Source organism: Clostridioides sp. ES-W-0016-02, from assembly GCF_020641035.1.
Lineage (GTDB): Bacteria > Bacillota > Clostridia > Peptostreptococcales > Peptostreptococcaceae > Clostridioides.
In genome coordinates this window covers 1,113,255-1,170,925 of record NZ_CP061361.1, presented here as the reverse complement: position 1 = coordinate 1,170,925, position 57,671 = coordinate 1,113,255, and the positions used below count along the sequence as shown (strand labels likewise).

58 protein-coding genes and 1 tRNA gene (2 of these 59 cut by a window edge) are annotated in these 57,671 nt (G+C 28.9%); 5 read left to right on the top strand and 54 right to left on the bottom strand.

The features are described from left to right. From obgE to IC758_RS05690, 7 genes are all read right to left on the bottom strand, one after another. Positions 1 to 307, bottom strand: partial view of a GTPase ObgE gene (gene obgE / locus IC758_RS05720; protein ID WP_227434087.1) — the 5' end (the start) only. It extends 971 nt beyond the left edge of the window; 307 of the gene's 1,278 nt are visible here — the first part of the coding sequence; it begins with the start codon at positions 305 to 307; the stop codon falls past the left edge of the window. 110 nt (positions 308 to 417) lie between these two features. Continuing rightward, on the bottom strand, positions 418 to 708 hold the full coding sequence (gene rpmA / locus IC758_RS05715; protein ID WP_003419086.1) for a 50S ribosomal protein L27: 291 nt from the start codon (positions 706 to 708) through the stop codon (positions 418 to 420). A 13-nt stretch (positions 709 to 721) separates the two neighbouring features. Further along, complete coding sequence (locus tag IC758_RS05710) at positions 722 to 1,039, bottom strand: ribosomal-processing cysteine protease Prp (RefSeq protein WP_227434086.1); 318 nt, start codon at positions 1,037 to 1,039, stop codon at positions 722 to 724. 14 nt (positions 1,040 to 1,053) lie between these two features. Continuing rightward, positions 1,054 to 1,365 carry a 50S ribosomal protein L21 gene (gene rplU / locus IC758_RS05705; protein WP_003419082.1) on the bottom strand — a complete coding sequence of 104 codons (312 nt, stop codon included), beginning with the start codon at positions 1,363 to 1,365 and terminating at the stop codon, positions 1,054 to 1,056. A 100-nt stretch (positions 1,366 to 1,465) separates the two neighbouring features. Beyond that, a complete protein-coding gene (locus tag IC758_RS05700) occupies positions 1,466 to 2,887 on the bottom strand; it encodes an Rne/Rng family ribonuclease (protein ID WP_227434085.1) in 1,422 nt (473 codons plus the stop codon). Between the two features lie 19 nt (positions 2,888 to 2,906). Beyond that, positions 2,907 to 3,605 carry a TIGR03936 family radical SAM-associated protein gene (locus tag IC758_RS05695; protein ID WP_227434084.1) on the bottom strand — a complete coding sequence of 233 codons (699 nt, stop codon included), beginning with the start codon at positions 3,603 to 3,605 and terminating at the stop codon, positions 2,907 to 2,909. A 1-nt stretch (position 3,606) separates the two neighbouring features. Next, entirely contained in the window at positions 3,607 to 5,451 is a 1,845-nt protein-coding gene (locus IC758_RS05690; RefSeq protein WP_227434083.1) for a TIGR03960 family B12-binding radical SAM protein, read from the bottom strand. Positions 5,452 to 5,758: 307 nt separating this feature from the next. On the opposite strand from IC758_RS05690, the gene IC758_RS05685 reads away from it, so the two are divergent. Beyond that, complete coding sequence (locus IC758_RS05685) at positions 5,759 to 6,952, top strand: FprA family A-type flavoprotein (RefSeq protein WP_227434082.1); 1,194 nt, start codon at positions 5,759 to 5,761, stop codon at positions 6,950 to 6,952. A gap of 145 nt (positions 6,953 to 7,097) precedes the next feature. Here the strand turns inward: IC758_RS05685 and IC758_RS05680 are convergent, their stop codons facing one another. The 26 genes from IC758_RS05680 to polA form a co-directional block, all read right to left on the bottom strand. Continuing rightward, positions 7,098 to 7,511, bottom strand: coding sequence for a methylglyoxal synthase (locus tag IC758_RS05680; RefSeq protein ID WP_227434081.1), 414 nt, complete (start codon positions 7,509 to 7,511; stop codon positions 7,098 to 7,100). 40 nt (positions 7,512 to 7,551) lie between these two features. Next, a complete protein-coding gene (gene rodA, locus IC758_RS05675; RefSeq protein WP_227434080.1) occupies positions 7,552 to 8,682 on the bottom strand; it encodes a rod shape-determining protein RodA in 1,131 nt (376 codons plus the stop codon). 84 nt (positions 8,683 to 8,766) lie between these two features. Then, on the bottom strand, positions 8,767 to 9,051 hold the full coding sequence (minE, locus tag IC758_RS05670) for a cell division topological specificity factor MinE (protein WP_054273171.1): 285 nt from the start codon (positions 9,049 to 9,051) through the stop codon (positions 8,767 to 8,769). Between the two features lie 17 nt (positions 9,052 to 9,068). Next, positions 9,069 to 9,866 (bottom strand): septum site-determining protein MinD, encoded by a 798-nt coding sequence (minD, locus tag IC758_RS05665; RefSeq protein ID WP_227434079.1) that lies wholly within the window; start codon positions 9,864 to 9,866, stop codon positions 9,069 to 9,071. A gap of 23 nt (positions 9,867 to 9,889) precedes the next feature. Continuing rightward, the gene (gene minC / locus IC758_RS05660; protein ID WP_227434078.1) at positions 9,890 to 10,573 is read right to left on the bottom strand and encodes a septum site-determining protein MinC; all 684 of its coding nucleotides are present in this window, start codon (positions 10,571 to 10,573) and stop codon (positions 9,890 to 9,892) included. A gap of 98 nt (positions 10,574 to 10,671) precedes the next feature. Further along, positions 10,672 to 13,650, bottom strand: a complete 2,979-nt coding sequence (locus tag IC758_RS05655; RefSeq protein ID WP_227434077.1) for a penicillin-binding transpeptidase domain-containing protein — start codon at positions 13,648 to 13,650, stop codon at positions 10,672 to 10,674. Between the two features lie 11 nt (positions 13,651 to 13,661). After that, positions 13,662 to 14,150, bottom strand: coding sequence for a rod shape-determining protein MreD (gene mreD / locus IC758_RS05650; RefSeq protein ID WP_227434076.1), 489 nt, complete (start codon positions 14,148 to 14,150; stop codon positions 13,662 to 13,664). Positions 14,151 to 14,165: 15 nt separating this feature from the next. Continuing rightward, entirely contained in the window at positions 14,166 to 15,059 is an 894-nt protein-coding gene (gene mreC, locus IC758_RS05645; protein ID WP_227434075.1) for a rod shape-determining protein MreC, read from the bottom strand. A gap of 9 nt (positions 15,060 to 15,068) precedes the next feature. Continuing rightward, entirely contained in the window at positions 15,069 to 16,130 is a 1,062-nt protein-coding gene (locus tag IC758_RS05640; RefSeq protein ID WP_269469188.1) for a rod shape-determining protein, read from the bottom strand. A gap of 70 nt (positions 16,131 to 16,200) precedes the next feature. Then, positions 16,201 to 16,860 carry a RadC family protein gene (gene radC, locus IC758_RS05635; protein ID WP_227434327.1) on the bottom strand — a complete coding sequence of 220 codons (660 nt, stop codon included), beginning with the start codon at positions 16,858 to 16,860 and terminating at the stop codon, positions 16,201 to 16,203. 44 nt (positions 16,861 to 16,904) lie between these two features. Then, positions 16,905 to 17,489 (bottom strand): Maf family protein, encoded by a 585-nt coding sequence (locus tag IC758_RS05630; RefSeq protein WP_227434074.1) that lies wholly within the window; start codon positions 17,487 to 17,489, stop codon positions 16,905 to 16,907. Between the two features lie 219 nt (positions 17,490 to 17,708). Next, positions 17,709 to 18,680, bottom strand: a complete 972-nt coding sequence (locus IC758_RS05625; RefSeq protein ID WP_227434326.1) for an RnfABCDGE type electron transport complex subunit B — start codon at positions 18,678 to 18,680, stop codon at positions 17,709 to 17,711. A 15-nt stretch (positions 18,681 to 18,695) separates the two neighbouring features. Continuing rightward, positions 18,696 to 19,271: an electron transport complex subunit RsxA gene (gene rsxA, locus IC758_RS05620; protein WP_054269663.1), complete on the bottom strand. Its 576-nt coding sequence runs from the start codon at positions 19,269 to 19,271 to the stop codon at positions 18,696 to 18,698. Between the two features lie 14 nt (positions 19,272 to 19,285). After that, the gene (rsxE, locus tag IC758_RS05615; protein WP_227434073.1) at positions 19,286 to 19,879 is read right to left on the bottom strand and encodes an electron transport complex subunit RsxE; all 594 of its coding nucleotides are present in this window, start codon (positions 19,877 to 19,879) and stop codon (positions 19,286 to 19,288) included. Positions 19,880 to 19,891: 12 nt separating this feature from the next. After that, on the bottom strand, positions 19,892 to 20,461 hold the full coding sequence (locus tag IC758_RS05610) for an RnfABCDGE type electron transport complex subunit G (protein WP_227434072.1): 570 nt from the start codon (positions 20,459 to 20,461) through the stop codon (positions 19,892 to 19,894). Then, positions 20,461 to 21,438 carry an RnfABCDGE type electron transport complex subunit D gene (locus tag IC758_RS05605; protein WP_227434071.1) on the bottom strand — a complete coding sequence of 326 codons (978 nt, stop codon included), beginning with the start codon at positions 21,436 to 21,438 and terminating at the stop codon, positions 20,461 to 20,463. Before IC758_RS05605 ends, IC758_RS05610 begins: the two co-directional genes overlap by 1 nt. 22 nt (positions 21,439 to 21,460) lie before the next feature. Beyond that, on the bottom strand, positions 21,461 to 22,798 hold the full coding sequence (rsxC, locus tag IC758_RS05600) for an electron transport complex subunit RsxC (protein ID WP_227434070.1): 1,338 nt from the start codon (positions 22,796 to 22,798) through the stop codon (positions 21,461 to 21,463). A 215-nt stretch (positions 22,799 to 23,013) separates the two neighbouring features. Beyond that, entirely contained in the window at positions 23,014 to 23,958 is a 945-nt protein-coding gene (locus IC758_RS05595) for a hypothetical protein (protein ID WP_227434069.1), read from the bottom strand. Between the two features lie 109 nt (positions 23,959 to 24,067). Next, positions 24,068 to 25,348, bottom strand: coding sequence for a C40 family peptidase (locus IC758_RS05590; RefSeq protein ID WP_227860818.1), 1,281 nt, complete (start codon positions 25,346 to 25,348; stop codon positions 24,068 to 24,070). Between the two features lie 131 nt (positions 25,349 to 25,479). Further along, complete coding sequence (locus IC758_RS05585; RefSeq protein WP_227434067.1) at positions 25,480 to 25,851, bottom strand: VOC family protein; 372 nt, start codon at positions 25,849 to 25,851, stop codon at positions 25,480 to 25,482. A 232-nt stretch (positions 25,852 to 26,083) separates the two neighbouring features. Beyond that, the gene (locus IC758_RS05580) at positions 26,084 to 26,683 is read right to left on the bottom strand and encodes a hypothetical protein (protein ID WP_227434066.1); all 600 of its coding nucleotides are present in this window, start codon (positions 26,681 to 26,683) and stop codon (positions 26,084 to 26,086) included. A 200-nt stretch (positions 26,684 to 26,883) separates the two neighbouring features. After that, positions 26,884 to 27,096 (bottom strand): heavy-metal-associated domain-containing protein, encoded by a 213-nt coding sequence (locus IC758_RS05575; RefSeq protein WP_227434065.1) that lies wholly within the window; start codon positions 27,094 to 27,096, stop codon positions 26,884 to 26,886. Positions 27,097 to 27,174: 78 nt separating this feature from the next. Next, entirely contained in the window at positions 27,175 to 28,893 is a 1,719-nt protein-coding gene (locus IC758_RS05570; protein ID WP_227434064.1) for an ABC transporter substrate-binding protein, read from the bottom strand. Continuing rightward, on the bottom strand, positions 28,893 to 29,447 hold the full coding sequence (locus IC758_RS05565; protein ID WP_227434063.1) for a lytic transglycosylase domain-containing protein: 555 nt from the start codon (positions 29,445 to 29,447) through the stop codon (positions 28,893 to 28,895). The genes IC758_RS05570 and IC758_RS05565 overlap by 1 nt, the downstream gene beginning before the upstream one ends. Next, the gene (gene coaE / locus IC758_RS05560) at positions 29,440 to 30,042 is read right to left on the bottom strand and encodes a dephospho-CoA kinase (protein ID WP_227434062.1); all 603 of its coding nucleotides are present in this window, start codon (positions 30,040 to 30,042) and stop codon (positions 29,440 to 29,442) included. The genes IC758_RS05565 and coaE overlap by 8 nt, the downstream gene beginning before the upstream one ends. An 8-nt stretch (positions 30,043 to 30,050) precedes the next feature. Next, positions 30,051 to 32,699, bottom strand: coding sequence for a DNA polymerase I (gene polA / locus IC758_RS05555; RefSeq protein ID WP_227482181.1), 2,649 nt, complete (start codon positions 32,697 to 32,699; stop codon positions 30,051 to 30,053). A gap of 339 nt (positions 32,700 to 33,038) precedes the next feature. On the opposite strand from polA, the gene IC758_RS05550 reads away from it, so the two are divergent. The 3 genes from IC758_RS05550 to IC758_RS05540 all read left to right on the top strand — a co-directional run bounded on the left by IC758_RS05550 (position 33,039) and on the right by IC758_RS05540 (position 36,679). Beyond that, positions 33,039 to 33,121: transfer RNA gene (locus IC758_RS05550), tRNA-Leu, on the top strand. Positions 33,122 to 34,059: 938 nt separating this feature from the next. After that, positions 34,060 to 35,469, top strand: a complete 1,410-nt coding sequence (locus tag IC758_RS05545) for an MBOAT family O-acyltransferase (RefSeq protein WP_227860817.1) — start codon at positions 34,060 to 34,062, stop codon at positions 35,467 to 35,469. 16 nt (positions 35,470 to 35,485) lie between these two features. After that, positions 35,486 to 36,679, top strand: coding sequence for an alginate O-acetyltransferase AlgX-related protein (locus IC758_RS05540; protein WP_227836224.1), 1,194 nt, complete (start codon positions 35,486 to 35,488; stop codon positions 36,677 to 36,679). 205 nt (positions 36,680 to 36,884) lie between these two features. Here the strand turns inward: IC758_RS05540 and IC758_RS05535 are convergent, their stop codons facing one another. After that, positions 36,885 to 37,772 carry a LysR family transcriptional regulator gene (locus tag IC758_RS05535; RefSeq protein WP_227831250.1) on the bottom strand — a complete coding sequence of 296 codons (888 nt, stop codon included), beginning with the start codon at positions 37,770 to 37,772 and terminating at the stop codon, positions 36,885 to 36,887. 315 nt (positions 37,773 to 38,087) lie between these two features. Here IC758_RS05535 and IC758_RS05530 point away from each other — a divergent pair, with 315 nt between their 5' ends. Continuing rightward, positions 38,088 to 38,252 carry a cupin gene (locus tag IC758_RS05530; protein ID WP_255630962.1) on the top strand — a complete coding sequence of 55 codons (165 nt, stop codon included), beginning with the start codon at positions 38,088 to 38,090 and terminating at the stop codon, positions 38,250 to 38,252. Positions 38,253 to 38,456: 204 nt separating this feature from the next. Here IC758_RS05530 and IC758_RS05525 read toward each other — a convergent pair whose 3' ends face one another. From IC758_RS05525 to IC758_RS05435, 20 genes are all read right to left on the bottom strand, one after another. Then, positions 38,457 to 38,900, bottom strand: a complete 444-nt coding sequence (locus IC758_RS05525) for a hypothetical protein (RefSeq protein ID WP_227831252.1) — start codon at positions 38,898 to 38,900, stop codon at positions 38,457 to 38,459. Positions 38,901 to 38,902: 2 nt separating this feature from the next. After that, positions 38,903 to 39,100: a helix-turn-helix transcriptional regulator gene (locus tag IC758_RS05520; protein ID WP_021383879.1), complete on the bottom strand. Its 198-nt coding sequence runs from the start codon at positions 39,098 to 39,100 to the stop codon at positions 38,903 to 38,905. A gap of 148 nt (positions 39,101 to 39,248) precedes the next feature. Next, complete coding sequence (locus IC758_RS05515; protein WP_227836226.1) at positions 39,249 to 40,121, bottom strand: AraC family transcriptional regulator; 873 nt, start codon at positions 40,119 to 40,121, stop codon at positions 39,249 to 39,251. Positions 40,122 to 40,461: 340 nt separating this feature from the next. Continuing rightward, positions 40,462 to 41,331 carry a nitroreductase family protein gene (locus IC758_RS05510; RefSeq protein WP_227434057.1) on the bottom strand — a complete coding sequence of 290 codons (870 nt, stop codon included), beginning with the start codon at positions 41,329 to 41,331 and terminating at the stop codon, positions 40,462 to 40,464. 504 nt (positions 41,332 to 41,835) lie between these two features. Next, on the bottom strand, positions 41,836 to 42,057 hold the full coding sequence (locus tag IC758_RS05505) for a hypothetical protein (RefSeq protein WP_227434056.1): 222 nt from the start codon (positions 42,055 to 42,057) through the stop codon (positions 41,836 to 41,838). 505 nt (positions 42,058 to 42,562) lie between these two features. Beyond that, entirely contained in the window at positions 42,563 to 43,543 is a 981-nt protein-coding gene (locus IC758_RS05500; protein ID WP_227482177.1) for an SPASM domain-containing protein, read from the bottom strand. Between the two features lie 163 nt (positions 43,544 to 43,706). Further along, positions 43,707 to 44,579: a metallophosphoesterase gene (locus tag IC758_RS05495; protein WP_227434054.1), complete on the bottom strand. Its 873-nt coding sequence runs from the start codon at positions 44,577 to 44,579 to the stop codon at positions 43,707 to 43,709. A gap of 163 nt (positions 44,580 to 44,742) precedes the next feature. Beyond that, on the bottom strand, positions 44,743 to 45,294 hold the full coding sequence (locus tag IC758_RS05490; RefSeq protein ID WP_227434053.1) for a helix-turn-helix domain-containing protein: 552 nt from the start codon (positions 45,292 to 45,294) through the stop codon (positions 44,743 to 44,745). Between the two features lie 20 nt (positions 45,295 to 45,314). Continuing rightward, positions 45,315 to 46,217 carry a glycyl-radical enzyme activating protein gene (locus tag IC758_RS05485; RefSeq protein ID WP_227434052.1) on the bottom strand — a complete coding sequence of 301 codons (903 nt, stop codon included), beginning with the start codon at positions 46,215 to 46,217 and terminating at the stop codon, positions 45,315 to 45,317. Between the two features lie 14 nt (positions 46,218 to 46,231). After that, positions 46,232 to 48,604, bottom strand: a complete 2,373-nt coding sequence (locus tag IC758_RS05480) for a glycyl radical protein (RefSeq protein WP_227860816.1) — start codon at positions 48,602 to 48,604, stop codon at positions 46,232 to 46,234. 189 nt (positions 48,605 to 48,793) lie between these two features. Further along, positions 48,794 to 49,477 (bottom strand): hypothetical protein, encoded by a 684-nt coding sequence (locus IC758_RS05475; protein WP_227860815.1) that lies wholly within the window; start codon positions 49,475 to 49,477, stop codon positions 48,794 to 48,796. A gap of 254 nt (positions 49,478 to 49,731) precedes the next feature. Next, the gene (locus IC758_RS05470) at positions 49,732 to 51,114 is read right to left on the bottom strand and encodes a sensor histidine kinase (protein ID WP_227482174.1); all 1,383 of its coding nucleotides are present in this window, start codon (positions 51,112 to 51,114) and stop codon (positions 49,732 to 49,734) included. Further along, a complete protein-coding gene (locus IC758_RS05465) occupies positions 51,108 to 51,821 on the bottom strand; it encodes a LytR/AlgR family response regulator transcription factor (protein ID WP_227434048.1) in 714 nt (237 codons plus the stop codon). Before IC758_RS05465 ends, IC758_RS05470 begins: the two co-directional genes overlap by 7 nt. A gap of 183 nt (positions 51,822 to 52,004) precedes the next feature. Beyond that, on the bottom strand, positions 52,005 to 52,124 hold the full coding sequence (locus IC758_RS21195) for a zinc ribbon domain-containing protein (protein ID WP_413927709.1): 120 nt from the start codon (positions 52,122 to 52,124) through the stop codon (positions 52,005 to 52,007). A 27-nt stretch (positions 52,125 to 52,151) separates the two neighbouring features. Then, positions 52,152 to 52,586, bottom strand: a complete 435-nt coding sequence (locus tag IC758_RS05460; RefSeq protein ID WP_413927703.1) for a transposase — start codon at positions 52,584 to 52,586, stop codon at positions 52,152 to 52,154. Positions 52,587 to 53,002: 416 nt separating this feature from the next. After that, positions 53,003 to 53,557 (bottom strand): DUF2812 domain-containing protein, encoded by a 555-nt coding sequence (locus tag IC758_RS05455; protein ID WP_227823623.1) that lies wholly within the window; start codon positions 53,555 to 53,557, stop codon positions 53,003 to 53,005. A 101-nt stretch (positions 53,558 to 53,658) separates the two neighbouring features. After that, a complete protein-coding gene (gene zupT / locus IC758_RS05450) occupies positions 53,659 to 54,450 on the bottom strand; it encodes a zinc transporter ZupT (RefSeq protein ID WP_413927534.1) in 792 nt (263 codons plus the stop codon). Between the two features lie 162 nt (positions 54,451 to 54,612). Continuing rightward, a complete protein-coding gene (locus tag IC758_RS05445) occupies positions 54,613 to 55,776 on the bottom strand; it encodes a M20 family metallopeptidase (RefSeq protein ID WP_227860814.1) in 1,164 nt (387 codons plus the stop codon). A gap of 63 nt (positions 55,777 to 55,839) precedes the next feature. Next, positions 55,840 to 57,027: a hypothetical protein gene (locus tag IC758_RS05440; protein ID WP_227834681.1), complete on the bottom strand. Its 1,188-nt coding sequence runs from the start codon at positions 57,025 to 57,027 to the stop codon at positions 55,840 to 55,842. A 336-nt stretch (positions 57,028 to 57,363) separates the two neighbouring features. After that, positions 57,364 to 57,671, bottom strand: the end of a protein-coding gene (locus tag IC758_RS05435) for an ABC transporter ATP-binding protein (RefSeq protein ID WP_227434043.1). Its footprint extends 1,393 nt past the window's final position; only the last 308 of its 1,701 coding nucleotides appear in the window; its start codon lies off the right edge, out of view — the gene reads right to left on this strand; the stop codon is at positions 57,364 to 57,366.

Genomic DNA, 57,671 nt, shown 5'->3' with positions numbered 1-57,671 from the left:
CAAGACCTGTAGCTTCATCTCTTATTACTGTACCTGCTGGTACTTTTAATATTAAGCTTTCTCCATTTTTACCAGCCCTTTTACCTTTGCTACCGTCGCCACCGTGTTGAGCTTGATATTTTTTCTGGTATTTAAAGTCCATTAATGTTCTAAGACCTAAATCAACTTCAAATATGATGCTCGCTCCACGACCACCATCTCCACCATCTGGCCCACCAGCTGGAACATATTTTTCTTTTCTAAATGCTACCGAACCATTTCCACCATTTCCAGCTTTTACAAATATTCTCGCTTTATCTATAAACAAATTCTTCACCTACTTAATTAAAAACTTTTAATTAGCTTTACCAAAAATACTATTATAAATTCATCAGTATTATAAGAAAAAGGAGTGCATCAACACTCCTTTTATGTATATTACTCAGCTATTGCTACTGGATATATACTAACTTTTTTTCTCTTCTTGTCTTTTCTTTCGAATTTAACAGTACCATCAACTAATGCAAATAAAGTATCATCGCTACCTTTTCCAACATTAGTTCCTGGATGTATTTTAGTTCCTCTTTGTCTAACTATTATACTTCCAGCAGTTACTAATTGCCCATCGAATCTCTTAACACCTAATCTTTTAGATATAGAATCTCTACCATTTTTAGAAGAACCTACCCCTTTTTTAGATGCTAATAATTGTAAATTCATGTTTAACATATGGAGTCACCCCCTACTTTTTTAAAATTTTTATATTTTTTGGGTATTCCCGTTTAATTTCTTCAACCGCTAATTGAAAGTGATTTAGTAATAACTGTGCATCTTTTAGATATGCATCTTTAACTATACATTCTATATGCCCTTCTTCTCCTACTACCTTTTCAAATTCAATCTTTTGTAACTTGTCTAAAGAGTTTATAACTGCAATAGCATTAGACGTAACTGCAGAACAGACTATATCATAGCCTATTTCAGCAAAATCAGCATGTCCCTTTAAACAAAAACCTTGCAACAAGAAATCATCATTATAATAATATTTAACCTTTATCATAACTAGTCCAATAATTAAGCGTTGATTTTCTCTACAACTATCTTAGTATATGATTGACGATGTCCTTGTTTTCTTCTGTAATCTTTTTTTGCTTTATACTTGAAAACTATAACTTTCTTAGCTTTACCTTGTTCAACAACTTTTGCTTGAACAGATGCTCCTTCTACTACTGGAGAACCTAATTTTAATTCTCCATCTTTAGAGCAAGCTAATACTTCGTTTAAAGTAACAACATCACCTGCGTTAGCTTCTAACTTTTCAACGAATAATACATCACCTTCAGAAACTTTATATTGCTTTCCACCAGTCTTTACTATAGCGTACATTAAATACACCTCCTCGGTCTCAAACTCGCCAGTACAAGGTACTTCATTAGAAGATTTAGACCTTTACTGTGCGGCATTACAATTATTAATTATAAAATATTTACATTTTATTGTCAACTATTTTATCAAAAATAACATTTGTTTTGTTGTGTTTTAATGCGCAGTTTGCGTTTAAAGAAATTTTCATATTATATTTTTCACCAATTTTATCAATTATATCCATATAATCTTCTTTTATTTGTTTAAAAACAAAATCATTGAATTCTATTATTACGTTTTTATAAACTGTATGCTCACTTATTCTCATAATTTCTTTTTCGACACTATCCACTATATGATGTATAGATTTTATAGTTTTCGTTCCATCACAGCATGGGCAAGCCATTAAATAATACTTATCAATAGACTCTTTTTCTCTTCGTCTTGCAACTTCTACTAAGCCAAGTTTTGTCATTCCTAACACTTCAGCTTTTCTCTTATCTTTACTAAACTCTTCCTCTAGTATGTGTAATACCTCATTTTGATATTTCTTTTTATACATATCAATAAAATCAATTATTATTATTCCAGCTATATCTCTAATTCTAAGCTGTCTCACAATTTCCTTTGCAGCTTCAATATTTGTTTTATAAACAGTCTCATCAAGTTTACCAGTTCCAACAAACTTACCTGTATTTACATCTATAACAGTAAGAGCTTCTGTTTTTTCTATTATTAAATAACCACCACTCTTTAACCATACTTTTTCATTTAATAATTTTTCTATTTGAGATTCTATTCTATATAAATCAAATACATCTTTATTTTCTTCAAGGTATAATTTATCAATATAATCATTATTTATAAGCTTCAAAATAGGTTTTAATTCATGATATTTATCATAATTATTGATAATTATAGACTCAATCTCATCATTTACATTATCTTTTACATATTTAGTTGCAAAATCTAAGGACTTATATAATAGCTTTGGTCCCATACCAAGTTTATATTCTTTTAAAATATTATCATACTTTAATTTTAACTCTTCTATATCTTTTTTTATTTCATCATGAGTACAGCCTTGAGCTTCAGTTCTTATTATTAATCCCAAGTTTTCTTTATTCACTGCTTTTGTGATTTTTTTTAATCTAAATCTTTCTCTTTCATCAGTAATCTTATTTGATATAGTAGTTCTGTCGTTGGAAGGTATATAGACAATATACCTTCCAGATATACTAATTTCAGTATTTAATTTTGCACCCTTAGTACCAATTTCTTCTTTATTTACTTGAACCAAAATCTCTTGCCCAGATTTTATGGTACTTTCTTTTTTTAACTGTAAATAAGCAAGTTTCTTAAATCCAATATCTACAAAACATGCTTCTATTCCTGGTATAACTTTTTTTACAATTCCACGATATATATTGGATACAGTTTTTTTATTTAAGTTATCTTCAACAAAAAGTTCTACTAACTTTCCCTCTTCAAGCACTGCTGTTTTCTGAGACCCTATTAAGGACTCAATAACTATCTTCTTCACAACTTCACCTCTCACGAACTTACATAGGAGTCACTAATTCCCCATCTTCTAATACATATAAATCTCTTCTCAATATATCAACTTCTAATGGGTCAATATCCAGTTCAAACATCTCTAACATTTTAGGAATAAGTATATTAGTATTTAAATTAGTTTTTGAACCTGTAGCTATAGTAGCAGTAAGAGTGATATGCTCATCTTCTAAATTTAAAACATCAAAAGTTCTTATCATGGGTCTTATATCAACTTCAACCAATTTTCCTTTTTTATTCTTTTTTGTTATGATTATCTCTTTATTATTCATAAAGTCAATTACTTTTCTTTTTACAAACTCTTTAGTCAAAGGCCTTTTTAAATCTATATTAAACAGATACTCTCCATAATCTATTACGGAAGAAAGAGAAGATGTCTGTCTATCAATTTCCTTTGCTTTAATAAATTCTATCCCCTCTGGAAGCTGAACTGACACTTTATCTAAAAACTCATCTACCAATAAATCATCTTCTATCTCAATATCCACATACTCGCCTTGGCTTTCTGTCCCTAATGCTAAAGCATTACCATAACTCATCTTAGGATGAGGGTTAAACCCTTGAGAATGTGATAAATTTATTTCAGCTCTCCTAAATGCTCTTTGTAATAATCTTTGAAGGTCAAGATGTGATATATATATCATATCACCTTCTTTTTTAAATTTGACTCTAATTATTTTACTCATATTAACAAAGCCCCCTTCCTATATCATGTATATTTATTCCACAACCATTACAATTATGTCTGCAATCAGAAGTGATTTTTTCTTTTTTAGCATTTTCATCTTCTCTAATCAAGAATTTTTTACTTACACCTACATCTATATGGTCCCAAGGGAATACCTCTTCATATCCTCTATTTCTATGTGCATAGAAGTCTATAGAAAGATTGTTTTTTTCCATAGCTTCCTTCCATATATCTAAACTGAAGTGTTCTGCCCAGCCATCAAATTTTGCACCTAATTTAAATGCATCATATATAACTTTTCCTATCTTTCTATCTCCTCTAGCTACTACAGCTTCCATCAAGCTAGTCTTTGAATCGTGATAGTTATATTTTATGTTGTTATTTCTCAATTTATTGACTAAATGTCTTTGCTTATCAACTACTTCCTCTGTTGTATCTTGACCATGCCATTGGAACGGTGTAAATGGTTTTGGTACAAATGTAGATGTACTTACTGTAACACTAAAACTTCTTTTTAGCTTACCTCCATTTACTTTTCTATAAATATCAATAACTTTATAAGCTAATTTGGCTATTCCATCCAAATCATCATAAGTTTCAGTTGGCAAACCAATCATAAAGTATAGTTTAACACTATTCCATCCCATTTCGAAAGCTCTTTTTGTTGCATTTTCTAAGTCTTCTTCTGTAACACCTTTATTTATAACGTCTCTAAGTCTCTGAGTTCCTGCCTCTGGAGCAAAAGTAAGTCCAGATTTTCTTACTTGTTGTATTTTATCAGCAATCTCCATTGAGAAATTGTCTAGTCTAAGCGATGGAAGTGAAATTCCTATATTATTAGATGCATATTCATCTACTAAATAATCAGTAAGCTCAGACAACTTACTATAGTCACTTGTACTAAGTGATGATAATGATATTTCATCATATCCAGTATTCTTAACTAATTTGTCAAGTATCTCTTTAAGTCTTTCAACACTCTTTTCTCTTATTGGTCTGTATATCATACCAGCTTGACAAAATCTGCATCCTCTTGTACAGCCTCTAAACAATTCTAACACTATTCTATCATGAACAGTATCTATATAAGGTACTATTAATTTTTCTGGATAATCTACAGTTTCAACATTTTTTATTATCCTCTTAGTAGGACTCTTAGTAACCCCTTCTCTATTAGGAGTTACACTTTGAACTGTACCATCTTCATTGTATTTAACATCATAAAAACTTGGTATGTATACTCCTTCTATACTTGATATTCTGTATAAAAAATCACCTCTAGTTGTTTTATTTTTCTTCCACTCTTTATACTCATTTACTACTTCTAAGTTAACTTCTTCACCTTCACCTAATATTACTATATCTACAAAATCTGCTAAAGGTTCCGAATTATAAGCACAAGGACCTCCAACCATTATAAATGGGTCTTCCAATTTTCTTTCTTCTTTTAATATTGGTATATTGGCTAAATCTAATATATTTAAGATATTAGTGTATGAAAGTTCATATTGAAGTGTAAAAGTAACAAAATCAAAGTTTGTTATAGGCTCTCTTGACTCTAATGCAAATAATGGTATATTTTTTTCTCTCATTATATTTTCCATGTCAACAGCAGGAGAGTATACTCTCTCACAAAATACATCTTCATCTTTGTTTATTACATCGTATAATATATGACTTCCTAAGTGACTCATCCCAACTTCATACAGGTCTGGAAAACAATGTGCATATCTTATCAATTCACTATTGCTAGTATCTTTATGAATTGAATTTATTTCATTCCCAAGATATCTAGCAGGCTTTTCTACTTTTTTTAAGATTTTTTTCAAGTCTACTTTATTCATTTATTAAAATTCCTCCAAACAAGTTCTTTATTTTTATTCTTATTTATAAGTAATATTATACACGATAAAATATTTTCTATCAAAAATATAACTAAAATATTGAATTTAAAATCTATATTATTCACAAAATAGTATATCTAAAAATATTTTCTATTAAATTTTTATTAAAATACAGATTTTTTACCAAATATGATATATTATAAACATAAAACTATGTTTTTGATGACTTATAATGACATCTTTTGTTTCACTGACCTCAAAATGGGGTATGTTATTTATATAATGATAATTTTTAGGAGGGTTAAAAATGAGTAAAGTTTTCGAAGTAAAAAAAGATATCTACTTTACTGGCGTAGTAGATGAAGGTTTAAAAGTATTCGACATAATAATGGAAACAGAGTTTGGGACAACTTATAATTCTTACTTAATAAAGGACGAAAAAACGGTTTTATTTGATACAGTAAAAGCAAATTTTAAGGATGAATTTTTAAGTAATTTATCAGAAGTTACTGATATAGCTAAAATTGACTATGTTGTAGTCCATCACACAGAGCCAGACCATGCTGGTAGTTTAAAATACTTATTAGATTTAAATCCTAATATAGAAGTTTATTGTACTAAAGCTGCTAAATTATACTTAGATGGTCAAATAAATAGACCTTTTAATTGTCATGTAATAAAAGATGGTGAAGTTTTAAATATCGGTAAGAGAAATCTTAAATTTATAACTGCTCCATTCTTACATTGGGTTGATACAATGTTTACTTACATTGAAGAGGACAAGACTCTTTTAACTTGTGACGCATTTGGTTGTCATTTTGCAAGTGTTGATTCAGAAGTAGTAAACAGTGAAGATTATCTAAAATCAGCTAAACATTACTATGATTGCATAGTTAAGCCATTTGCTAAGCACGTGTTGAGTGCTGTAGACAAGGTTGTAGGGCTAAACTTAGAATTTGATACTATATTAACTTCTCATGGTCCAATGCTTACTAAAGACCCAATGGCTGCTGTAAAGAGATATGTTGAGTGGTCTACAGAAGCTATTAATACAACTAATCAAAATCAAGTTTCTATATTCTACTTATCAGCTTATAGCAATACTTTAGAAATGGCTAAAAAGATAAAAGAGGGACTTGATAAAGAAGGTGCAAAAGCTGAATTATATGATTTAGAAAATATGACATTAACAGAAATGCATGATACATTAGTAGTATCAAAAGTAATACTATTAGGTTCTCCAACTATAAATAAAACAATGGTTAAACCTATGTGGGATTTATTCTCTGTTATAGACCCAATGGCTAACCAAGGTAAGATAGCAGGAGTATTTGGTTCATTTGGTTGGAGTGGTGAAGGTATAACTATGGCTGAAACTTTACTTAAAGCTATGACATTCAAAATGCCTGTAGAATCTCTTAAGAAAAAATTCTTCCCTAGTGAGGAAACATTAAAAGAATGTATGGAGTTTGGTGCAGAATTTGCAAAATTAGTTAAATAGTTATTTTTATTTAAATGACATATATCTATATTCCATCATTTAAATTATATAAAAAAACTCACATTAGAGTTTTTATCTTATAGAACAAATTAAAATGAGGTAGCTATTTTAGCTACCTCTTAATTTTATATATTATTTACTTTTATTAAACACGTTGACTTTTGCTCTTCCTAACTTCTCTCCATGATAGTTCTCCCCTATCAAGAGCTTTTATAAATATTTCTGCAGAAGCTAGATTTGTAGCTATTGGAACATGGTACACATCACAAAGTCTTATCAAAGCTTGTATATCTGTCTCATGAGGTTGAGATGTAAGTGGGTCTCTTAAAAAGATAACTAAATCTATTTCTTGTGTTACGATCAAAGAACCTATTTGCTGGTCTCCACCTAAAGGTCCAGATGCCAATCTAGTAATCTTTAATTCAGTTTCATCCATTATTCTTTTTCCTGTAGTTCCAGTTGCATATAGTCCATATTTTTTTAAAATTGATTCATAACCTATACAAAATCCTACTATGGTATTTTTCATTTGGTCATGTGCTACTAATGCTATATTCATTATACTCAATCTCCTCAATTTATGTTTAGAACTCTTACACTTAGAAATTTATTTTCTTTCTTCTCATACACACATTTAGTACTAATCCTAGATTGGCTAAAGATGTTAATAGTGAACTTCCTCCATAACTTACAAAAGGTAATGTTACTCCTGTTACTGGAATTAACGCAACAGTCATAGCAATATTTTGAATTATCTGGTAAGCAAACATACCCATAACACCAACTACAATGAGGGTCCCATAAAAATCCTTAGCATCTCTTGCAATTGCTAAAATCCGTAATAAAAATATTGCAAATAAGATTATAAGCACTGTCATTCCTATTACACCAAGTTCTTCACCCACAACAGCAAATATAAAGTCACTATCTTGTACTGGTAAGAAATCTTCTTGGTTTTGACTTCCATTATACAGACCTTTTCCAGTCATACCACCAGAGCCTATTGCTATCAAAGATTGCATAACCTGATAGTTTCCTTTTAAGGTTACATCTTCTGGATTTAGGAAGGCTTCTATTCTTACTTTTTGATGGTCTGCCATCATTAAATACATCAATGGCATTGATACCAAGAGTATTATTATTCCTCTTTTTATTAGCTTAGAACTAAGACCTGCTGTAAACAGCATTGCAAATACCATACAACAAAATACAATTCCTGTTCCTAAGTCTGGTTGAGCAAGTAGTAATCCAATGAATGGGAGAGAATAAACTACAACAGGTATAACCTCTTTTAATGTATTTAATTTATCCTTCTTTGTCTCAAGTATCTTTGCATAACTAAGTATAAATGTTAATTTTACTATTTCAGAAGTCTGCAAATCAAGTGGACCTAAGTTAATCCAAGACCTCGCACCGCCTTTTTCAGTACCAATTCCAGGTAATAAAACTACAGCTAATAAAACAAGGCTTATTATATAAAGAGCCTTATAGTACCTTCCTAGAAGATTATAATCAAAAAATAGTATTACTATAATCATTCCTATTCCAAGCACAAAAGCTAGTCCTTGCTTAACTAATTGATTATATGAACCTGTAGAATTAGCATGTGTTGCACTACTAAGTATAACAAGCCCAAAAATAAAGATAGCTAATACTGTAACTATAAGTTTCCAGTCTAACTGTTTTATCAACTTAATTGTCGACTTATAATTAATATTGATTTTTTTCAAAGAATCACCGTCTTTCTATCTTTAAACATATAATTAAATAAAAGGGGCATATACCAATAAGGATATCCCCCTTTTAAGCACTAATTACATACATCTATCTTTAATATTCTTTAATGGTATATTAGCAACTAATGCAGATACAGGTTTGTCATCATGTTCACCTCTGCATTTAGACATTTTGATTTCAAGGCCATCTTCTTCTATTTCTGCATAGTTGGCTATTACTTTTAAAATATCTGTTTTTATCATCTCTAAAAGTTGTGGTGAACAATCTACTCTATCATGAACTAAAACTAGTTTTAACCTCTCTTTAGCAACAGATTTACTAGTTTTAGCTTCGTTAGAAAAAACTCTAAATAAATCTAACACAGATGTATCCTCCTTTGCTACTTAGCCATGCTAAACATTTTTTTTAGTCTACCAAAGAATCCATCTTCAACTTCAAGTTCAAGTAGAGGAACTTCTTCATTTAGTATCCTTTTTGCGATATTTTTGTATGCTTGACCAGCAAGAGATTTTGAATCAAGTATTGCTGGTTCACCTTTATTTGTTGATATAATTATACTTTCATCATCAGGAACAAGACCTAATAAATCTATTGCTAGTATCTCTATTATATCTTGTTTGTCCATCATGTCTCCACGCTTAACCATATCATTTCTAATTCTATTTATAACTAATCTTATTTCTTTTATTTCATTTGCTTCTAATAGACCTATTATTCTATCTGCATCTCTTACTGCTGATATCTCTGGATTTGTAACCACAATAGCTCTATCTGCACCTGCTATTGCATTTTTAAATCCTTGTTCAATACCTGCTGGGCAGTCTATTATTACATACTCGAAAGATTCTTTCAATTTTTCACATAGGTCAACCATTTGCTCAACTGATACAGCGTTTTTATCCCTAGTTTGTGCTGCTGGTAATAAATATAGATTATCAAATCTTTTGTCTTTTATTAGAGCTTGCTTAAGCCTACAAGTTCCTTCAACAACGTCTACTATGTCATAAACTATTCGATTTTCAAGACCCATTACTACATCTAAATTTCTAAGTCCAATATCTGCATCTACAACTACAGTTTTTTTATTTTCTAGGCTTAGCGCAGTTCCTAAGTTTGCTGCGGTAGTAGTTTTTCCAACTCCACCTTTACCGGATGTTATAACTATAACTTCGCTCATAATACTACCCCCTATTTTTCTTTCTATTTGTCCAACTTTGACAAATAGCTTTCGATTACAATTCTTCCATTACTCACAAAGGCTATTTCTGGGCTAATTTCTGATTCAATTTCATAATTTTCTTCATCATCTGGAGCTTCTGCAATATTATCTGCTATTTGCAATATTTTTGGATTAAGATTTCCAGCAACAACATAGGCAAACTCATTGCCCTCTGAACCTGCATGCACAAAACCTTCTATTTTCCCCATTACAAAAACATTTCCTCCTGCTACAACCTTAGCGCCAGCATTTATATCTCCCATAACAACTGTATTTGATTTTGAAATGACCTTTGAACCAGGTCTCATATCATTTAATATGACTACATCACCTTCAAATTCAATATTTTCGCCAGATCTTAGGGTATTGACATATTTTGTTTGAAAATTATTATTTTCTTCAATTTTTTGATCTTCAACAAATTCCACATCAAATCTAGAAGTAATTCCTTCTTTTAATTCTAGAATCTCCATGTCAGTTAAATAATCACTGTTAATTTTACTAATTTTAGCACCATTAAAAAAACCAACATACGCTTCCAATTTGTTTATTATATTTTCTTGTATTTCTTCAAATGGAGCTTCTCTTTTTATATTTACTATTATCCCTCTTTTATTACCCTTGAACTCTACTAGTTCTTGACTACAAATTTCTCTTAAAGACATAACAACCTCCAGAGTGATATATCATTTATATTCTTCAAATGCGCTTTAAACCCTTTTATTTTTTCTACATAAAGCTAAAGTTTATAAATGGATTTAACTTATCTATTGATTTGTGACTCGAAATTTATATTTTCGTCAGAAGAATTATTAACATCATCCGTCTTGTTGTCTTTTTTGCCATTAGTTGGCTCTAATCCCATATATGTTCCAATAACTTCTCTAGTTGGTAAAAGTGAGAATACACTTGAATCACCTTGAGGAATTACACATACAACAGCTATTTCTGGGTCATCTGCTGGTGCAAATGCAACAGTCCATGTAAAAGAACCATAATCTGCTTTAAACTTATCTATTTGGTCATCTGTTATTTTTGGATTTAATTCTTTTATAGCTTTTCTTAAATATGAAGAATTCACTTTATCAGTATCCTCTAATTTAACTTTTACTCCATCTTCTAATTCTTCTTCTAATTTCTTTCTTTCTTCGTCTTTTAAATCTTTATTTTCTAGTTTTTTCTTTATTTCTTTTTCTTTAGCTAATGAAAGTTCTTTTTCTTTTTCTGCCTTCATCTTATCAGCCATTTTAATTGCATCATTTAGATTAACATTATAAGATGACATATGACTCTTTAAATATTCATATTCATTATCTGTAGGTATTTTACCACTTTTCTCAGCTGTACCAGTCTTTGCTGCTACATCTATTGGGAAATCAGCAAAAGCACTTTTTGCTGTACCTTGTCTAGCAACCAATTTCATACCTTTTGTTAGTTCCTTTAGATTGTCTGGATTTTTGAAAGGTATTTTTTCCACTTTCTTTTGGTCATTAATTTTTACTGATGAATAGTCACTTGAAACAGCTCTATCAACTACAGATAATTCTACTAAATTACCTCCATTTGCTATAGCAGCTACGTATCTTGATATTTGAGCTGGTGTATAGGCATTTTCACCTTGCCCTATAGCTAAGTTGAATGTATCAGCAGTACTCCATTTTGCAAAGTTAAAGTAACTAAATACCGCCATATCCGCTACATCTTCCACTCTATTTTCTTTAACATCCAATTTTTTCAATCTATTCATCGTTTCTACTCTACCAGGAGTTTTCTTTTCAGCTGCCCAACTTACAATTTCATCGATTCTTTTTTCGTATTCTTTAGGATTTTTATCTCTAGTTATATCAACAAAGTCATTGGCCATTTCTCTATCTAAAGCTGATTTTAACAATGCTTGTGTTGATTTTAATTTATCCTCTGTGCTAGGCACCTTACCTGCTCTTTCTTCTACTTCGTCTTCAAGCCCAGTATTTTCATCTAATCCAAATAGTTTTGCATACTCAAGTATCTTATTTGCATTCATATCTATACCAATACTTTTTCCATCTGGCCATGTCTTACCTGTACCAATAGTTGCCATATATATGTTACAAGACTCTTGTATAGCTTTATATAAATTTGTCATACCATGATTTCCTCTACCATGGTTCCACACATAGTCCCCAAATGATTTTTTCCCTAGCATAATAACTCCAGGGTCATTTATAGTGAAATTTGGATTTAGACCATTTTCTAAAGCTGCCATTGAGGTTACCATCTTAAATGAAGAACCTGGCTGGAATTCCCCTTGTGTAACTAAGTTTAATAGTGGACTTCCTGCTAGTAAGTCATTTGGATTCTTTGGTTGTAGTGCTTTATAGTCTTCTGTAGAAATACCCTTTGCAAATTTATTTGGGTCATAGTCAGGATAACTTGATGAAGCTAAAACCTCTCCATTTTTAACATCAATAGCTATAAGAGCTGCTGATTGTGCCTTTCCTGCATATGCACTAATTGGCTTATCCCCAAACTTACTTTTAAAAGTACCTCCTTTTGAAGCAACTTCTATTATCTGTTTTAATGCATTATCTGAAACTTCTTGTAAATCTTTATCTAATGTAAGGTATACAGTATCTCCTGATTTAGGTTTTTTTGATTCAATTTCTTTACTGATTCTACCCAATGCATCAACTTTAACCATTTTATAACCATCAGTTCCTCTTAGCTTGCTTTCATTACTTTTTTCTACTCCTGCAAGACCTACCATATCTCCTGTTTTATATCCTTTTTGTAGATATGATTCTATTTGAGTTGATGGCATTTTTCCTACATATCCTAACATATGTGAAGCTAAAGTTCCATTAGGATAATATCTCACTGGTTCAACTGCTACTGAAACACCAACAAGGTCCATAGCACTTTCCTCAATCTGTGCAATGGTAGTTTCTCCTACATCTTTTGCAATTGTTACTGGATTATATTGAGAATATCCTTTTGATTTTATTAAATCTCTTACAACCATTATTTTTCTTGCATCTTCATTACTTAAACTTTTATCAATCTTAAATGCATCGCTATTTCTTACTTTTTCAAACGCTTTTTCAGCACTTAAATTAGTCTCTTTTATTTTATAACTGGCCAACCAATCTCTCTTATCTCTCTCTGCTGTAAACATCCATTTACTAACTAAAATAGGAGGATAGTATCCATTTTCATTTAGTTTTGCTTGTAATTTTGTTGCATCTAACCTTTTATCTTCTTGAGACAAGATTCCTGCTGATATAAGTTTATCTACCAAGTAATAAAAACTCTCTTTAGCATTATAATCACTTGGTATTCCATTTTCTGATTTATATTCTCTAATCTCTCTGTCATATGTATAATAGTACTTTCCATTTTCTACATATATAGGAAATTCATCTACATATTCTTCACCATTTTTCTCAAGTAAATTTATAAGCTTCAATGATATTTCATTTGCTCTTGAACGCTTATTAGCATCTTTTTTATTAATATCGTTACCTGAAACTTGAACAGTAAATAAATTTTTATTTCCTGCTAGCAATCTTCCATATCTATCTTTTATTTCTCCTCTTGGAGCCTCTATTGCCAATTTTTTATATGTTTTATTTTCAGCTAACTCATTGTAGTATTCATATTTAAATGTAGTCATGTAGACTATTTTTACTAAAATAGCTAAAAATATCACGCTTATGACTATTTTCATTATTTTAAATCTATCAACTTGTTTATTTTCTTCCATGAAATCACCAACTAATCTTCTTTAAGTTTTAAAACTGCTCTTTTAGACAAGCGATATATTATTAAACCAATTAAACTATTCACTATTGGTGCTACTAGTAGACCCTTTACTAAAAGTGTTGATATGCTATAGCTTTGATAGATTATACTAGATGTACCTATATTGACAATTGAATCAATTAAACTTCCTATTAAAACCAAAACGAAAGTAATAATATAGCTACCTTTATATAGTTGATCCCTCATGTGTCCAATCGCATATGCAATAACAAACAAAACTAATGCATTTACACCAAGAATTCCACCAATGGTTATGTCCTTAATAAGCCCTATTATGGCTGCTATAATCCCACCTTCTAATTCATCCAAATAAAGAGAAATTATAGTTACATATATAAGAACTAAGTTAAAGCTTATTCCAAAAATATTTATATAATTTGTTATACTATTTTCTATAGTCATAACCACAATACCCAATAGACAAAGTAAAACTTTTTTCATTGTTTTTTATCCCCTTTATCCTATATTTCTTGGTTCTATGACTACAACGTCATCTATATTCTTAAAATCAACATAAGGTTTTACAACTACATATTTTAGTGATTTATCTTTATCATCAATTACCTTTTCAACCTCACCAATTGGTATGCCTTCTGGGAAAAATCCAAGACCAGATGTTGTTATTATATCTCCTTGAATTACATTATATGATGAGTCAAACATATAACCTTGTAAATAACCTTTACTATTATAACTATCCTTATTGTCTAAAGTAGTATTTTGAGTAATTGCTCCTTTAGCACTAGCATTTTTTGCTAATTTAAAACTTACAGATGATTTAGAATCTAATAGTGAAATTGCCTTACTATAATCGTTGGAAACTTCATAAACTATACCAACTAGACCACTGCCATTCATAACTATACTTTCTTTTTTTACACCTGAATTTTTTCCCGCACCTATTATAAAACTCTCATACCAGTTTCCATCATTTTTACCTACAACACTTGTAGAAATACTTGTTGCTTTATATTTTTCTTCTACAAAGCTAAGTGTCTTCTTTAATTCTTCTAATGATTCTGTCTTGTCTAATTTGGTATTTAAAGCTATAACATCTTTTTTAAGCTTTTCATTTTCTGATTCTAATTTTTTTACCTTTTCAGAGTTATCTCTATAATTTAAGATATCTTTAAAACCATTTTTTATAAATGAAAATCCATCATTTATTCCTTTTCCTACACTTGTAATAGCATCTGATGCTACACCTAAGTTTACTGGGCTTCCACTTGAAAACTTACCAATTGATATACCCACAATTCCAATTAAAGTGATAGCAACTACGCCCGTTGCTATCACTTTAACATTAATCCTTTTTTTCTCATTTTTATTCTTGTCAAATCTCAAGGCCATCACCAACTTCTAATTTTTAGCATTCATCATTAATACTTTTTCAAAAATTTCTTGGTCTTCAACAGACTTTCCTGTTCCAAGTGCAACACAATCAAGAGGAGCTTCTGCTATTTGAACAGACATTCCTGTTTCTTGTGTAATAAGTTTATCAAGACCTCTAAGTAAAGCTCCTCCTCCTGTTAGCATTATTCCGTTTTCCATTATGTCTGATGCTAATTCTGGTGGAGTCTTTTCTAATGTAGATTTTATAGCATCTACTATTGAACTCACAGGCTCTTTTAATGCTTCTCTAACTTCTGTAGAACATATTTCTATTGTTTTAGGTAACCCTGATATTAAATCTCTACCTCTTATTTGCATATTTATTTCTTCATCATCTTTAAATGTAGAACCTATGCTAATTTTAACATTTTCAGCAGTTCTTTCACCTATCATAAGATTATATTCTTTTTTTACATAGGCAACTATAGACTCGTCAAATTCGTCTCCACCAATTCTTATAGATTTAGCAGTAACAATTCCTCCTAGAGATATTACAGCTATTTCTGAAGTACCTCCACCGATATCAACTACCATATTACCTTCTGGCTCTTCAACCTTTAATCCAGCTCCTATAGCCGCTGCCATTGGTTCCTCTATAAGAAATGCATCTTTAGCACCAGCTTGTCTTGCAGCCTCTTCTATAGCTCTCTTTTCAACTTCTGTAACTCCAAAAGGAACACATATAGCTATTCTTGGACTTACAACACCTTTTTTATCAGCTGCTTTTTGTATAAAGTAACTAATCATTGATTGAGTTATATCAAAGTCAGCTATTACTCCATCTTTCATTGGTCTTATAGCTACTATATTTCCTGGTGTTCTACCTATCATTTTTTTAGCTTCTTCACCTACTGCTAAAACTTCTTTACTGTCATCTCTTATTGCAACAACTGAGGGTTCTCTAACAACAATACCTTGTCCTTTTATGTAAACTAATGTATTTGCAGTCCCTAAATCTATTCCCATATCCTTTGTCATCTTGTTAAAACTAAAAAAACCTCTTTTTTCTTTCTTTTTTTCCTTAGCCATGATTTTACTCCTTCCTACTAATTAAGAATCATGTTTAAAACATTCTCCTACTATTTTATCACATATAAAGTCAAATTATCATATTTTCTTTAAAGCTAAAGTATAATCCATCTCCAATTATTATATGGTCAATTATTTCAATCCCAATTATTTCTCCACATTTAATAAGTCTTGATGTAATATTTTTATCTTCCTTTGATGGTTCTACACTTCCTGAGGGGTGATTATGCATCACTATTATTTTACTTGCACTTCTCTTTATAGCTTCTTTAAAAACTTCTCTAGGATGGACTAATGATGAGTTTAAAGTCCCTACAGATATATCTACATCAGATATTATCTCATTTTTTGTATTTAAAAGAACTGCCTTAAAAACCTCTTTTTTCAAATACCTCAGACTATTCATATAATATTTATGTATATCCCAAGGATTTTTTATTTTATACTTCATAGGTTTAAAACTAGCTACTCTAAAGCCTAGTTCTAAAGCTGCTTTAATTTGGGCTGATTTTGACAATCCAATTCCATCTATATTACACAGCTCCTCTATTGTCATTTCCTCTAAATGTCTAATACCCTGAATATCTTTATTTATTATATAGTTGGCTAACTCGATTGCATTTTTATGTTTGTTACCAGTTCTTAAAAGTATAGCCAACAATTCAGCATTTGATAAGCTTTCTACTCCTTCAGCAAGCATCTTTTCTCTGGGTCTTTCCTCTAGTGCCATTTCTTTTACCTTAATGGTTGAATTAAATGACTTTTTCAGATAAATCACACTCCATAAAAAAGATTTATATTAAAATGTTCCTTTAACAAGTCACCTAACTTTGAAATTGGAAGTCCAACTATATTAAAATAATCGCCTCTAATCTCTTCAACTAGCAAAGCTCCATATCCTTGTATTCCATAAGCTCCTGCTTTGTCAAATGACTCTTTAGTTTTCAGATAATCCTCAATATCTTTTTCTGATAACGTTTTAAATTTTACATTGCTGATTACATAGTCAATTATTTTTTTATCTTTGCACAAGTTTATTAAGCTAATACCTGTTATGACTTGATGCTCTCTTCCAGATAGTCTACTTAGCATGTCTCTTGCACAAGACTCATCTTTAGGCTTTCCTAAAATAGCATTATCTAAAACAACAACAGTATCAGCTCCAATAACAACATCTTTCTTATGTTTAGATGCTACAAACATACTTTTTTCAAAAGCTAATCTCATAACTAAATGTTTTGGTGCTTCACCTTCCAATATAATCTCATCAATTTCACTTTTAATTATATCAAATCTTACATTTGTATTCTCTAGAATTTCTTTCCTTCTTGGAGAGGCTGATGCCAAGATTATATTCATTTATTCACCTCATTTGTACGTAATTTGTACCTATTTAGTCTATCACTATATTGTAAAAAATTCAACAGAAATGTCGAACCTTTTTTGTTACACTATTGTTATATTTATTACCAATAAAATAAATATACATAAAATAGAGGTATGGAAATTATTCCATACCTCTGTTTTATGTACTCATTAGAGATATGGAAATTATTCCATATCTTTATTTTGTCCATATTACAAAATTTTAATAGCTTTCTTTGGACATTTTTCCATACATAAATGGCATCCTACACATTTGTCTGCATCTACCTTATGTTTTTCTTTTAATTCACCTTCTATTGCATCAAACTTACATTGTTTTTTGCACACTGTACATCCCACACAAAGTTCTTGGTCAATAGTAACTTTCTTTCTTTTAGCTATATCACCTGATATTACTTTTGTAGGGCATTTTTCTACACATTGCATACAACCTACACACTTACTAGGGTCTATTTTAGCTATTTTGTTTTCAAATATTATTGCATCAAATTTACAAGCTTTTACACACATTCCACAACCAATACATCCAGCAGTACATTTTTCTTTAACAGCTTTACCAAATTCTTTGCTATTACATTCTACAACTATTGATTGGCTTTCTGGTTTTGTAATTATTATACCCTTAGGGCATGCTTCTTTACATTTTCCACAGTTAACACATTTTTCTTCATCTATTACTGCTACTCCATCAACTATAGAAATAGCATCAAATTTACAAACAGTCTTACATGTTCCAAGACCTAAACATCCAAACTTACACATTTTAGCTCCTGAATTTAAAACATTTGCTGCTCTACAATCAGATATTCCTTCATACTCATATTTATCTTTTGCACTTGAGCAAGTTCCTTTGCAAATAACTTTTGCTACTTGTTTTTCACCTGCTTCAGCACTTACGCCCATTATTTCTCCAACTTTTGCACCAACATCTGCTCCACCTACAGGGCAACCATTAACTGGTGCTTTTCCTTCAACTATCGCACTTGCAAGACCTCCACATCCTGGGAATCCACAACCACCACAGTTAGCACCTGGAAGTACTCCTAGTATAGCTTCCACTCTTTCGTCTACTTCTACAGCAAACTTTTTAGATGCAAAATCTAATACTATCCCGAAGATTAAGCCCATAACTCCTAAAACTAATACAGCTGTAAGTATCACTATTTTCACCCCTCTTTTTTATAGCTTTATAAGTCCTGTAAATCCTAAGAAAGCTATTGACATTAAACTTGCTGATATAAGTGTTATAGGGAAACCTTTAAACGCTTCTGGTATATCAGCTAATTCTAGTCTTTCTCTTATACCTGCGAATATTACTATTGCTAAAGTAAATCCAGCTCCTGCTCCAAATCCGTTTATTATTGTTTCTACTAAATTATAACTTTTTTGAACATTAACTAGAGCTATACCAAGAACTGCACAGTTTGTAGTTATAAGAGGTAGATAAACTCCTAATGCTTGATATAAAGATGGACTCATCTTTTGAATTACCATTTCAACGAACTGAACTATAGAAGCTATAACCAATATAAAAGCTATTGTTTGTAAAAATTCAGTTCCAGTCTTTACTAATAAAATTTGTATAAAATAAGTTATAATTGAAGCTAGAGTTAGAACGAATGTAACTGCAACTCCCATCCCTACTGCTGTATCAACTTTCTTAGAAACTCCTAAGAAAGGACATATACCCAAGAACTGAGATGTTATAACGTTATTAACAAGAACGATACTTAAAAATAAAAGTATTAAATTCATTTATTACACCTCCACTACGCTTTTTTACTTCTTAATTTATTAAATCCTGCAAATAAGAATCCTAATGTTAAGAATGCACCTGGTGGTAATATAAATATTAATACTGGTTGGAAAGATGCTCCAAATAGTGTCATTCCAAATAAACTACCATTTCCAAGTAATTCTCTTACTGCACCTATTACTGTAAGAGCAACAGTAAATCCAAGACCTTGACCTACACCATCAACAATTGAAGCTAGTGGACCAGTTTTAAAAGCAAAACTTTCTGCACGAGCTAGTATTAAACAGTTAACAACTATTAATGGTATATATATACCAAGAGCCTTATCAAGAGCAGGAACATATGCTTTTAAAACCATTCCTACTATTGTAACAAATGTAGCTATAATGACTACAAATATAGGTATTCTTATCTTATCTGGTGTGATTTTTCTTAGTAATGATATAACTAAATTTGCACATATTAAAACTGCTGCTGTTGAAAGACCCATACCGATTCCATTTATTGCTGAAGTTGTAACGGCTAGTGTTGGACACATACCTATAACTTGCACAAATGTTGGGTTCTCATCTATTAGCCCATTTTTAAATACTTTAGCTAAATTCATAATTAACCCTCCTTATTTATTAAGAGCACTATTGAAGACATCTATTGCAGCATTTACTCCTGTAGTAACTGCTGTAGATGTAATAGTTGCACCTGATATTGCTAATATTTGATTTTCTGCTGTTGTGCTTCCTTTTGCTACTTCAAGAGGTTCAGCAGTTTTTCCTTTGTATTGACCTTTAAATGCATCATCTTTAGCTTTTGCTCCAAGTCCTGCTGTCTCTGACATATTACCAATATCAACACCTGTAACTTGGCCATCAGCTGATATACCTACCATAACTTCAATTTCTCCACCATAGCCACTTGGTTTAGCTTTTAAAGTATATCCTACTACCTCAGAACCATCTAGCCCTTCATATACTTCAGCTATAAGACCATCTCCAAGGTCTTTATAAGTACTTTCCTTCATTTCTTTAAATTCTTTTGCTTCTGGAAGTACTGCTTTTCTAAGTTCATTATTTGCTTGTATATTTCTTTGTTCTATTACTGGAGCTGTAACTTGATTTGTAGCTCCAAGTGCTAATGAGGCTATTGCACTTATAGCAAGTAAAGTTCCACCTAGTCTTACCATACTATTCATTATTTAGCCACCTCCCCAAACACTCTGTTTCTAACAAACTTATCTATAAGTGGTGCAAGACAGTTTACTAGTAGTATTGAGTAAGATACACCTTCTGGATATCCACCATACATTCTTATAACAGTTGTTATAAGACCTGCTAATACAGCGTATATTATTTGACCTTTCTTAGTCATAGGCGAAGTTGTATAATCCGTAAGCATGAAGAATCCACCTAACATAAGTCCTCCAGCAAACAGTTGATATATTGCAAAATTTATATTAAATCCACCTAAAAGGAATGTTAATATAAATACAGTTGCTATGTAAAATACTGGGATAACATAATTTATTATGCCTTTATACATTAGGTATACTCCACCTAATAATAATAATATTGCTGATGTCTCACCTATACATCCACCAATATTACCAATCATCATATCAGCGAGACTAATTCCATTGCTAGAAAGGTCTGCTAATCCTGCTGCTCCATTTTTCAAAAAGCTTAATGGTGTTGCAGTAGTAACTGCATCTAAATTTTTACCTATCCAGTTAACACCTGGTTGAGTCCAAGCAGTCATTGCTACTGGAAATGATGCTAATAAAAATGCTCTTGCAGCAAGTGCTGGATTGACAAAGTTACATCCAATTCCACCAAATACCATTTTAACTACTAATATTGCAAATATTCCTCCTACTAGACACATCCACCAAGGAAGTGATGCTGGTACGTTAAATGCTAATAATAATCCTGTTACAACAGCTGAAAAATCTCCTATAGTACTTTTATGCTTCATAAGTTTTTGATATAAAAATTCAGTACCTACTGTACCAAGTATACAAAAAAACATAGCACTCAATGCATTAAGTCTAAAGAAGTATACTCCTGCTACTGCTGCTGGAAGGAGTGCTATAATAACTTGTTTCATTATATATGAAGTATCTTCATTACTTCTCACATGAGGAGAAGATGATACTATCAACTTATTTTCCATCGTTTTTCCCCCTTAACTTTCTTTATTTCTGAGCAGCTTGCTTTCTTCTCTTTGCTCCTATTTCTCTTTTTGCTGATCTTATAGATTGAAGTAATGGTCTTCTTGCTGGACAAATAAATGAACAAGACCCACATTCTATACAATCCATAGCTCTATGATATTCAGCTGTGTCATAATCTTCCTTCAAAGAATATGCACTTATGAAAAGTGGTTGTAAGAATGATGGACATACATCTGTACATCTTCCACATCTTAAACAATTTTGAACATCTGGTGTACGTGATTCTTCTTCATCTAAACATAAAATCCCTGAAGAACCTTTATTAGTTGCTATTTCAGTAGTATATTGAGCTATCCCCATCATAGGTCCACCCATTATCACTTTACCAACTTTTTTATCTTCTTTAAAACCACCACATTGGTCTATTATTTCTGAGACTAATGTCCCAACTTTTGTTATTAGGTTTTTAGGTTCTTTGATACAGCTACCTGTTATTGTAGTAATTCTTTCTACCAAAGGCATACCTGTTTTAATAGATTTAGCTATTTGAGCTGCTGTGGCAACGTTGTCAACAACTGCACCTGCTGCTATTGGCAATCCGCCTGATGGAACTTCCTTACCTGTACACGCATAAATAAGTTGTTTTTCTGCTCCTTGTGGATATTTCACTTGAAGGCCAACAACTTCGATTTCACTATAATCTTTAGCTACATTTTGAATGGCTTCTATAGCATCTGGTTTATTTGTTTCAATTCCTATAAATCCTTTTTTAACATCTAATACTTTCATTAATGCTCTTAAACCAAATACAACATCTTCTGGATTTTCCACCATTAATCTGTGGTCTGCAGTTAAATATGGTTCACATTCTGCCCCATTTAATATAACTACTTCTGCTTTACTGTCTGGTGGAGGAGATACTTTTACATGGTTAGGGAATGTAGCTCCACCCATACCTACTATTCCTGCCTCTTTTATGATACCTACTATATCTTCTTTGCTCAAATCCTCTAACTGACCTTTTGGTTGAACACTTTCATGTAATTCTTCCTTAAAGTCATTTTCGATAACTACACATTGAGCTGAACCACCTGGTACTTCATGTTGTTCAATAGCAATAACTTTACCTGATACTGAAGAATGAACGTTACATGAAACGAAACCTTGCTGTTCACCTATTTTTTGCCCAAACTTTACTTCATCACCAACTTCAACAATAGGTTTAGCTGGTGCCCCTATATGTTGTTGAAGAGGAATGTAAACTATCTTTGGAGCTTGAGCTTTTTCAAGTGCCTTTGTGTTAGAGTACTCTTTTCTATATGGAGGATGTATCCCTCCCTTAAAAGTTAAGAGTTTCATTGTTTTACCCCCTTATCTATAAAAAAACATTTTTTCTGCCTTCTATAAGTATACTATATATATTAAAAAATCTTAACAATTGTTAAAAAAATATCCCTATTTTTATAATTTATTTTATAAATCAACGCCTCTTTATTAAGTTAAAACGAAGAAAAGGATTGTCTTATTAAACAATCCTTTTCCTATAGCTTTCTAAAGTCTAAATTTTCTGTATTTTATTTTATGGAATTTATGAACAAAGAATACTCTTGCATAGATGATAAAAGTAGACTTTTACTTACACTATATTTTTCTTCATTTGCTGCTTTTGAGGCAGTATCAATTTTTTCGTTTATGTTCTTTACATAGTCAATCAAATTATCTTTAAATAAACTCATTTCAGAATAATCAATCTTTTCAGCTTCTTTTGATATATTTTGTGATATTGCCTTTCTATTTGTCAAAATAGTATTATATTTTTCCATATCTACATTATTTTCATCATTCGACCAAAAACTTGATTCTTCTTTAAAGTTTGTTATTAATTTATTTAATTCTTTGGATATACTATCTATATAAGCATAATTACTTGTATATTCTAAAGATAGCATAGGTGCATCTAAATGAGATAAAAACGCATCTGGAAATACTTTTCTTATAGAACTCATATGTTTTCTAACTTCATTTTCATCAAAAGAAGAGTATGTTTGTATTTTTTTTACTCCATCCTTCTCCATAACTGAAAAAGGTATATCACTACTAACTAATGATGTTTGTATTTTTTTCAAATCGTCATCATTATCTATTGCAGCAACTTGGATAGTATATATATCCCATCCTTCAATAGTAGCTAATTTTACTTCTTCTGGTTCCTTGGTATTATTTACTGCTTTTTCTGAATTATTATTTTGATTATTATTTGAATTGGTTTGTGATTTAGATTTTTTTCCATTTTTTATGGCATTTAGTTCATCAGATATATCTTTATAAGTTATATCTGATGAACTATTTAGAAATGGTATTTTAGCTGATATATACTCTAACATCTTGCTATCTTTTATTTTTGTATAAGAATAATAGCCAATCAAACATAAACAAGCAATAGTTATTATATACTTACGCACATCTATCTTATGTCTATTATTATTAAATCCTCTGTATATCGTCTTTCTTCTATTCATTAGTTTGTCCCCTCCCAAAATTATATTATTAATAAAGTATATTTTTAAGAGTCTCAATTTATGAATAGAAAACTTATTTATTTTAATTTTTTAATAAAAATTATATCTACTAAGCAAATCGTCTTGCTCCAAGCAATGCTTTAGACCAATATGAAGTAGTCAAATTGTCTACTTTAACCTTATTAGGATTAGTTTGAGTTCCACTACAATGTATAAACTTACTATTGCCTACATATATACCTACATGGTTCGTTGCTCCATCTCCGTCAGTATCAAAGTAAACTAAATCTCCTGGTGCATAGTTACCCATAGAAACTGCACTTCCAAATTGAGCTTGCTCTCTAGAAACTCTTGGTATAGAAAGTCCAACTGAGTGTTTAAAAACATACTGTGTAAATCCAGAACAATCAAACTTATCTGGACCAGATGCTCCCCATTGATATGGTATTCCAATAAGTGTATATGCAAAATCTACTACTTTTGAACCATTTACAGTCGATTTATCTGAATTTCCAATAGATGAAGAATTTGAATTACTATTAGATTGGGAATTATTATTAGATGATGAATTAGAGTTTTCTTTTAATCCTTCAGTAGTCTCAGAAATATAACTAGAACTTACCCATCCAGTTGTCCCATTTGATAATTTTACTTTATACCATCCATTACTTTTAGCTTTTAACTCAACAACATCTCCACCATTTAATTTTCCGATTACAGAATAGCTTGTCCCAGGACCACTTCTTACATTTAAACTTACAGTAGATGTTACTTTTCCCTTCTTGCCTTCAAGTAATACTTCACTAGATTGATTTTTATCAGTGTTGTTATTATTAGTAGTATTACTTGAATTAGAATCATTTGTTCCAACATCTTCTGATGTTTTTGAGATATACTGACTACTAGCCCATCCAGTAACTCCATTTGATAGCTTTATTTTATACCATCCATTACTTTGTTCTAATAACTTTACTACATCTCCATTATTTGCTTTACCAACTAATGAGTAGTTTGTACCTGCACCACTTCTTATATTTAATCTAGAACTGACATTTACTTTTCCATTCCCACTAATAGATGTTCCACTTGATGTTGAATTATTTTGATTCGAAGTACTTCCAGATGAACCACTCGTTGATATGTATTTTGAACTTCCCCAGCCAACAACAGAACTTGACACTCTTACTTTATACCAACCATTAGATTTTTCTAAAATTTCTACAGTTTTTCCCTTATATAACTTTGCTACTTTGTCACAATCAGCACTTGGCCCGCTTCTTATATTTAAAGCACTAGCTGTCACAACTCCCTTTTCAAGAGCACTTGCATGTATGGAACTAACAGATACTGCTACTGCTCCAATCCCTAAAGCCGTTATAGCTTTCTTCACTACTATCACTCCCCCCAACATATTTTTATAATCATAAATTTGTACCACTATTATCCATTTTTAACAACTATATTTTAATGATAACTTATTCTATTATTAATTGTAAAGAAATTATAATTATATTATTAAAATTAATGATTCTTAGGAAGTATTTCAATCCAATAATTATCTGGGTCCGCTATAAAATAAATTCCCATACTTTCATTTTCAAAACATATACAATCTAAGTCTTTATGAAGTTTTTTTGCCTCATCAAACTCTTCAACTTCTAAAGCCAAATGGAACTCATTATCCCCTAAATTATATGGTCTATCCCAATCTCTAAGCCAAGTTAACTCTAATGTATGGCTAGTAATCCCATCTCCTAAATAAACTAGTATAAAACTTCCATCTTCTGCTTCTTTACGCTTTACTTCTTTTAGACCTAAAGCTTTATCATAAAAATTCAAACTTTTTTCTAAGTTAGTAACATTAAAATTGTTATGGCAAAAACTAAACTTCATTTTGAAATCACTCTCCAATTTTTACTTTTTTTATATTATATCATTATTATAACTTTATTTAAATCAAATTAAGTTAAAAATTTGAATAATACTACGTAATACTTAAGTAGCATTAAATTATTTAAAAGAATATGTCAAAAAAAGAATAAGTTCTATTAAACACATGAAAAAATTGTACTCAAGTTATCTTGATTGTGTAAAATAATAGAACTTATTTTTTTAATTTTTATATTTAATTTTTAATTTTTTCTTTTATAATATAGTTTATTACTTTTTTTCTAATATCTTCAGCACTATAATCATCCTCTATTTCTATATCTAAAAGTTTTGCTATTGATTTCATATCTTCCCTAGTTTTTGACCTATAGCTTGATATCAGTTCATCTTTTATTTTCTCAGGTTCTAAAAGATATTCTTCATCTCCTCTTTTGAAAGTAACATATTTTTGAGCATATGAATTTCTATTATAGTATATATACCTTGATATTTTTCTTAAAATCTGATTATATGAAAGTCGCTTATTAACATTAAGCTTTAAGTACTCTGAAAAAGCAAATAGCTCTTTTTTTGATTTAAATAATGTTTCTTTTTTGATAGTTCTTGATATCGAAGTTACACTTTCTTGATATGCACACTTTTTTAACATTTTTAAATATACTCTATTAAGACCAATACTTTGATTGAATTTTTTTATATTATTATTAATAACTTTATCCAAATTACCTTCAAAGTATTTTTTTGCTCCTTTTTGTGATACATAACTCTCAAGTTCTTTGTGGGCCATATCAAGTATCATTTTTTTTAAATCTTCTTTATATCCTCTAGACTCCATGATACTCCCTCCCTTAGCTATTTATAGTATATTCAAAAAGTTTACGAAATGTGAATCTTTCTCGAAATTTTTTACTTTTTATGTATATATTAATTTAAAAGGGGAGATAATAGTAATGTAAAATCAAACATACTCAATCTCCCCCATTTTTAGACCTCTATTACTCCCCCAATAGAGGTCTTTTTTTATTTTATTATTTTTTATTCAATTCCTTTTAATTCAAAACCTAACTCTGCTATTACTTCTTTTAACTTATCAACTGATACATCATCTTTCATATCTACAGATGCACATTTATTTTCCAAATCTACATCTAAAACTTCAACACCATCTATATCTTCTGTTAATGCAGTTTTAAGGTGATTTACACAGTGTCCACAACTCATACCTTCTACTAATAGTTTCTTTTTCATATCAATTACCTCCTTATACCCTATAAGGGTATTTTATCACACAGTTTAAATTTTTTAAATATAAATTAGTCATTTAATTTATTTCGATTCATTTGAGCTTATATCTAAGTTAGAGATTCCCTCATATACATCAAATTCATTTGGAGTAATCTTTCCTTTTAGTCTACTATTGCTTACAATATAGTTGTTTCTAATAGCTAAACTTATAAATGTTGCATTATCCTCAACATATTTTTGTACATCTTTATAAGCTTTCTTTGTTTCAATTTCAGATGCAGAACTTGTCAGTGCAGACATGTATCCATTTAACTTATCATCAGTATATCCGCTGCTTGCTATTATACTACTTACATCTGGTACAATAGATAATTTCCATCCTACCAATGCCAAATCGTAATTTTTAGAATTAAGGGCACTTTCCATTTCTTTGTCGGATAACTGATTTATCGTATTGTTTATTCCTATAGCTTTTAGGTTTTCACTTATTATATGTGATGTTTTTAACCTCTCACTATTATCTTTATTTACTATTATTTTTAAATTCATTTCAGAAAGTCTTTTCTTTACTTCCTCTTTTTCTTTATTTTTTTTATCTTCAGCTTCTTTTTTTACTCTCTCAGCTTCTTCTTGTTCAGCCTTTTTTTGTTCTTCTGCAGTAAGTTTCTTTGTATTTTTTTTAGTTGATTTTTTTTGTTTTTTATCTACCTTATCATTTTTTGGATTCACTGCATTTATATTTGCATATTCTACTTTATTAAGATACTCAATCGCTTTATCTTTATTGTACTCTAAATCTTTCACATCACTGCTATAATATTTTGATTTTGAGTTAAGTGGAAAATTAACAGGAGTTGCATCATCCATATAACCTTCACTAATAATTCTACTTTTATTTATAGAATGTGCAATTGCTTTTCTAAAATTGACATCCTTAAAAAAAGAATTATTGTAATTAAATAATACACATTCATAATCTCTACCTTGATATTTTGTTATATTAAACTCTTTTTCTTGAAATTTGCTCAAATCATTCAGCGTAACATTTGTTATATCACTATCAAGAGCCATAACCATAGATGTTCTAGCATCTTCGTTAGGAACCATTCCTACTTTTACATTTTTCATAGCTTTAGGAACTTCTTCATAGTAATCCTTATTCACAGATAAAATCATTCCTTCTCTTTCTGTATATGATTCTATTTTATATTTCCCATTTCCTATCATATTATTATTTTTGTCATTTACATCTTTTGAATCTAAATGATTTTGAGATACTATTGGAAATATTAAACTATCAATAGAAAAAGCATACTTAGCTTTAAATTTTATTGTAAAATCTTTATCTGATTTAATATTTACAGAAGCTATATTTTTTGTAAATTCATTATATGGACTTTCTGCACTTTTTTGAATTAAACCAATTGTATAATTTACATCATTTGAAGTAACTTCTTTTCCATCATGCCATTTTGCATCGTTTAATTTTATATCTATACTCATTCCATCTTGAGCTATATTGTACTCCTTCACTAATTGAGGAGTTACATTATAGTTTTCATCTATTGTAAACAAGCCATCATAGATTAAGTTCATTATGTAGCCAACAGACTTATCAGTATTTGTTATAGGGTTTATAGTCTTAGGAGTCACCATCGTTAAGTTTATATACTTGGCATCTATAGAGCTCTGACTTTTAATACCTGATTCACTGCTACTTTCTTTTGTTTTAGTATTACTACAACCAACTATCATAAGAGTTATAGCTAAAATTACTGTTAAGACTTTTATTTTCTTCATTAGTTTTTCCCCTTCTCGCCATATATCTTATTATAATTTTTATAATTATTTTTTACTTTTTCTACATACTTTGAAGTTTGTTCAAAGGGTATATCATGTAGATTCTTTCCATCTTTACTATATTCATTATTTTCTAACCATTTCTTTACATTACCTGAGCCACCATTATATGCAGCTATTACTAAATCCAATGAACCAAATTCTTTATATAATTTATTTAAATACCAACAACCAATTCTTATGTTGGTTTCTGGGTCAAAAATATCAATATTTTCTAGATTCAGTTCTTCCGCTCCCCAATCTCTAGTTATGTCTAATATTTGCATTAACCCTTTGGCCTCTTTTTTTGAAACAGCAGAGCTATTAAACTTACTTTCTGCTTTTATGACACTGTAAACTATATTTTCATCTAAATTAAATTCTTTAGAATATTTTTCTACATACTCTGAGTATTTTTTAGGATACAAAAACTTATGTATTATTTTGCTTTCCATTAATAGTGCCCCAAATAAGATTATAAAAATAGATAGAACCAATACTTTCTTATTATTCACGCCAATTCTCCTTCATGTATTCAATAAATTTGTATACTTTATTCTCTAATTCAGTTATTGTTCCCGAATTATCTATTATATAATCACCATATTTGGATTTTTCTTCCTGACTCATTTGTGAATTTATTCTGCTAAGTGCTTCTTGTTTACTACAATTATCTCTCTTTTGTATTCGGCTAATTTGTACTTCTTGTTTACAAGTAACCACTAATAGCTTATCTACTATTTCCAAAAATCCACTTTCTACTAATATTGCTGCATCTAATATTACTATCTTTTCGTCTTTTTTTCTAGCTTCTTCTATATCACTTATTATTTTTTCTCTTATTATTGGATGTGTCAGATTATTTAACTCATTAAGTTTTTCTTCATCATTAAAAACTATTTTCCCAAGAGCTTTTCTATCTAAAGTTCCATCATCCTTTTTTATATTTCGACCAAAATGTTTAAATACTTTTTCTAATAACAACTCATCCTCAAAGATTTGTCTAGATATAATATCTGCATCCACTATAGTAATGTTAAATTTTCTAAATATATTCGATAGGCTGCTTTTTCCACAGCCTATTCCTCCTGTAAGTCCTAATATCAACATAAAATCACCTACTTTGTCTCATACCAAGAACTACCAACATTTAAATCTACATCTAAGTGAACATCCATATTTACAGCATTTTCCATTTCATCTTTTACAATCTTTTTAACTATATCTATTTCATCGTCAATTGCTTCAACTATCAATTCATCATGAACTTGTAGTATAAGCTTTGATTTCAAATCATTTTCTTCTAACTTTTTGTGAACATTTATCATAGCAATCTTTATTATATCTGCTGCACTTCCTTGTATTGGTGCATTCATTGCAAATCTCTTTCCTCTATTTCTCTCCATAAAATTGCTAGATTTTATTTCTGGTATATATCTTCTTCTGTTTAAGATAGTCACAGCATAACCATCTTCACTGGCCTTTTCTACTGTAGTGTCCATAAACTCTTTTATCTTATGATACTTAGCAAAATAACTTTCTATATACTCTTTTGCTTTTGGCACAGGTATATTTAAATCATCAGCCAATCCAAAATCACTTTTACCATATATAATACCAAAGTTTACTGCCTTAGCTGCACCTCTTAATTCACTAGTTACATCTTCCATAGAAACATTGAAAACTTGTGAAGCTGTTTTAGTATGAATATCTTCATTATGTTTAAATGCTTCTATCATATTTTCATCTTGACTCATATGTGCAAGAACTCTAAGTTCTACTTGTGAGTAATCGGCATCAACTAGCTTACAATTTTCATCTGCAATAAACACCTTTCTTATTTTTCTACCCATTTCCATTTTTATAGGTATATTTTGAAGATTTGGTTCTGTAGATGAAATCCTTCCAGTAGTTGTTATAGTTTGATTAAATGATGAATGAATTCTATTACTTTCTGGATTTATTATGTTTAGAAGACCTTCAACATAAGTAGAATTCAGCTTTACTATTTGTCTATACTCAGTTATTTTGTCTATTATTGGATGTTTATCCCTTAATTTTTCTAAAACATCTGCATTAGTTGAGTATCCAGTCTTGGTTTTTTTGATTATTGGAAGTTCTAATTTTTCAAACAATATAACACCTAACTGTTTTGGTGAATTTATATTAAATGGCTCTCCTGATAATTCATAAATTTCCTTTTCTAGTGTAGAAATTATTTCTTTAAACTCAATACTTAGGTCATCTAGTATACTCTTATCTACTTTTATACCTTCATATTCCATATGCCCTAAAACTTCCACCAAGGGCATCTCTACATGGTAAAAAAGACCATCCATACTCATATCGATTAAACTTCTTTCCATCATAGGAATTGTTTCTTTAACTGTGCAGATTATTTGCCCCATATACTCTGCCAAATCTTCAAATTCTAAATCTTCGTAGTTCTTAGATTTAACACCTTTACCTAGTAATTCTTCTTTTGATTTAACTTTTTTTGATAAGTATTTCATAGCTATAGCACTACAGTCATATGATGTAGATGAGGTAGAATCTATTAAATACTCCGCTATTGTTATATCAAAATTTATATTTTCTAAGTTTATATTATATGGCTTTAAAGATATATAATCATCCTTTAAATTATATCCAAACTTCTTGATTTCTTTATTTGAAAGTATACCATCTAATTTTGTTACTTCATCTGAATCTATATAATATATTTTTTCTCCATCTACACTTATAAAGATATATATTATATTTTTTTCAAGTATATTACCTTGTCCTCTAACAGTTTTTAAAATAACTTGTCCTTTTTTATTTACTTCATCTATAAATTTATCTATATCTTTTAATTTTAATATTTCTATTTTTTCTTCTACTTGTTCAGTATCATCTGAGTCAACCAAGTCAACTAATCTTGATAAAAGGCTTGTAAATCCAAAATATCTAAACTTATCTAAAAGTTCATCTTTATCATAATCGCCAAAAATCATACTATCCAAATTTACTTCAATTGGTACATCCCTTATAATTGTTGCAAGTCTTTTGCTTTGAATAGCTATTTCTTTATTTTCTTCTATCTTCTTTTTTACGCTTCCTTTAAGTTTATCTGTATTTTCTATTAAATTCTCTATACTAGAAAACTCTTTTATAAGTTTTATTCCTGTTTTTTCCCCTATTCCAGGTACTCCTGGTATGTTGTCTGATTTATCTCCCATAAGTCCTTTTAAGTCAATAAACTGAGTTGGAGTCATTTCATATTTTTCAATTACAGAGTTAAAGTCATATTCTTCAACTTCTCCTACACCTTTTTTTGTTATAAGAGTAGTCGTCTTATCTGAAGCAAGTTGAATGGCATCTTTGTCTCCAGTTACTATGTATACTTTATATCCATTATCCTCTGCTTTTTTAGAAACAGTTCCTATAATATCATCTGCTTCATAACCATCTATTTCTAATCTATTTATTTTAAATTTATCTAAAAGGTCTTTTAGTGGCTGTAATTGCTCTGCTAATTCATCTGGCATTCCCTTTCTTCCTGCTTTATAATCTTTATACTCTAAGTGTCTAAATGTAGGTGCTTTTCTATCAAAAGCTACACTTATATGTGTTGGTTTATATATATCTATTATTTTAAACAACATTGTCGTAAATCCATATATAGCATTAGTTTTTAAGCCTTCTTTATTATTCATTTCTGGCAAAGCGTAAAATGCTCTATTTATTATTGAATTTCCATCTATTATAATTAATTTTTTTTCCAAATTATATCACTCCTAAAGATTCTCTATTTTTGTAACATATATATTATATACCAATATGCTATTATTTAATATTCCCATAATAATAATAGTATATTAAAATTAAATATGTTGCAAACAATATATTTTTTTGCTATAATAATAAACATGACATGACCGAGTGGTGGAATTGGTAGATGCAATTAACTCAAAATCAACTGTGTTGATTCATAAATTTTCATGAGGAAAAGCTAGTATTTATGATATTTTGACAGTTTGATGAGTGCTTTGTATTCAATATTCCTCTTGCATATTCTTGGAAAATCTGGTAGGATATACAAGTAGTTCGGATTTAAAATATAAGCCGCTGTGGCGGAACTGGCAGACGCATACGACTCAAAATCGTACGGGAAACCATATGGGTTCGAGTCCCATCAGCGGCACCAATAAATTAAAACTCTTTAGTTTAGACTAAAGAGTTTTTTTATTGTAATATTTTTTCATCTTTGTTTCTAGCCTTGTATAAGTATAAATACCATAGGCATGACTTCTTGAACTCCTAAAACATATCTAAACAAAGCAGGATTTTTTATGTATTTACTTAATAAATCCATACTTCTTATCATATTGATTTTTTCCCAATCTCTAAAACTTTTCCCTCTCTAAAAATATTTATAATCAATCATCATTATTCAGTATAACGATTCGATATTATTTTAAAGTATTTGTCATTTAAAACAAACTTGTAATAAAAGCATATCTGAAAGTATTCTGACTCCAATACTTAATAAAGAGTTCTTTTTACAATTATAGATATAAACAACATCTATCTTAATGGACTGTATAGAGCTACAACCAAAGGCAAACACATATAGTTAAACAATGTGTCCGTGATTTTTCTTTATTATTTTATCATAATAGCTTTATTAATCCATTATAACATTACATCATTTTAAAAAAATTATATAAAAAGTCAAAATTTACATATATATTAATAAAACTTGTAAAAACACAGCTAAATTTGTACAATTAAGTACTTAAAACTTGAAAATACTTACTTTGCTATATATTTTAGATAAATATATAATTTATTTAGTTAAGAAAGGAAGTTGTAAATATAAAAGATAATTTAAAAATAACACTAAAATACATAAAAAGTTATAAAGCTAGATCTTTAACAATTGCTCTGAGTATAATTCTTGCTACATCAACTTATTGTTGGTATTGGTACTCTCAAGAAGTGCTCAGCAAGCAGTGGTAGTTAAATAGTATGGGCTTAAAATCAGAAATAAATCAAGACCTCACTCTTAATATATATATTATTAATTTTAGTTGTTTTATTTATTATTCATTTATTAAATAATAAAAAGATAAGGAGTCTAATATGATATTCAGTAGTTTAATATTTTTATTTTCATTCTTTCCAGTCACACTCATTTGCTATTACTTGGCAAATTCTAAGTATAAAAATGTTGTGTTACTTCTAGCAAGTATTGCCTTCTATGCATGGGGAGAACCAAAATATATTTTTTTGATGATGCTATCAATAATAGTAAACTATATATTGGGTATTAAAGTTTCTTACAGTAAAGATAAGAAAATATGGGTTGTGCTTTCTGTGATTTACAATATATCCATTCTTGGGATATTCAAGTATAGCAATTTCTTTGTAGATAATATTAATTTTTTATTAAACACAAATATAACTATACCTAAAATTAAATTACCTTTAGGTATCTCATTTTTCACATTTCAGATAATGAGCTATGTAATAGATGTATATAGAAATGATGCTAAAGTTCAAAGAAAATTAACTAACCTAGCATTATACATAAGTTTATTCCCTCAGCTTGTAGCAGGTCCTATTGTTAGATATCAGACTGTGGCAGATGCCATTGAACATAGAGAACATAATTGGTATAAATTTACTCAAGGCGTAAACAGATTCGTTATTGGTCTTGGAAAAAAGGTAATTTTAGCAAATCAATTAGGTATAATTGCAGATGATGTATTTAATAAGTCATCTGGAGATTTATCAAGACTTGATGTGTGGCTAGGTGTAGTTTGCTATACACTTCAAATATTCTATGACTTTAGTGGTTATAGTGATATGGCTATTGGTTTAGGTAAGATATTTGGATTTAATTTTTTAGAAAATTTCAACTATCCATATATCTCTCAAACAGTATCTGAGTTTTGGAGAAGGTGGCATATATCTTTAAGTACTTGGTTCAAAGACTATGTATATTTCCCATTAGGTGGAAATAGAGTTTCTAGATTAAAACTATATAGAAATCTATTTATAGTATGGTTTTTAACTGGCATGTGGCATGGAGCTAATTGGACTTTTATTATATGGGGTCTATATTTTGGAATATTAATATCAATAGAAAAAGTATTTTTAGAAAGGTTGTTATATAAAATGCCAAGAATCATAAGACACATGTATTTACTTTTTATAGTCATGATTGGATGGGTATTTTTTAGAGCAGAAGATTTACCAAAAGCTATTAAGTTTATAGGTATTATGTTTGGTTCTGGCAATTATCCACTTGTCAGTAATGCATTCAATGTATTTATAATTGAATATTGGTATATAATTGTTGGAGCAATCATTCTATCAACTCCTATTGTAGAAGTTATAAAGTCATTAGTAGTTAAGAAGAAGAAAAATACACTAAATAGCACAATGTGTCAAGTTACTAATGCGGCTTTCATAGTTGTTTGCATGTTTATTGTAATGGTAATGTTAAGTAGCTCAACTTATAATCCATTCTTATACTTTAGATTCTAATTTTGGAGGTATTGACATGAATAAAAATAAACCAAAGATTGTTGCCATTTCATTTTTAATTATAGTATTTGGATTTTTTATACTAAACTTCTCACTTCCAAAGAAAAAATTAAGTATAACTGAAAATAGAAATCTTGCAAAATTCCCAACTATAGAAAATTTTAAAAAAGGTAACTACATAGATAAATTTGAAGAGTACTTTAATGACCATTTTGCATTTAGAGATGAAATGATATCAATAAATACAAAATCTCAAGCTAGTTTAAATAAAACTAAAGTAGGTAACTATTACTTAGGAAAAGATAACTGGTTATTAGGTATGTTTCCAAAAGTTTTAAACCAAAACCAATTAAATAGATACGAAAAGTCTATTAATTACTTATCTTTTCTAAGTAAAGATATGGGAAAAGATGTGTATTTTACAATGATGCCACATAAATCTAATATGCTAAAACATTTATATCCTAAGTATGTTGATAATATAAGTAATATAGATATAAATTTAAAGAATTTTAAAAGTAGATTAAATCAAGATTCAATTAAATACATAGATATGGATGAGTATTTTTTAAGCAACTATTCAAATAAAGAAAGAGAAAATTTATATTTTAAAACTGACCATCATTGGACTGGATATGGAGCATTTGAAGGCTTTAAAATGATGGCATCAAATATGGACTTGGGTCTTTCTAAGCAAGATTTAAGAAATCATTTTAATAGCTACAAAAAGTCTATAGTTACTGATAAAAAGTTTGTAGGAAGTTATAATCAAAATATAGATATGCTAATTAAAGAAAATGAATATGTAGTTTATATGACAAAAGATAACCAAGATTATAGCTTTGATATAAATGGAAAAGAAAAAGAAGAAAGACAGGTCTATGCAACTAAAAGAAGTGATAAAAAGTGGGATTATGGTGGGGCATACATTAGAGGAGCTCAAACTAATATATTAACTGTAAAAAATCCTAAAGCATTATTAGATAAAAAAATACTAATATTTAGAGATTCATACCAGGCTCCTACAACACTTTTATTTGCTGATATGTTTAATGAAGTAGAGATAGTAGACCCTAGAAATATAAATTCAATAGATAAAACATACAAAGATATGATTGAGGAAAGCAATGCCGATGTTGTAATGTTTATGTATAATAGCTCTGGGTTTGATTCAATGATAGATGCGATGATAGATAAAGGAATAGTATAATATAAAAATATTAACTAAAATTAATTTTAAGGGATTATTTCAAAATAAAAATTTGAATCATCCCTTTTTTATACCAAAACCGGAAAAGAGACTATTTATCTAACAATGCATATACCTACCATATAAACTTATAAACAACCTCTCTACACTATGTTATCTTTTTAAAAATATCAATATATATCTTATATTAGCATAGCATAAACAATTAAAAAATAATCCCATACGTCTTTTTTACAATAGAGATAAAATCACAAAAATTCTTAGACAGCCACTTATCCTTATGATAAATTAATTGTGAAAAAATATTATAGTCTGTAGTATAAGGAATCTTAACCAATTCATGTTTTTTTAATTCCTTTTCTACTGCAAGCTCTGGAAGAAGGCACAATCCAAGCCCACTAAGTACTGTTTGTTTAATTACCTGAATACTTCCAGTTTCAAGAACTATTTTGGGTACTATAGATGATTCAGATAGCTCTTTCTCAAATAAACTTCTATAACAACAACTCTTTACTGTCAAAATAAATGGAACATTTTTAAAATCCTGAATATACACCTTTTCTTTTAAGGCTAACTTAGTTTCTGGAACTGATAAGATACAGATTGGCTCCTCATTTTTTAATACAGAAATAGTAGATTTATCATTTATAGGTAAATCAAGTATAAATGCTATGTCAATCGTATTATCAGCAAGTAAAGGAACAAAATCAGAAGAATCTAGAGTTTTTATAAAAAGGTCAACATCTGGATATTTCTCTTTATATACTTTGATAATCTCAGGTAACTTAAAAATACAAATAGATTCTGATGCTCCAATAACAATACGCCCATAATTATCTTTCTCTTTATACATCTTTTTTATATCAGATGATAATAAAAGCATTTTTTCAGCATATGGAACCAACTTCTCACCTTCTCTAGTCAATTCTACACTTTTTCCTATACGTTCAAAGAGATGTACATCCAATTCCTTTTCTAATTGTTGTATATGAGCTGTAATATTTGATTGTGCATAGTTCAAATGTTCAGCAGTTCTAGTAAAATTTTTAATTTTACTAAGTGTTAAAAATGTATTTAAATGCTTTAATTCCATATCTATGTACCTCATTTCATCTAAATATCAGATTGATATAATCAAATCAATCTATTTCACAAATAATTAGATTGATGTTAACATACAGATATACTAAAAGTCAAACAAAAATAAAATCTAAAGGAGATTCTAATGTTATCAAAAACTAATATAATTGAAGAAGTAAATAATATTGAACAACTGTACGTATACAAAAAATTAGGAAAAATAAACAATAATATACTAAGTGTTGTATAAGTAGCAAATAGAAGCTTAGATTTTCATGTTCATGAAAAATCAGATGAATTGTTTTATGTAATAGAGGGAGGATTTAATTTGGAAACTCCAGAAGGATTAACAGAAGTTAAAGAAGGAGAATTTATCATTGTACCTCAAAATACAATACATAGACCAGTAGTTAAAAAACTTACAAAATTTCTAATGATTGAATTAGAAGGAACTCTTAATAAAAAAAATAGTGGTAATTTATATGAAGACTAGCCTATTTTGTAATCTATAAAAATCATTCATAAGTAATGATAATACTATAGTACTTCTCTTCAAAACATATAGAATTCCATATAAAAAAGCCACAATATATAATACTTGTGGCTTTTAAGAATTTATACATATAGTTTAAGCTTATACTGTCAATTTATAAACTAATTTGCTTTTATATAATTTTATATTCAGTGTTATAATTCATTACAACTTTTTATCTAATTTATTATATACAACAGCACCACAAATAAATTGAAATAAAATAAGTAATCCAAGAACAATTAAAACCCACCTACTTGTCAGCATTACAGAGAACACACTCAATATAGAAACAATAAGTATAAGAATTACGAAAACATAAGACATGATTTGATTAGTAATACGTCCAGATTTGTCACGTAACATAATTCTTCTTTCATCATTCATCTCTATCCTTTGATTCTCTATCTTTTCTTTATATTCTACAGCTCTTTCTGGTTTACTCCAATATATATATTGAAAAATCATACATACCCCAGGACCCAAAGTAGCTCCAGATAATCCCCAAATCAAAGCCTCAAATGAAAACTCTGTAAGTGTAGCCAATAAAACAAGTAAAATTCCACAAATAAAATATCCAATTCCAACATATAATCTGTCCTTTTTCATTTTTACTCCTCCTCATAAATAAATATTTCTTCAATATTCATATCAAAATATCTTGCTATCTTAAAAGCTAATATGATAGAAGGATTATATCTACCATTTTCTAATGAACCTATAGTTTGCCTTGATACTTGCAAAGCAGATGCAAGTTCTTCTTGTTTTATACCTCTCTTTTTTCTTATTTCTTCTAATCTATTTTTCACTTTGCTCTCCTTTAATACCTCATTTATGTAAAGTCTACTTTCCATAATTATACAACGATATCTATCTTATGTAAAGTATGCTTTCCATTTATCAAAAAAAAATAACAGACCATTTCCAGTCTGTAATTTTAAAGGTTTATATTGTTCGTTAATTTTGGGATTGTTTCTTAATTGGAATCCAAACTTCTGTTGTATAATCAGGAGCATTAATATCACCATTAGGATAAAGTTCAATATCTGGTACATTAGCATATACATATCCAGAGCTTGGTAACCATTCAGTAATAATTCTTTTTTGTAATTCTTGTATTGCCAAAGCATTTGGCATTGGGGAAATACATTCAAATACTGCCCATGTACCTGATGGTATAAAGTATTCATAAGTATTTTCTACTATAGGATTATCCGTTGAGACAGCAATGTAATAATCTAAGCCTTTACTATCTGTACATACACTAACTCCAAGCAACCCATGAGGTTCGTTATTTATTAACTCTGAAATCTTATCAATTGTTCCATTTTTTATGGATTTATCCCACAATTTAGGAACTTTATCAAAACACTCTTCTACAATCATATTCATACTTTCTTTTATACCAACAATACGGAATCCTTTCTTTTCTACAATACGATACTGCATTTCTAAGTTCCCTTTTACATAAATAGTTAATGTCATCTTGGGATATGCTTTTAAAACAACTCCCTTTGCTCTAGCCGCAGAAGGGGAAATGCTATGTATATTTTGAAAAGCCCTATTAAAAGATGTAGGTGAATCATAACCATATTTCTCAGACAGCTCTAAAATTTTAATATTACTATTTTGTAGTTCAAATGCTGCCTTAGTCATACGTCTACGTCTAATATATTCAGACAAAGGTACTTCTGCAATATATGAGAACATTCTTTGAAAATGGAAGGTTGAACAACATGCAATTTTTGCTGCTTCTGCATAATCCACTCCACTTTCAAGATTGTCTTCAATATAAGTAATAGCTTGATTTAATTTATTTATCCATTCCATTTAACATTCCCTCCAAGCAAATTATACAGTTTAATAAAATAATATACCTCTCAATCTATGCACAAAATTGTAAGATTTAAAATACTATTTCAACAATAGATACAGATTCAGTTTAAAGTATAACATTTACTCATTTAGCTATCAATTTTATATTGGCTTTATATCAAGTCCAATAATTTACATTAATAATCCTCTTTTACATAAAATTTATCAACTAATAATGCTGAAATTAGATTATACAACTATACAACAAAAGAGTTCAATGACATTATTCCATATAATGCATTGAACTCTTTATAGAAATTAATTTAAGTAAAACTAAATTAAATATTAAACTGTTTTATATATTACAATATCCAACTATTTTATAGTCTTCTGGTATTTTATAATCTTTGTCTGGAGTACCTAAATTCCATTTTAACTCAAACATAGTTGCACTTATTATTGTTGCAAAATAAAGCATAACTATACCAACATCTATTTTTTCTTCATACAAATTAGTATGACCATCTTTTCTAACTGCTAAAACTACAACTCCTCCATCAACTATAAATCTCCATGGTTGTCTATTTAATGTAGATGGAGCTAATCTTGCATAATGGAATGCGTCAAGAAGCGCTCTCTCTTCTAATATATTTGTATTTGCATTATTTCCCCACTCATCCATATAAACTACTTCTTCTACACCTAAACGAGAAGAACTATTGTCTGAAACAACTTGCATATCAGATTTTGAATAATTATCACCAGTCTTTGTAGCATTTAGTACTTTAGTATTGCTTGCATTTTCTCCATATCCAATGGCAATAATTCCTGTTACCTCTTTGTCTGAGTCAATTCCAAGTTTATCTAATACCTTTTTACTATCCTCAAAAGTAACCCAACAAGAACCTATTCCAAGGTCTGTTACCTTAAAAATTATATTTTCTCCTATGTATCCTGAATTTTCGATGTAATTATCTTTTACTTCAGATAATATTATAATATAACTTGGAGCATCTATCATGTTTCCTTTATATCCTGCTATTTTATCTAAATTGTCAAAAACTTCACTTCTATTCATTACTCTTATATCAACGTCTATCTCTGGAACTAGTTTCTTACAAGATTCTGAGTATTTCTTAATCTCACTAAGATACTCTTTTTTAATATCTGTCTTTTTATATTCTCTAACAGACTTTCTATTTAATATGATTGTTTTATAATTCATAATTTTATCCTCCCCAAACTAGTATATTATTAATTATATACCCATTAATGTGATATTTTACGCATTTGCTTAATAAATAATAATTACAATTTTGTAATTATTATTTATTAATAATATTCCACTTTTACATTCATAATGACCAGTTGTGCAAAATCCATTGCCAACCTTCAAATAAAAACATATTATAAAGATAATATAAAATAAACAAACAAATCTTAACAAAAAATTAAACTTTTTTTACACGAAAGAAGGCTTCCCGTTGCCTTCTTTATTTTTTATAAAAAAATAGACTGCTTCTAAAATGATTTTACATTTTTGAAACAGCCAAAGTATTTTATAATGACAACTATATTTGAGGATGTGAGGGAGAGTTGCCATTATAAATTTAGGGTAATTATATTATGTTTTAAGCTAGTTCTTTCTATATTTCTATAATACATTACATATATGAATTTTATATGATATTTGTATAAACAACATATGAAATTATATATTTTAATTATATTAAATCTTATTATTACATTTACTGCAACAATACTCATAGGTCTCTACATTATTTGGAATATTTACAAATACAAATTCTTTACAGTTGTCGCAATACTTTAATATAGATATAGTTCCACAAGTGTAACATTCAAATGTCACACACTCCTCACACTCTTCTATTACTTCAAATTTTTTACTATGTTCACCACACTCTGGGCACTTGCGATTATTTACATTCATAAATACTCCTCCTTATTAGTATAGTTAAAAACATGTCAAAAACTTAATCAAATGTATTTTATATTACTTATTATATATTCTATAATAAATCATATTCCTAGATAATAAAACAAATTAAATAAAAAAAAACCATAAATTTTAAATTTATGGATTAATTCTTGTAATGATAACTCTATTTGAGGATGTGAGGGAGGGTTATCATTACAATAGGGTATTATATTATGGTTTTTAAGCTAGTCTTTCTATACTCTATATAATACATCTGTTATATGAATTTTATATGATTTTTACATAAATATTTTATGAAGTTTAAATTTTTTGACTAATTTTGTATCTGTAAAAAGTTCTCTAAAAATCCATAACATCATAAAAATCCAACATTTAAGTAAAACATCATAAAAAAATTTGTTCAATAATCTTAACAAGTTACATCACCTCATTAACGATTATTAACACAAAACTAAACAATCAATCATAAATTATTCCTAAAACTTAATTTTGATAATTATTGATATACAATCTCTTGATTATCAATCTTATTTTGCATTTCTAATAAAATTTCTTCAACTGAATTGTCAAATATATTGCCTAAATAGACTCTTTTTTCTTTTTGAATGGAATAAGATTTTACACTGCCATCAGAAGAAATATATACATGGCTCCATTCTGCACCATATTTTGAAAATCTTTCTCTTATATCTTTAAACCTCATATCTTCTATTTTTATTGCTCTTCCTCTAGCTCCCCTTACTACTGTATGCCCTCTTTTTATCAAACTAGTTATTTTTATATCTTCTTTTAATTTAACATGTATGTTATCATTCTCTGAATATACATTCCATATTACTTTATGACGATAATCATCTAATTCTCTTATCAAACTTCTTTCAATAGTAAAACTATCTTTAGTTACTATAATTAAATCAAAATGGTCTAACATATATTGAAATACTTCTTTCATATCTTTGTTTTTTAGAATACCTTCACCAATAACTTCTATAAACCTACACCCTTTTTCATACATACACTTTAATAAACTTATAACTTCAGAAAAATATTGAACCCTATTGTCATTACCATCTATCTCTATTGTAAAGTATAAAGGTGTAAGATATACTTTATTTCCTGTTATCTCAAAAACACTTGATAATGTTTGTTCCTCATCTTCAAAGGTTAAATATTCATTATCATAAAACATAAAAAATTCCATAACCTTATCTCTCATGTCAGGGATATTTCTATATCTGTTGGATAATATATCTAATATATCTTTAGTAGTATTTTTCCCATCACATTCTGCTAGTACAACAACTTGCTTCCAACTTAAACTATCCACACTTCCTATACTTTTTTCATATCCATTTGCCTCATCATAAATAGGTCCAATTATGATATTTTCTTTTGGCCACATATGAACTCTAGTTCCATCTTTTAATTTCGGATATTTGTTTTTTACAGATTCATAAAATCTAATTATATCACCCATGATTTTTAACTACCCCCTATATTTTAAATATTACATGCTAAAAATAACAATTTATTTACATTAATTAAATAATTATTAAAAATTAATAATTGTATCTATTTAATAGGGTTTTACACCAATTTTATATATATGTCATTGATGTTTATATACACAAAAAACCTTATTAATTAGACTTTAATGTAATTCTTACTACTTCTGGTTTACAATTAAGTCTAATGAGAACTTTTGAACCTCCTAAACCTTTATTTAAAACCATAGTGCTACTACCTTTTTCATATTTTCCCCAATCATACTTAGGAAAAAACTCTCTATTTGGAGATAGTACACCTCCAATAAAAGGTATTCTTATTATACCACCATGAACATGACCAGCCAGAACTAAATCAGCTCCCCATTTTACATATTTTTCAAAGAAAAATGGTGTATGAGCTAAAAGTATATTATACTCATTTTCGTTTATTTTACCTAACTTATCTTGTACAAAACTGTCACGCAATTCTAACTTTTTATTATTAGCAAAAAAATATGGATAGCATTCCAATGGTATGATTAAACCATATAGATTAATATAACTATCTCCTTTATATATTCTTACAGATTCATTTTCCATATTTATTATTTTTTTTGAATACAATTCCTTAAAATAATCCCTATATAGATGTTTGTATTTTTTTATTAAAGATTTTTGTTCATGATTTCCAATTATATGGTACACTTCATATTTTTTTACTAAATTATCAATTAAATCTAATGCAATTTGAAAATTTTTATTTTCTCCATCAACTAAGTCTCCTGTTATAAATATAACATCTGGATTTAAGGATTCAATTTTATCTATCAATGTTTTATTATTATTTTTATCAAATACCTTATTATGTAAATCACTTACTTGAACTATTTTAAAATCATTAAATTCTTTTGGAATTTTTTCATTAAATATGGTATATTCTGTTGTTTCTATATGTTGAGTCTCATACTTATACAGAATATATAAGATTGCTAATACTAATACTGTCAATATAACTTTCATAATCATATATTCTTCCTTTTTATTATATTTTATTAATATTATTATAATGCTTTTATGTTTATTTTAAAACAATAATGTTAGTACATGCATACAAATCTTTTCGACATTATAAAAATAAGTTATCCATTTTGGTAATAAATATTTATTCCCAAAATAGATAACTATAAAATTATCTATAAACTTCTATATTATGAAATACAGTTCTTCCGTTATTTAAATTTTTATATAAATGTTCTAGTGTTCCATCAAATCTAATTGAATGTCCAGACTCTAAAATATAAGTTTTTCCATCTACATTAAGTTCAAGTTTACCTTCTATTACAAGTACATACTCTTCCAGAACATGACTATGTGTAGATGAAACATGAGTACAATTTGCTTCAAGCTCAATTATAAAAAGTTCAAACCTCCTTTGAGGGCTAAAAGGATATATAGGATACAACTTCATATTGCCTTGTTGTTCAATAATAGGTTCTACATCCTCTTTTTTTATAACCTCATAAGTGTTTGTATTTTCATTTAACAGTGTCGTAAAGTTTATTTTGAATCCAGATGAAATTTTCCATAAGGTAGATACAGTGGGGCTAGATTCACCTCTTTCAATCTGCCCCAGCATTGCTTTACTAACTCCTGTCATCTTTGAAGCTTTATCTAAACTTATACCCATATCTTGTCTTAATAACCTTAAGTTTTCTCCTACATTAGGAAATTTATTATCCATGTTAAAATCCTCCTGATAGCCTATTTGTATTCTATGATTTTTACTCCTGTAAGCTCTACTATCTCTTTTAATTTTAACATATGGCTATTGCAAATTTCATCAAATTCATACATATAATCTTCAAGCCCTAATGCTTTATATTTATCAAGTCCAAATTTATGATATGGAAGTAATTCCATCTTTCCACCTAAAACATTTTGCTTTACAAATAATGCAGTGTTTCTTATATTTTCTTCACTATCATTCACTCCAGAAATAATTGGTACTCTTATAACCATAGATTTGTTTAATTTTGAAAGTCTACATATATTTTCTAATATTATCTCGTTACTTACTCCTGTATATGCTCTGTGAACATTATCATCCATAGATTTTATATCTACAAATATATGGTCTATTTTTTCAAAGACATCCTTCACTTTATCCCACTCAAAATATCCACAAGTCTCAATTGCTATGTTTATACCTTTATTATAAAAAGCATCAACTAATTCTCTTAAAAATTCAATTTGAAGTGTGGGTTCTCCTCCAGAAAAAGTTACTCCTCCGTTAGACTCAAAGAAAAATATAAAATCTTTTTCAACTTCCTTTACAATCTCTTCAACAGTCATTTCTTCAGTCATTATACAGATAGCATCATTAAGACATGTTTTAACACATTTTCCACACAAATCACACTTATCATTTATTTGACTTCTGTCAAATAATGAACTTATATTTTGAGGACAAACATCTGTACACCTATTACAAGATATACACTTATCCTTCATGACTCCTAGCTTTACTATATTGCTCCATGAATCTGGATTAGAACACCACTTACATTTTAATTTGCATCCTTCTAAAAATATAGTAGTCCTTATTCCATCACCATCATTTACTGAAAAATGTTGTACCTTTACAACTTTACCTTTTTTACTCATAATCTACCTCATAATTAAAATTTACTGTGTGAGTTTCTGGCTATTATAGCATCTTGCATCTCTCTTGATAAATTAACAAATTGAGTACTATATCCAGCAACTCTAACTAATAAATCTTTATATTCTTCTGGATTTTCTTGAGCTTTTAATAAGACATCATTTGATATTGTATTAAATTGTACGTGGAATCCACCTAGTGCAAAATATGATTTTACCATAGAAGTTAGATTTCTAAGCCCTCTTTCTGTTTCAACCAAATCTTGATTAAATCTCAAATTTAGAAGTGTTCCTCCAGTGTGAACATCATGATTTATTTTTGATGCAGATTTCATAGCTGCCAATGGACTTGTTGTATCAGTTCCAACAAATGGAGAAACTCCTTCTGTCAAAGGTTTTGTAGCTTTTCTTCCACATGGAGTTGCACCTACTATTTTTCCAGTTGGAACATAGTTTGATATACCCATAAATGCACTATTAAATTTAGAACCAAAAATATCCTTATATTTTCTAGTTTCACTGTAATAAAAATCAGAAACTTCAATAGCCAATGAATCTACATAATCATTGTCATTTCCATATTTAGGAACATCTAAGGCAAGTTTTCTTAATTCTTCATGGCCTTCCCAGTCATTATTTAATGCTTTTGTTAACTCTTCTAATGTAGTCACCTTATCTTCAAATACTAATTTTTTTATAGCTGCCAATGAGTTTGAAACTACACCTAGACCTATGCCTGTTAAAACAGGTCCTATATTGTATTTTGCCCCACCTTTACTTAAATCAATACCTTTATCCAAACAACCATCTACACAGGTAGATAAAAATGGTCTTGGTACTATTTCTTTATGAATTTGTTGAGCAACAGTAGTTCCTATAACAGAATTCTTGATAAGATATGCTAGTTGCTTTAAAAACTCTTCTTTAACTTCTTCAAAAGATGCAAATTCATTGATATTTTTTACATCTAACCCCATTTTTTCTCCAGTTAATCTACTCTTCCCTTCATTCATAGCATATTCTAGTGCTGCTGCAAAATTAATATTTACTGCTGAAGTCCATTGACCTGTCTTTCTAAAGTGAGGAACTACACAACCACAATTGCTCCAATCTCTTGCATCTTCTGCATCATATCCATCTTGAAGTAACATTTGTGCCCCTGCACTATCACTGTGTATAGCAGGAAAACCAGTACCTTGTTTTACTAATTTCGCAACTGCCATAACAAAATCATCTGGTGCTCCCTGACTTATTCTAACACTTAAACCTGGTTGATGAGTTTTTACACTTTCTGTTGCCTTTAAACACATATATGAAATATCATTCGTTCCATCAGTTCCATTTCTCTTTTTGCCACCAACAGTAAGGTTTTGAAATTGGTTGTATCCTGCAAAATAATTTGCTGTATTTGCTGATATTGTCCATACCCACTCTGATAGCTTAATCCATAGAGCCTCTATCAACTCTTGAGCCTCTGATTTAGTTATATTTCCTTTTTTAGTATCTTTTTCATAATATGGATACATATATTGGTCAAATCTACCTAAGTTCAATGCTAATGGATTTTCAGATAAAACACCACCTAATTGCACAAACCATACAAATTGTATCGCTTCATAAAAACTAGTTGGAGGATTTGCTGGTACATTCTCACATACTTCTGATATTTTTATAAGTTCTAACTTTCTTTTTGAATCTTTCTCTGATTCACTCATTTCTTTTGCAAGTTTTGAATATCTATTTGCCAATGTCATGATACCATCTGCAACAATAGAAATAGACTTATAGAAATCTATTTTTTCAATATTTTCTGAAATTGATATATCTAATTCTTTTATCTTCTTATCTGCTTCTTTCTTTATCCCCTTATATCCTTTTACAAATAGTATATCTTGATAATCTGGAGTTACTTCCCCTACTGCCTGTCTCCACTTAGAATCATTATCTATTATTCCTGTATCTACCAATATCTTAGCTGTATCTTCTGGAATTCTTGCTAAAAAAACTTCTTCCAAAGATTTACCCTTCCAATATGGAAATATCTCTTTTCTTATAAATTCTATTTGCTCTTTTGATATGACATATGGGTCTTGAGTTCTTTCATCAAAAGTATCCATTTCCTTATCTACCCATTGCCAAGAAAATTCTGGTGTTAATATACCTGTTCTTCTAAATTTACCAGCTGTACCTACAATTAATTCATTCTCAAATATTTTTATAGGAAGTTCTTTGCATGCATCTAAAAAGGCTTTCGCTCTTCTTATACATATGGCTTCTCCCTCAGTCTTTTTATGTGATTCTGTAAAAATTCTAGCCCTTTCACAACATATCATAGGTTTAGAATTAACGTATTCTTGTCTAAATGCTTCTATTCTATCAGTTTGACTCATTTAAAATCCCCCTTTGGATAATATATATTAACTTTTGTATGTTATAACATACTTTAATTATATTATACTGTCCTTTAACATAAAATGGCAACCACAAATAATATATTTTTTAATAAAAAACATTACTAAAGATAAATATGAATTTTATTTTATAATTTATTTCTAACCTGTCATAATTTATTTATTACATTAATGACTTGAAATATCAAATTCATATTCTAAACTCAATTTTAGTACTTTAGTAGATTTTTTAACTTTGTTAACTTCAACATGTATATCATTCATATAGGGAAGTTCTACAGAGCCTACACCTTCATTAAATATTTTTATAACTTTATTTGAAAAATCTTTCTCAGTTAAATCAGTATTAGTTAATGACTTAAATATGTTGTACATAAATTTAATATATTTATCACTTTCAGCTAACTTTTTATTCTCAGGATATTCTTTAGCACAGAGAATATCTACTACTGATTTTCCTTTTTTGTTATCTTCAGACATAGAGTAAAATAAACTTCTAATATCTTTTTCAGGTGGCTTTTCAAATCCATTTATAGAAACTACAAAACTTCCATCTGAATTTGAATTAACTACCTTATAACCACTATCCATTATAGCCTTTGAAAATTTTTGAGATAAATCTTTTTTAACTTCTTCCAATCCTTCTACAGTACTAGCTTTTTTTGGGTAATCCTCAAATAATTTAATAGAGTCATTTTTTTTAGCTTCAATTGAGTTGTTTGATGAATTTTCACTAGCTTGCTCTGAGTTATTTAAATCTTCATTGGATACAGTTGTTGTGCATCCTACCATTAAGCTTGAACTTATACTTAAAATTACTATCATAGCTAAAATATATTTTTTCGCCTTCATATATATTTTCCTCCATTGTATTTCTACTTTTCAAGTTTTTATTAATTACATCCTGTATTACAATATCTTGTATTTTTATTATTTTTATGGTTAGTTTTTCAATATATATCACCTTTCTTTGTAACTAATTCTTATAATTAAGATTAGTAAAATTATAAATTTCTTTATGCTTAAAAATAAGGATGTTATCTTTTATTATTAAAAAGATAACATCCTTATTTTTAAGTATCAATATAGATGACCCAACTAGTAACTTAATCGACCCAACTGTCAGCATCTTGATTCAATGGTATGCATATATTTAGTATAAATTTGTCTTTCTGATTTTCAAATAATAATTCTCCATTATACTCTTGTAAAGATGATTTAATACTTTGAATTCCTATTCCATGTACAAATTTATCCATCTTATCTGTTAACAGTATATTTTTATTAGAAATAATATTATTTGCTTTACTATTCTCACATTTAAGTACAAAAAATGATTTTGTTATAGTTCCTTTAATTCTAATATATCTATCAATATTTTCATCTGATATTTTCTCACATGCTTCTATTGCATTATCTAAAATATTGGCAAATATGCTTGACACATCTATGGGTTTTATAAAATCAACTTTTGAAAAGTTTATGTCACAAATAAATTTAATTCCCTTTTTTGCAGATATTTCACTCTTCTCATTGATTATAATGTCTAATATCATGTTTCCTGTATTATAAATAGATTTGAACTCTCTAATTTCATCTTTTAAATTATTTATATATTCATTAATTTCTTTGCCATCATTTTTAAGATTATCTATACAGCAAATATGATTGTTTATGTCATGATAAAGCTTCTTAACCCTCATATGAGATTCTTGAATACTTAAATAATGAGCATATTGCATATCTAACTTATTTTTTATTAATTCATTCTGAGATTTTAATTTATTATCTTTTATTATTTGCCTAAACAATAATATAAGAACAATGGTGCTAGCTCCTATTATCTTTGGATTTACAAAATTCTCAAAATAATATGGTTCTGAATGTAACCATCTAAACCGTTCTAATATTCTTGATATATAGACTCCAATTATATTCATGGTGTTAGCCATTAGAGCAAATAACAAATATACATAATTCCTTTTATCTTGGCTAAGCAATTTAAATCGATTATACAGAAAACTAAGTATCATATATACAAATATAATAAGTAGGTTACTGTATATGTAAACCTTTATATTATCAGAATCAGATGCCAAAAGCCACTCTTTAGATGAAACAAAATTACCTGTAACTACAAAAAATAAAATTCTATCTACAACATCTTTAAAACAATCATAATAAATATTAAATAGGAAAAAGAAAATTATAAATTTAAGATATCCTATGTTGTAAAAATAATTATAATATATCGCCCATACAATAAATACTACAACATCAATCAAATAGTACATATTATTAATATAATTTTCTTCTATATTAAATAATCTAGTTATTTTAACTATAATATAAATTAATCCCAATAAAGTATAAAATACTATTTGTTTGTCTTTTTTATTATCTTCTTTATAAATTAATATCCTTTTCAGAATAATAAATCGTACACATATAGATACAATTAATAATAAATCAGACATAAAATTTAACATATTGTATCACCAAGAAATTTCAAAAATTTTTCCTTAACCTCTTTATATCTATATCTACTAATAGGTACTTCTTCTCCACTTTCTAAAATAGCAATATTGGGCTTTATATTTTCTACATAACTTAGATTAACTATAAAGCTTTTATGACATCTTACAAATTTATCTAGTTTTAAATCTTTTTCTATTTTTCCTAGACTATACTTTACTCCAAAACCCTTATTTATTGTGTGTATTAACATATCTTTTTTTTGAATTTCTATATATTTTATTTCATTTAAATAAATCTTGTATGTATTAGACTTGTTCTTTATTACAATGTAATTACTTTTATTTGTTTCAATATCTTTAATACAAGTTAATATATGTTTTTTTAATTCTTCTAATTCTATGGGTTTTAACAAATATCTATAAGCTCTTACTTCATATCCTTCTTGCACATAATCTATTAAAGAGGTTATAAATATTATCTCCATTTTATTATCTACTTCTCTAATCTTTCTTGCAGTATCCATTCCATTCATTTGCTCCATTAGTATATCAAGAAGAAGTATATCTATATCTTTTAAACTCACTTTGAGTAAATCTTCTCCAGAACTATATTTTTGTATTTCATATTCTACATTAATAATTTTTAATATATTATAAAGATATTCTTCTATTAAACATTGTGTTTCTTTTTCATCTTCACAAATTGCTATCCTAATCATAAGTTCCTGCTACTCAAAATATGGTCAAATATATCCATATAGAGATTTTTCCTTCTTCACTGAACCTCGCCTTACCTAAGCGACTACGATTTTGTATAGTTCTCCAAAGGCTTAAATTCCGAAGTTAGCTCTCCGTACATATATAAGCACTCTTGAACCACGTGTGTGCGAATCAATTTGATTTTAAGCTAGCTTATATTTTTTAGTATTTTTAAGATTAATACTTGCATTTAAATCCCTATCTATAGATAATCCACATTCACATTTGTAAACTCTATCTTTGAGTTTTAAGTTTCTTTTAATCTCTCCACACTTACTACAAGTCTTTGATTATGGATAAAATCTATCTGTAACTCTAAGTTCTATGCAATTATCCTTACATTTAGATGTTAGTTTGGTTCTAAATCCATAGAGTTTTTGACTCACAATAGCTTTTGATAAATGCTTATTTTTCATCAAGTTAGAAACTACTAAATCTTCAATTACTATATAAGATGGCTTGTTTTTCGCTATCTCGCTTATAGTTTTATTTATATAATCAGTTCTTATATTAGCTAATCTTTGATGAAGTTTTTGTACTTTGACTACTTGTTTTTGAATATTTTGACTAGTAGCTCTCCCTTCTTCTATTTTATTTCTTATTTTTAAACTTTCATATTTCCTTGAAAGTTTTATCAGTTCTCTTTTTAACTTCTTTTCAACTTCCTCATTATCTCTAATCTTTTTCTTGTATTTTCTTAATCCATATATGCGACAACTAATCATCTATTATCATTCCTTTAGCACTAGCATTATTGTCTGAGAAATTCAACCTGATTTTTAAATCATCTTTTTAATTAGAAGTTGAAACCCTTGTATAAATGTTTATAGTGTTTACTCATACAATCACACTTTTCTGTGATTGTATTATACTATATTTGATTATATTTAAATATATTTTTATTTTCTAATTACAACGCCTTATACACTTTCTTATTATACACTATTGAATTTTTTTAATTGATATATTTAAATGTGATTTTAAATATCCGATACCTTAGAATAACATTTTTAAATTATTCTTATCAATACTCAAGATTTAAATAAAATCTAAAAGGTTATAACTGATACGAATATATATAAAGAATAACATTTATTGATAAAAAAAGTGTCTCAAAGTCATTTTGAGACACTCTCCATCTTTATTTAGTTAATTTTTTAATCCTTAAGTAATACATTATTCTTCTATATAATTGTACCAAATACAAAATTAATAACATAATTTGCAATGCGATAGTACAAATATCTACTCCATAACCATTAAATAAATTTCTTATTTCAGTGAACAATAAATATATAAAAATAACTACTAAAATAGTAAATAAAAATACATTCATGAATAAAATTGATTTTACTTTATCTTTTTTATCCAAATCACTATACAATTTAGGAGGTACATCTTCATATGTTTTACTCCATACATACCATGAAGATGTACCTATAAAACTACCAATGCTTCTAAATATAAGATTCCACCCTCTATACTTATGTTTATTAAAATAATCTTCCTCAGCATCATAATAATAATCAATGGCATATTTTATTTTTCTTGGAGTTCCTTTATAAAAATAAAATATTCCTCCAAATTTACTTATCTTATATAAGTTATATCCTTGTTCTTCCATATCTTCTAACCATTCTTCTATCCTATCAGGTGAACTATACCAATCAAATTTAAACTTCATTTTCTTTTCCATAAAATTCACCTCCAAAATGATATTTTTGACATATGATAATCTGTCTTAATAATTATATCATTTTGATATTAATTTTAGGTTACAATTGGATATCTAAAAATCTATTTAAATAGCAATAAACTAATAGCCATAACAACCATTCCTGCAATTAATCCGTAAATTGATAGATGATGCTCACCATATTCTCTAGCTGATGGTAATAGTTCATCAAGTGATATAAATACCATAATACCTCCCACAAGAGCAAACACAATTCCAAGTGTAGTGTCATTTAGAAAATTTCTAAGAAGTACATACCCAATAATAGCCCCTAAAGGTTCTGACATTCCAGATAAAAAAGAATAATAGAAAGCTTTCTTTTTATCTCCTGTAGCGTAATACACTGGTACAGATACAGATATTCCTTCTGGTATATTGTGTATAGCTATTGCTATAGCTATTGGTATTGCTATTGTAGCATCATCAAGCGCCGATATAAATGTAGCTAACCCTTCTGGAAAATTATGAATTGCTATAGCCATTGCTGTAAATATCCCAGTTCTTAAGAGAGATTTATTTTTTTGTATATTTTTTTCATCCAAATTTTCCATTTTCTTTATCTCATGAGGATTTTCTTCTTGAGGAATTAACTTATCAATAATTGCAATGATAGCCATTCCTGCAAAAAAAGCTATTACAGTTGACCAGCTTCCTAATTTTTCTCCCATAGACTTTGTTAGAGCTTCTTGTGCCTTAGGAAATATTTCTACCATAGATACATAAATCATAACACCAGCAGAAAATCCTAAACTTACAGAAAGAAATTTAGTATTAGTCTTTTTAGCAAAAAACGCTATACAACTTCCTATTCCAGTAGACAAACCTGCAAACAAAGTTATTAAAAACGCAAACATTATATTACTCAATTAAATCACCTTCTTATTAATTGATATTGATTATCATTTTCTTTTATAATATCATATCTTTTTTTTATAGTCAATATTTATAGTAATTATAGACAATAAAAAAGCAGAGTATAAACTTAATCTCTGCTTTTTCTTTATAGTATATTAAATTTATTTATTTAAAAAGTCTACTGCATATTGAACATATAAGGCAATTCCAATCTCTAAAGCATCCTCATCTATATTAAAACACCCATGATGATGAGGATAACAAGCTCCTTTAGCTTCATTTCTAGCCCCTACAAATGCCAATGCACCAGGTGCAATATTCATAAACTCAGCAAAATCCTCTGCTCCTGTTACTTTTTCAAATAGTGCTATACTTTCTTTTCCAAATAGCTTAATTACTGCTTCTGTAGCTATTTTTGAACATTCCCTGTCATTTATAACAGCTGGTGTTAAATATCCATACTCTAACTCAGCCTCTGCTCTATATGCTTCTGCTGTAGATTTTGCTATACGTTCTAAAATCGTAGGAATTTGTTTTCTAAGTTCTGGATTAAATAATCTTATTGTACCTTCTAGAACAGCTTCACTTGCTATTACATTAAATCTTGTTCCAGAATTTAAAATTCCAACACTTACAACTAGCGGCTCTAAAGGACTGACTTCTCTACTAACCATGGATTGTAAGTTCATAACTAATGCAGAACTTGCAAGTACCGCATCAACACCTTGATGAGGAAGTGAACCATGACCACCCTTACCTTTTACAGTAATTTTGAAGAAATCAGCAGAAGCCATTCTTGGACCTTCTTCAACTGACACAGTCCCACACTCTACATCACTCCAAAGATGAATTCCAAATACACCATCTACACCTTCCATAGCACCATCTTTAATCATAGCTCTTGCACCTTTACCTACTTCTTCTCCTGGTTGAAAAAATAATTTCACAGTTCCATTAATATCATCTTTAATATCATTCAAAACCTTAGCTGCTCCTAAAAGCATTGATGTGTGACCATCATGTGCACAAGCATGCATAAGCCCCTCATTTTTTGATTTGTATTCTACTTCTGTACACTCAACAACTTGAAGTGCATCCATATCTCCTCTAAGTGCTACAGTTTTTCCTGGATTATTTCCTTTTATAGTTGCGACTACACCTGTCCCTCCAGATGATACATATGGTACTCCTATTTTATCAAGCTCTTCTTTAATTCTCTTTGATGTTCTAAATTCTTCCATACTTTTTTCAGGATTTTCATGAAATTCCCTTCTAAGTTTGATTACATAATCTTTATATCCATTTGTTATTTCTTTAATATTCATTCCAGACCTCCAAGTGTAACATATTCTTCTTATTTTTTAAATGCCTTATTTATTAATTAAAGTTTATATAAGATTTACAAAAATACCTGCTATTACTACAGAAGCTATTGTTACTGTAGTAAATCCACCAACAAGCATCTTTGGAAGCATTTTATCCATCAGAAATTCTTTTTCTTCTGGAGTTTCAGCTAGAGCCTTTACTGCTTCTTCAGTTAATATATAATTTGGTGGGAAACCATAAAGTGCTGTAAGTGAAACTGAAAACGCCATTTCCTTACTTTCACCCAAAAATTTACCTACTATAATAGAGAATATTCCCATACCTATTACACCAAATATTATAATTCCTACAAGAGGAACAGCCATTTCAGCAAGCATTGCTGGTGTAGCTTTTGCTAATCCTGCAAATATAAAAGCCATCAATGATGTCATTAACCATCCAAATGAACCAGATTTATTAAGTGGCTTTCTGTCAACTATTCCAAGTTCTGATGCTATTACACCAAATATTAAACAGATAACATATCTTGATACAACTTCATTTGTAAGATTTGTAAATTGTACTGCTAACCATGCTACAAGTCCTAATCTAAGTATTATCATATATGTTGTGTCGTACTTTTCAGGTAAATCTGGAATTATCTTAAACTTACTCTTTTGTTCAGGTACTTTTTCAGTTTCTTCTTCAACTTTAGTTACAGTTACTTTTCCACTTCTAAAATCTGATAAAAGTCTTTTTCCTTCTTTTTTAAGCATCAATGCTGTGATAGGATAACCTGCAAATCCTTGTGCCACATACATTAAAATCGCTAAAACTGCCAAACTCGCAAGACCTTTTGCTGTAGCCGCATCTGCCATCATTATAGATGCAACTAATCCTCCTGTAAGAGGAGGTGTAGCGATTACAGCTGTATCCCATCCAAACACTAGAGTTCCTAATGCCAAAGCTCCTACACATATTCCTACTATTCCTGCTAACGCTATTACAATTGTTTTCCATTGACCTGCTAGCTCTTTAATACTCATCATAGTTCCCATATGAGTTATTAATAAAAGCATGCCTAATTGTGCTAATGGTGTCCCCAAAGCTGCTAAATCCACGATATTTTCTGGGAAAAAAGTCCAAAATCCTACTATAAATATAATTGCTGATACAAAAACTGATGGAACAAAAGCTTTAGTTTTTGCTGAAACTACATCTCCTATCGTCAGTGATACTAAAACTAGACAAAAAGCTGTTATTGCCTCCATACAAAATCCCCCCTCATAAATAAATATATTTGTATACAATGTATGTATAGTTATCCATTATTTTACTACTTTTGAAAAACATTTCAAGTCAAAATTCGATTTTTTTCATAAAATTCTATAAATTCTATAAATTAAAGTTAGTTTTCTAAATTATTCTTTTTGTAAAAACGTTATCCTGTAAATTGTCTATTTAACACTACTTTTATAAATAGAATTAAATATAATTTGCAAAAAATAAAACATAGAATACATTTTTCATAAAACATCTCATTAATGTAAAATGAATTTGCTTTATGAATCTTAATATATTCTATGTTTATAAATTTAATGTATATGTTAGTTATTGTGTAATCTACTATATACTCCATTCTTATTTACTAACTCTTCATGAGTACCTCTTTCTTCAATTCCTTTATCTGTCAGTACTATGATTTCATCAGCATTTTTTATAGTAGTCAACCTATGTGCAACAACTAAATTTGTTCTATCTTTACTTAACTCTTCTAAGGACTCTTGAATTTCTCTTTCTGTTACATTATCTAAAGCGGAAGTAGCTTCATCCAATATTATTATTGGAGGATTCTTTAAAAAGATTCTTGAGATTGAAATTCTTTGTTTTTGTCCCCCAGATAATTTTACTCCTC

Coding starts and splice junctions, on each gene's coding strand:
- rpmA (WP_003419086.1), bottom strand. CDS start 708: ATGTTAAACATGAATTTACAATTATTAGCATCTAAAAAAGGGGTAGGT.
- IC758_RS05710 (WP_227434086.1), bottom strand. CDS start 1,039: ATGATAAAGGTTAAATATTATTATAATGATGATTTCTTGTTGCAAGGT.
- rplU (WP_003419082.1), bottom strand. CDS start 1,365: ATGTACGCTATAGTAAAGACTGGTGGAAAGCAATATAAAGTTTCTGAA.
- IC758_RS05695 (WP_227434084.1), bottom strand. CDS start 3,605: ATGAGTAAAATAATTAGAGTCAAATTTAAAAAAGAAGGTGATATGATA.
- IC758_RS05690 (WP_227434083.1), bottom strand. CDS start 5,451: ATGAATAAAGTAGACTTGAAAAAAATCTTAAAAAAAGTAGAAAAGCCT.
- IC758_RS05685 (WP_227434082.1), top strand. CDS start 5,759: ATGAGTAAAGTTTTCGAAGTAAAAAAAGATATCTACTTTACTGGCGTA.
- IC758_RS05680 (WP_227434081.1), bottom strand. CDS start 7,511: ATGAATATAGCATTAGTAGCACATGACCAAATGAAAAATACCATAGTA.
- minD (WP_227434079.1), bottom strand. CDS start 9,866: ATGAGCGAAGTTATAGTTATAACATCCGGTAAAGGTGGAGTTGGAAAA.
- minC (WP_227434078.1), bottom strand. CDS start 10,573: ATGTCTTTAAGAGAAATTTGTAGTCAAGAACTAGTAGAGTTCAAGGGT.
- IC758_RS05655 (WP_227434077.1), bottom strand. CDS start 13,650: ATGGAAGAAAATAAACAAGTTGATAGATTTAAAATAATGAAAATAGTC.
- mreD (WP_227434076.1), bottom strand. CDS start 14,150: ATGAAAAAAGTTTTACTTTGTCTATTGGGTATTGTGGTTATGACTATA.
- mreC (WP_227434075.1), bottom strand. CDS start 15,059: ATGGCCTTGAGATTTGACAAGAATAAAAATGAGAAAAAAAGGATTAAT.
- IC758_RS05640 (WP_269469188.1), bottom strand. CDS start 16,130: ATGGCTAAGGAAAAAAAGAAAGAAAAAAGAGGTTTTTTTAGTTTTAAC.
- radC (WP_227434327.1), bottom strand. CDS start 16,860: ATGGCACTAGAGGAAAGACCCAGAGAAAAGATGCTTGCTGAAGGAGTA.
- IC758_RS05630 (WP_227434074.1), bottom strand. CDS start 17,489: ATGAATATAATCTTGGCATCAGCCTCTCCAAGAAGGAAAGAAATTCTA.
- rsxA (WP_054269663.1), bottom strand. CDS start 19,271: ATGAATTTAATACTTTTATTTTTAAGTATCGTTCTTGTTAATAACGTT.
- rsxE (WP_227434073.1), bottom strand. CDS start 19,879: ATGAATTTAGCTAAAGTATTTAAAAATGGGCTAATAGATGAGAACCCA.
- IC758_RS05610 (WP_227434072.1), bottom strand. CDS start 20,461: ATGAATAGTATGGTAAGACTAGGTGGAACTTTACTTGCTATAAGTGCA.
- IC758_RS05605 (WP_227434071.1), bottom strand. CDS start 21,438: ATGGAAAATAAGTTGATAGTATCATCTTCTCCTCATGTGAGAAGTAAT.
- rsxC (WP_227434070.1), bottom strand. CDS start 22,798: ATGAAACTCTTAACTTTTAAGGGAGGGATACATCCTCCATATAGAAAA.
- IC758_RS05595 (WP_227434069.1), bottom strand. CDS start 23,958: ATGAATAGAAGAAAGACGATATACAGAGGATTTAATAATAATAGACAT.
- IC758_RS05585 (WP_227434067.1), bottom strand. CDS start 25,851: ATGAAGTTTAGTTTTTGCCATAACAATTTTAATGTTACTAACTTAGAA.
- IC758_RS05580 (WP_227434066.1), bottom strand. CDS start 26,683: ATGGAGTCTAGAGGATATAAAGAAGATTTAAAAAAAATGATACTTGAT.
- IC758_RS05575 (WP_227434065.1), bottom strand. CDS start 27,096: ATGAAAAAGAAACTATTAGTAGAAGGTATGAGTTGTGGACACTGTGTA.
- IC758_RS05570 (WP_227434064.1), bottom strand. CDS start 28,893: ATGAAGAAAATAAAAGTCTTAACAGTAATTTTAGCTATAACTCTTATG.
- coaE (WP_227434062.1), bottom strand. CDS start 30,042: ATGTTGATATTAGGACTTACAGGAGGAATAGGCTGTGGAAAAAGCAGC.
- IC758_RS05545 (WP_227860817.1), top strand. CDS start 34,060: ATGATATTCAGTAGTTTAATATTTTTATTTTCATTCTTTCCAGTCACA.
- IC758_RS05540 (WP_227836224.1), top strand. CDS start 35,486: ATGAATAAAAATAAACCAAAGATTGTTGCCATTTCATTTTTAATTATA.
- IC758_RS05535 (WP_227831250.1), bottom strand. CDS start 37,772: ATGGAATTAAAGCATTTAAATACATTTTTAACACTTAGTAAAATTAAA.
- IC758_RS05525 (WP_227831252.1), bottom strand. CDS start 38,900: ATGAAAAAGGACAGATTATATGTTGGAATTGGATATTTTATTTGTGGA.
- IC758_RS05515 (WP_227836226.1), bottom strand. CDS start 40,121: ATGGAATGGATAAATAAATTAAATCAAGCTATTACTTATATTGAAGAC.
- IC758_RS05510 (WP_227434057.1), bottom strand. CDS start 41,331: ATGAATTATAAAACAATCATATTAAATAGAAAGTCTGTTAGAGAATAT.
- IC758_RS05505 (WP_227434056.1), bottom strand. CDS start 42,057: ATGAATGTAAATAATCGCAAGTGCCCAGAGTGTGGTGAACATAGTAAA.
- IC758_RS05500 (WP_227482177.1), bottom strand. CDS start 43,543: ATGGGTGATATAATTAGATTTTATGAATCTGTAAAAAACAAATATCCG.
- IC758_RS05495 (WP_227434054.1), bottom strand. CDS start 44,579: ATGATTATGAAAGTTATATTGACAGTATTAGTATTAGCAATCTTATAT.
- IC758_RS05490 (WP_227434053.1), bottom strand. CDS start 45,294: ATGGATAATAAATTTCCTAATGTAGGAGAAAACTTAAGGTTATTAAGA.
- IC758_RS05485 (WP_227434052.1), bottom strand. CDS start 46,217: ATGAGTAAAAAAGGTAAAGTTGTAAAGGTACAACATTTTTCAGTAAAT.
- IC758_RS05480 (WP_227860816.1), bottom strand. CDS start 48,604: ATGAGTCAAACTGATAGAATAGAAGCATTTAGACAAGAATACGTTAAT.
- IC758_RS05475 (WP_227860815.1), bottom strand. CDS start 49,477: ATGAAGGCGAAAAAATATATTTTAGCTATGATAGTAATTTTAAGTATA.
- IC758_RS05470 (WP_227482174.1), bottom strand. CDS start 51,114: ATGTTAAATTTTATGTCTGATTTATTATTAATTGTATCTATATGTGTA.
- IC758_RS05465 (WP_227434048.1), bottom strand. CDS start 51,821: ATGATTAGGATAGCAATTTGTGAAGATGAAAAAGAAACACAATGTTTA.
- IC758_RS05460 (WP_413927703.1), bottom strand. CDS start 52,586: ATGATTAGTTGTCGCATATATGGATTAAGAAAATACAAGAAAAAGATT.
- IC758_RS05455 (WP_227823623.1), bottom strand. CDS start 53,557: ATGGAAAAGAAAATGAAGTTTAAATTTGATTGGTATAGTTCACCTGAT.
- zupT (WP_413927534.1), bottom strand. CDS start 54,450: ATGTTTGCGTTTTTAATAACTTTGTTTGCAGGTTTGTCTACTGGAATA.
- IC758_RS05445 (WP_227860814.1), bottom strand. CDS start 55,776: ATGAATATTAAAGAAATAACAAATGGATATAAAGATTATGTAATCAAA.
- IC758_RS05440 (WP_227834681.1), bottom strand. CDS start 57,027: ATGGAGGCAATAACAGCTTTTTGTCTAGTTTTAGTATCACTGACGATA.